We start from the raw sequence: 57,671 nt of genomic DNA, 5'->3' as shown, positions 1-57,671 counted from the left end.
TACGTTACTGCCTGGACGATATTTTCAAAGGCTTTTACGACTACGACGCACTGAACGCCTACTCGATGAAGATGACGCGTGACGCCGAGTACGATCTGGTGACGGAGATGGAATCGAGTCTGCTGGAGCTGATGTCGTCCAGCCTGAAGCAACGCCTGACCGCCGAGCCGGTCCGCTTTGTCTACCAGCGCGACATGCCCGATTCGATGGTGGAACTGTTGTGTCACAAGCTCTCCATTTCTAACTTCGATTCCATATTGCCCGGCGGACGCTACCACAACTTTAAAGACTTCATTGGCTTCCCGAACGTCGGCAAAAACAACCTGGTGAACCGGCCGCTGCCGCAGATTCGCCATATCGGATTTGATGGCTTCCGCAATGGCTTTGATGCCATTCGCGATCGCGATGTGCTGCTCTATTATCCTTACCATACCTTTGAGCACGTGCTGGAACTGCTGCGTCAGGCGTCGTTTGACCCCAGCGTGCTGGCGATAAAAATCAATATTTATCGCGTCGCCAAACACTCACGCATCATGGATGCGATGATTCATGCGGCCTATAACGGTAAAAAAGTGACGGTGGTGGTTGAACTGCAGGCGCGCTTTGATGAAGAGGCGAACATCTACTGGGCTAAGCGCCTGACCGAAGCGGGCGTGCACGTAATTTTCTCTGCGCCGGGGCTGAAGATCCACGCCAAGCTGTTCCTGATTTCCCGCCGTGAAGGTGAAGAGATTGTGCGGTACGCGCATATCGGTACCGGCAACTTCAACGAAAAAACCGCCCGCCTCTATACCGACTACTCGTTGCTGACCGCCGATGCGCGTATCACCAACGAAGTGCGCCGGGTGTTTAACTTTATCGAGAACCCTTACCGGCCGGTCACCTTCGATCATCTGATGGTGTCACCGCAGAACTCACGCCGGATGCTGTATGAGTTGATCGATAACGAAATCGCCAATGCGCAGCAGAAAAAGCCATCCGGCATTACTCTGAAAATCAATAATCTGGTGGACAAAGGACTGGTTGACCGGCTTTATACAGCCTCCAGCGTGGGGGTTAAGGTCAATCTGCTGGTGCGCGGCATGTGCTCATTAATTCCCGATTTGCCGGGGATCAGTGAAAATATTCGCGTCATCAGTATCGTTGACCGTTATCTGGAGCACGATCGCGTCTATATTTTTGACAATGGCGGCGATAAAAAAGTGTTCCTCTCCTCGGCTGACTGGATGACGCGTAACATTGATTACCGCATCGAAGTGGCGGTGGCGATTCTCGATCCACGTATTAAGCAGCGCATACTCGACATTATTGCTATTCAGTTAAGTGATACGGTAAAAGCCCGCATCGTCGATAAAGAGTTGAGTAACCATTACGTCCAGCGCGGCAATCGTCGCAAAGTGCGATCGCAGCTGGCCATTTATGATTACATCAAGAACCTGGAACAACCTGAATAAATCCTATGCCAATTTCCCATAAAAGTACGCCAAAACCCCAGGAGTTTGCGGCGATCGACCTCGGATCGAACAGCTTCCATATGGTCATCGCCCGGGTGGTAGATGGCGCGATGCAGGTATTGGGTCGCCTGAAGCAGCGCGTCCATCTGGCTGACGGGCTGGATGCCAGTAATCGCCTGAGCGAAGAGGCGATGGAGCGGGGATTAACCTGCCTGGCGCTGTTCGCGGAACGCCTGCAGGGATTCAGCCCGAGCAATGTCACCATTGTCGGCACCCATACGCTGCGCCAGGCGGTCAACGCCGAAACCTTTTTGCAACGGGCCGCCGAGGTGATCCCCTATCCGATTGAGGTGATTTCAGGCCATGAAGAGGCCCGTCTGATCTTTATGGGCGTGGAGCATACTCAGCCGGAGAAAGGTCGCAAGCTGGTGATCGACATCGGTGGCGGGTCAACCGAACTGGTGATTGGCGAGGATTTTGAGCCGCAGCTGGTGGAAAGCCGCCGCATGGGTTGCGTCAGTTTCGCGCAGCTCTATTTCCCCAACGGTGAAATCAGCCGCGAGAATTTCCGTCGCGCCCGCTTAGCGGCCGCACAGAAGCTGGAAACGCTGGCGTGGCAGTATCGTCTGCATGGCTGGCAATATGCGCTGGGTGCGTCCGGCACCATCAAAGCCGCCTGTGAAGTGCTGCAGGCGATGGATGAGAAAGAGAAGCTGATTACGCCTGAGCGTCTCGACAAACTGTATGACGAAGTGATCAAACATAAATCGTTTGCCGCGCTGAGTCTGCCAGGCCTGTCGGAAGAGCGTAAAGGGGTGTTTGTACCGGGACTGGCGATTCTGTGCGGCGTGTTCGACGCGCTGGCAATTCGCGAGCTGCGCCTCTCCGATGGTGCGCTACGTGAAGGCGTGCTGTACGAAATGGAAGGCCGCTTCCGTCATCAGGATATCCGCAGCCGCACCGCGCAGAGTCTGGCGAACCATTACGCCATCGACAGCGATCAGGCGCGACGCGTGCTCGACACTACCGAACAGCTCTATCTGCAGTGGCGCGATCAGAATCCCAAACTGGCGAATCCGCAACTGGCGGCGCTGCTGAAGTGGGCGGCAATGCTGCATGAAGTCGGACTGACCATCAATCATAGCGGTCTGCAGCGCCATTCAGCCTACATCCTGCAAAACACCAATATGCCTGGCTTTAATCAGGATCAGCAAATGCTGCTGGCGGCGCTGGTAAGATTCCACCGGAAAGCGGTGAAACTCGATGAGTTGCCGCGGGTGACGCTGTTTAAGAAGAAGCAGTTCGTGCCGCTGATTTTCCTGTTGCGTCTGGGTACCCTGCTGAATAATCAGCGCCAGGCCACCACACGGCCGGATACTCTGGTGCTGAAGTGCGACGACGGCCACTGGACGCTGATTTTCCCCGCGGGCTATTTCAGTCAGAACACCCTGGTACAGCTCGATCTCGAGCGCGAGCAGGGTTACTGGAATGATGTCACCGGATGGAAACTGATCCTCGAAGAGGCCTGATAACGTGGGTGCCTGGCACCCATTTAACTGAACTGATGACCATGACACAACATACCGAACGTCTGCGTGACGAACACTATTTTGCCGAAACCTACGGCCTGACGCCGCCTCACTCTGAAGTCGTGGCGGCGCTACCACAGCTCAACGTCGGGAAAGCACTCGATCTCGGCTGTGGCGGTGGGCGTAACACGCTGTATCTTAATCAGCACGGTTTCGACGTCACCGCATGGGATCATAATCCGCAAAGCCTGGCGCGCCTGCACGATATCATCGAGCGGGAAGGTCTGAGCGGCATCCATACCGAACAACGGGATCTGAACCAGACGCGCTTTAACGGTGGCTACGATTTTGTGCTGTCGACAGTGGTGATGATGTTTCTGCAACCGCAGAGCATTCCGCAGTTGATTGCTGATATGCAGGCCTGCACGGTGAAAAACGGCTACAACCTGATTGTGGCAGCGATGAACACCGACGATATGCCCTGCCCGAGCGATTTTACCTTTGCGTTTAAATCGGGCGAGCTGAGCAATTATTACCGTAACTGGCATATCGTGAAGTACAACGAAAATCCTGGCCAGCTGCACCGTAAAGATGAACACGGCAATCGCATTAACTGCCGCTTCGCCACGCTGCTGGCGCAGAAAGCCAGTTACTGATCTTTGTCTGCTGTTTTTTTCAACCGCGATTGATTTCGTCTGGCGACTGTGACTAAATGTTGCGGTCGCCCAGCTTTGGGTCATTACAGGAACCACCCCGCGTGAACAGCGCTATTTCTCCCCGAAGACGTCAAAAAACCGGCACCATGACCCGTATTGTGTTGCTGATCAGTTTTATCATTTTGTTTAGCCGCCTGATTTTTATCCTGCCTGCTGCCTTCGAACATCATCAGCAACAAAAATCGCTGCCTGAACCGGTTGCCGTCAGTTCTGGCGATACGCGTTAGCGAACACGACTTTTTCGCCTGAAAAACTGCCCCGCCGTCCGGTTGACTGCGCCATTTTTTGCATCCCTTTTTCAGGCGAAACGCTACACTTCGTGCTGGTGCTTTCAGACTAAAGGGATTCAATGTGTCTGCCTCACACTCTCAACGTTTAAGTGAAATACGTCATCGCATTCTGACGCTGCTGCTCAACGAGCACGATCTGGTTGATGCTTTGCTGGATAAATCCAGCGACCTCAGTCCTGAACAGCAACGTGAAAATGCGGCCCAGCGTGACGCGCTGGAGCAGGATATTCGTCAGCTGCACGCTGCCGACCTTGCCGACATCCTCGAAGCCTTACCGGAAGAAGAACGTCAGGCGCTGTGGCGACTGGTGCCAAACGAACGGCGCGGTCTGGTACTGGTGGAAGCCTCGGAAACCGTCTGGGCCAGCCTGACCGAAGAGATGAGCGATCGCGATATTCTGCGCGCCATCGAACCGCTGGATATTGATGATCAGGTGTGGCTGGCACGATATCTGCCTCGTGACCTGACGGGCCGCCTGCTGGCGACCGTGGAACCGGGCCTGCGCGCCCGCATGCTGAGCATGGTGGAGTTTGATCGCGATCGCGTCGGTCGGGTGATGGATTTCAATATCCTGACGGTACGCGACGACGTGACGCTGGCCACGGTGCAGCGATATCTGCGTAAGCACAAAAGCATGCCAGGCGGCACCGATAAAATCTTTATCACCAATGACGATAATCTGCTGCTTGGCGAACTGCTGCTGACCGATATTCTGCTGAACAAGCCGAAAACGCTGGTCAGTGAGGTAATGAATGCCCGCCCCACCACCTTCCAGCTTAACGATAAGGCGGAAGATGCCGCCAGCGCCTTCGAACGTTATAACCTGATCTCCGCGGCCGTTACTGATGCAAAGGGCCGCCTGATAGGCCGTATCACTATTGAAGACATTATCGATTTGGTGAATGCCGAAAACGAAAGCAATATCCGTAAAATGGGCGGTATCAGTCAGGAAGAGGACGTGTTTGCGCCGGTGCGGAAGTCAGTGCGTAAACGCTGGGCATGGCTGGCGATTAATCTCTGCACCGCCTTTGTCGCCTCGCGAGTGATTGGGCTGTTTGAAGGCACTATCTCGCAAATCGTGGCGCTCGCCACTCTGATGCCGATCGTCGCTGGCATCGGCGGCAATACCGGTAATCAAACCATCACCATGATTGTGCGTGCTCTGGCGCTACATCAGGTTGAGCCGGGAAACTTCTCGTTCCTGATTGTCCGTGAACTCGGCGTGGCGCTGATCAACGGCCTGTTCTGGGGCGGGATTATGGGCGGCATCACCTGGCTGATGTATGACAACCTCGCGCTGGGCGGCGTGATGATGCTGGCGATGGCGCTGAATCTGCTGCTGGCAGCGCTGATGGGCGTGCTGGTACCGCTGGTGATGACCAAAATGAAGCGCGATCCCGCCGTCGGCTCCAGCGTATTGATCACCGCCATCACCGACACCGGCGGTTTCTTTATCTTCCTGGGACTGGCTACCCTGTTCCTGCTGCCGCACTGAGCCTCAGGTGCGGCCCGGGTTGCATTGTAATGCTCGCTTGAGATTACGCTGGCGCGTCACCTGCGCCAGTTCACCGATGGCGGCTGGCAGCGCATAGGTGCCGCGCTGGCTTAACCACTCCAGCACATCGTCCAGATGCCAGATGGCGGTTTTGCCGTCATGCACCGGCAACGGAAACGGCGGGCGATGGCTGAGCATCAGTTTGCGCATATTCTGCCGCGACATGCCGGTTAATTCCGCCACATCCGTCAGTCCGACAAAATCGGGCGCGGCTTCCGCCAGCATGGCACCGGGTATGGCGCCGATGACCTCCGCTTCGGCGCGCATCAACGCCTCACTGGCAGAAGAGGCTTCACGGCTAAACTCCAGCGCAATTCTGCCAGGTACGCCGAGCCCGACCAGCGCATCATCACAGCCCGCCAGTGCCAGATTCTCCAGCATCTCATCCTGCGTGGCGTGCTCCGCTGGCAGGCTAAATCGTAAAGTAAAACGGTATTCCATGAGCCGCTCCTTTTGCTGTGTCAGGCCGTAAGAAAGTGACAATGATCAACCACGCGGCGCAGGGCATTGGCATGGTTTTGCGCACTCTTCGGCGTACTCCAGATGCAGGTCAGACAAAACTCGCCGCACCGACAGGTCATCAGGTTTTTCGGGCAGTACATCTTGCCCCACGCATGATGGCCGCCCGGTACTACCCGCCATCCATGGGATTCGGCGTAACATAAAGCCGATTCAATCTCTTTACTGTGATGTCGCTTTCTGACCATTTGAGCCTCTAGCGTGACGTGAAACCAGTGGGTTGTCAACTGACAACTTATTAAAGTGGAGATTATGCGGCTCAGCATGGGCAGACTTTTTCTCGCGGTAAAACAGTCAGGGTATAAACTGGAAAACGGCACGCAAAAAATCATCAACAGTGGATTTATGCGACCAGAATGAACAACAAACTATGGAGGCAACATGTTTAAACCGGATGATTTTGTCCAGTCAAAGACCGGCGGTCCAAAAATGCAGGTGCTGCGGGCAGAAGGCGATACTCTGTGGTGCGCACGCACAGACGATGCGACCAAAAAAGAGATTGAAGTGAAGGCTGATAGCGTGAATCTGTATCACGAAGAAGGCGACTTCGGCGTCTGCTGATGAAAACTGGCCCCGACGAACGGGGCCGGACTGTTACGGGTTATTCTGTTGAAGGTTGTCGTGGCCGAGGCCGCCGATAAACGGCAGACGTAACCGGAAAGGGGTGAAATCCAGCCCCATGTTTAATCCCAGCAGGTTCACTTCAAAGCCCTCTTCTGCGCCGAGCGTCACGCCCGCCACGCCCAGAATCGACACCTGTAATCCACGTCCCGATGGCGGCAACCCAATCGGACGCCACAGCGGTCGGTAATCTTTGCCCAGCGCATTAGCGGGCAGATCAAGCTTCAGTGCCGGTACTTCACGGCCAATGTGTGCCAGAAAGGTATTACTGTTGGGTCCCGGCCAGGCATGATAGGTGGTTGGCCACGGGTAAGATTTAATTGCTGCCTCAATCTGCGGAATCATCGCTTCCGCCGCCGGGCCGCGATGCTCCACCAGCAGCCGTGGTTTCGCGCCGTACCAGTACCCGTCAGGAATATTGGTGTTGCGGCGGACTTTATCGCCGCTGCCCCAGCTAATCACCTCATAACGGTTATAACGGCTTTCGCCAGCGCGTTTGAAAATGATCCACGGATGAACCGCTACCGCACCTTTCCAGCCATAGGTCGGTGCGGCATAGACCTGAACAATAGCTAGGTTGGCTATGGCGCGCGGATCGGGCGCGATACCGGCCGAATCACGACGGGCCGACCACCAGCCGCCCTTTTCGCTGTTATCGCTGTGGCGAGTGGCCTGCGCAATACTGGCCCCCAGCGATAACAGTAAGACGGCAACAAAAAACAGGCTGAACACTTTAAGTGAGAGCATGACAACATTCCTGAAGACAATAAATGGCAACGTCTGCTGAGCAGTCGGATTTACACGGGGCGGCTTTGGGATATTGAGCAAAAGCGGCGGGTAAAGGCTGGCGACAAGTGTGGCGCGCGTCTCTCTACTGCAGAGCAGAATAGCGCAATTCTCGTCAAAGTGAACAATAAAACGCCAGCGGCGGCCGGGGATGCGCTGAAAGGTTAAAACCGCGGGCAGAATGGCACGGTTTGTTTCGTCCAGTCTTCATCTGTCTGCCTTGCCGTAAAAATTGCGGAACAGCGGCGCTTACTCTGGTTACTGGCTTGATGGCGGCTGTCAATCGCTCCATTTCGCCAGACGGCTCCCTGCAAAAACCCAACACCACGCCGAACCGGACTTGACCATTCGGCCTTACAGAAACGCCAAAACAGCGAGCTGCGATCGTAGGCTTCTTAGCCTGAGCCTGAGCCTGAGCCTGAGCCTGAGCCTGAGCCTGAGCCTGAGCCTGAGCCTGAGCCTGAGCCTGAGCCTGAGCCTGAGCCTGAGCCTGAGCCTGAGCCTGAGCCTTCAGGCTGATGCCTGACACCCCATTTAACAACATTGCTGCTATATAAAAATCCGCCATCTCTCTTTGGGATGACGGATTTGTTATCCTTGCCAGCCAGGTATCCGGGCACCGGTCTGCTCCGGGTCCGGACTCTCCTTCCTTACGAGTGACGAGGAGGTTTATAAGCTAACTCAGAACCACGCCTCAAACATGCCGCCGACATTCAGCGAATCCAGTTGCTCGTTGCTGGTGGCATCGGCTCTGGCGATATGCGCGTTGTCCACCTGACCGCCGGTCACATAGAAGCGCAACATCGGACGGAACTCAGGCCCCATGCCAATGGCGATGTTCTGCGATAACGTTAGTTTCCAGCCTTTGTTATCTCCGCCCTGATCGTAATCCACACGCTGGTAGCCGGCTTCCAGCCAGGTTGAGTGCACGTCGTTCCAGAAATACATCGGTCGCACAATCGCAGCATAGTTTTTACGGTTGTCGGTGTTGTCCTTACCGTCATCGTAGTCATGGAAGGCCAGCAAATAATCGAGCTGCGCCTGCTGGGTAAACTTATGACTGCCCTCGAAGCTGGCGTAGACCGTGGTCAGATCGTCCGTTTTGTTGTAGACGCTGTTATCCGAGTTGTCGGAATAGCGCAGAATGACTTTGTTCACCCCGCTGTCGTTGGTGTGGCTCAGTACCAGACCGCCCTGCCAGGCATCGAGCTGCTCATCGTTGTCTATCGCTTTCGAGTCAAAGCCGTAGTTGGCGTACACTTCGACATCAATCGGCCCGGCCTTGATGCCGTGGGTTTTGGTGGTCAGCGCATAATGGCCATCATCACCGGTGTCGGAGCTACCGGTACAGGTGATACGTGATGGATTAGTCTCATCGGCCGACACTTCCGGGCTACAGGATTTCACCTGCGACACCGTTGCCACGTCAAACTGAATGCCGCCAATAGCCAAGTTTTTCACCCCGGCCCCCTGGCCGTCATGGTTCATCCAGAAGTAGTCGTTGATCCCCTGCTGCGGACGTTGATGGAAATCGCGGCCAGCCCAGATATAGGCATTTGGGTTTGATTCGAAGACGTTAGTGACGCCTGCATAGGCCTTTTTCAGGTTCACTTCATCGCTCCAGTGGTCAAACATGACGTTAATGTCCCAGATGGCCCCTCTGTCGCTTTTGAAGGCTTTGCTCAACTGGAATTCACCGCCGTTACTTTCGTTACCCAGACGACCGATCGCCGAGGCACCGTTATAGGATCCCTCGACGCCAACATATTTCTGATCGCCCGCCTGGAAGTGGCTGCCGTAGCGGGCGTAGCCACTGAATTTAAGACCAAATGGAATGGCTAAATCCGGAGAGGCAGCAGTGGTTTGCGGGTCAGTAATAACGTCGACTTTTTTATCGGCAGCAGCAGTGATTTTCGCCTGCCTTTCGGCCAGGGCTTTATCAACCGCTTTAGCGACAATGGCGTCAATCTGTTCCTGAGTGAATTCCTGTGCCAGAACGGAAACAGAGCACAGTGCGGTAATTATCGCCATTGCTAAAGGGATTGTTTTTACAGTTTTCATGGCTATCTCAAATTAATTAATTATATCTTTAGAAAATAACCATCCTGTTTCGGTGTGAATAGAAACAACGTCACCAAAACAAGTTGATTTTATTTTTATTTCGTAGAGGTACAGTTAAATAATTAGCGTAATGAGTGTCTCCGTAGTCAGGGTGAGTAAATATTACTGGGGTCAAAAGTGAATAATCCATTCCACTAATTCAAATTGCAGCAAGGATTGCATCCGATAATTCGGTGCTAAGACTCCTTCACGGTCAGAGGCTGGTGCGCTTATCCGGCGCAACGCCATCCTTAGCATTAAGGCTGGCGTTGCACTTATTACCTGAATTGACACTTAGTATTTAATTAAATCGTGATTCACTGGCATCCCAGCTATAAGTGTTATTTTCAATTAGAAAATCACCCAACTCCTGATAACTGAAGTGATAAAACTCTGCGCTGGCAGCATAACCAGAATAGTCAACGACCGCGAGGCCAACAAATGCTCCGGTAAAGAATCCTCCATAGCTTTGCAGTACATAATCATCTGAAAGGATGGCTGAATCTAATTTGACAGGGATTTCAGCGAAATTGATTCCGTCAAAACTATATTCATAACTATAGGTTTCCTTCCGAACTTTGGTGCGAAACCAGACATATTGCGTTTCCTCCGGAATCTTAATGGCCTCATCTTTCAGATAGGAGGTGTATTTCCCACGATTATTCTCACCAATTTCGATAACGGCTCCATTAATTTCATTCCAGGTAATGAAAACAAAACTCCAATGGCGGTCGTTGTAATAATTGGTTAACCCTGCCATTTGCTGGTAATTAAATGGCTCAAATTTAACTTTAACCTGCGCATCAAAATAAAAGGCTTGCCAGCGTCGGGCAATCAGCGAGAGGTCATGGGTATTCGCTAGCGATCCCTGCCCTGTCAGGGTTAACTTTCCATCACCCGTCGTTCCCATTTTTTCGGTGAACGGGACCCGGAGCGTATTCCAGTTGAGATCAAGTGTCGCCGTTATAAAATCATCGTGCTGGCTATGATCTTTTGCGCTTTCGGTATAAATCGCATCTGCTGGCCCTTCGACAAACGTTCGTCCACCGTGGCCTCCTGCAATACGTGGCCAGCCATCTTTATCCCAATACACTTTCTGGATAGAGGTTTCTCTCCCCAGGGTAGACCAACCACGAGGGTCGTAGGCGGACTCACCGACACGGTTCCACGGACGCGCGCAAAGCGAAGCATAATACCATTCCCCTGTCGGGGTTGAGACCAACGAGCCGTGCCCCTGCTTTTGAATATAGCTGTCTGGCGTATCCATATTGGTTAAGAACACTTCCCCTGGCTGTGTTTCAAAACTATTGGCATTCAATGTTTTTGAACGCGCCACGACTTCCTGGTGAGTGAAAACGGTTCCGCCTTGAGCGGCAAAAAGATAATAATAGCCGTTCAGTTTGTAGAGATGTGGCCCCTCGACCAGGGCGACGGCAGTACCGCGATAAATCGTTCGCGCAGTTTCTGGTTTTAATTTCAGCGTCTGTGTATCAAGCTCAGTTAACGTAATGCCATCAAAAGGATGATGATACTCGCGATGATCCCAGGTTTGTTGAATGAGGTATTTACGACCATCGTCATCATGGAAAAGTGAAGCGTCAAAACCGACACCGTTAAGTTTAATCGGATCTGTCCATGGGCCACGAATGTCAGTGGCTGTAGTCAGATAATTCGTCATGTCTTTAAAGGCACCTTCGGTGACTTTCACATCGGTATAAACTAACCAGAATTTACCATCAGCATACGAAAGCGCTGGTGCCCAAATCCCGCCGGATGAAGGATTTCCTTTCATATCTAAAAGCGCGGTTGTTGATAATGGGGCCGGGAGAAGATTCCAGTGTTCCAGGTCTTTTGACTCATGTAAACGAACACCCGGGAACCACTCAAAAGTAGAGTTTGCAATATAGTAGGTGTCTTCTACACGGATAATGCTCGGATCGGCATTAAATCCAGGTAAGATAGGGTTTTGAATCAGAGACATATAATCATACCTTTTAAGTTTAAGCTGGCTATTTTTTGAGTTTTATCGCTAATTTTTCAAACTACACACGTACCTCATCAAGCTGACGATTGATGTCGGTGACATGTTTGTCTGAGATGGGATAGACCTGAATGATGATCATCGAAATGGCGGCTAACATTATTGGAGCCCAAATCGCTGTAATAATTATTCCGTCGATAGCATTTGCACTTTGCTGAACCCCTTTTTCGTTAAAGCCATAGGCGGCCAGTAACCAAAGTGGAATCGCGCCACCCAGCGTGAAACCGATTTTGAAAAACAGTCCCATAATGGCATTAATAATGGCGGCGTTTCGTTTTCCTGTTTTTAATTCGCCATAAGCGACAACTTCAGGGACAAGTGCCCACATGAAGCCGGTCGCAGAGCTTAAGCCCCACTGTTTGATGAATGTTGAGATATAAGCCAGCCAAAGGGCATCGTGCATTGCTTCACGTGACCATACGTAGGTCAGTAGTTCACCGACAATAAACATGCCAAGGAACAGATGGAAGAAGCCTTTTTTGCCAAAAATTTTCTTCAGTCTGGGCCAAAAAACAGGGAAGACAATACCGGGAATTGAGGCGACCAGGCCGATAGCGCCCATCCACTCTGAGTGGCCAACGACGTACTGATTGAAAAAGCCATTTACGGTATTCATGAAAAACATGAAGGTGAAGGCCAGCATGAAAAACAATCCGAGAATGACAAGCGGCCGGTTATGTCTGAGTTCATGGAACAGATCTGTCGCTTTTACGTTGGCTGTTTGTTCTGCCGTCGCAACGACACGTTCTTTAGTAAATTTATAACAGATGAAAAGTGCAACTGCGCCGATCAGCATATAGATTGAGTAAACACCAAACCACGCGTAGTTAGCTGAGGGATCGGTGTAGTTACCCATATTGAGTTCAAGGCCAAAAAAACCCGTATCTTTCAGGCTTCGATCTTTTGGAGAAGCAATTTGTACAAACATTGGAAAGAGCGTATAGACAAGAAGATTCGCACTATTAGCCAGCATCATACGTGTGCTGGTCAGTTTATCAATAGATTCAGGATCTCTTGTCAGTGAAGCATTCAGTGAACCATACGGGATATTCACTACTGAATAAATCAAATCCAGGGCTAAATAAACCACAAATGCAAAAGGAACAGAACCCTGGATACCCGGGATAGGAGCAAACAGTAAAGCAGAAAGGATAACAAGAGGAACACCTGCTCTTAAAAGCCAGGGACGGTATTTTCCGGCAGGAGAGCTTCTTTTATCAACATACGTTCCCACCATCGGGTCCCATAACACGTTAATAATGCGGACAAAAAGAAATATAAATCCGGCTGTTGCTGTACTGATTGTATTTACAGTCAACATGTGAAGCGCCAGAAAACCGCCAATGGTACCGAATACCAGGTTTTGCGCAAAGTCGCCCATCCCATAACCAATACGCTCTCCACGGGTTAATTTATGATATTCATCATGCCGGCTTTGCATTATGTTATTGCTCATTCTAGTCAGATCTCCGGTTCTTTTGTCTGGGAGGAACACTTTCTGACACAAGTAACCCATGAGAATCTATTATGTTTTTAAATTAATTAATTATGTTTTTTTATTTATGTGATCATTGAGACAAAAGCCATTTAAAGGCCCGGAAGGGTTGATTAACCGCGCACAGACGATATTCTCAGCAAATGAACTACCATACTAAACAGGCTTTTAATTTAGACCCTTGCCTGCTGTCGGTGACAAAGCAAACTCAATATATAAGCGTAATTTTGCGGGATGGCTCACACTTGATAATTATCTCAATACGAGAGTGAAATAACGTAATTGAGCAACCGGCGATGAAAAGAGAGGATAGGTAACAGTGATTTATTTTGCGCCGCCTAAATTATGGAGTTCTTTATGCAAGTTCAGGCCACGGCTCGCCTTCTTTCTATGCCAAACGAGATGTCAGCATCAAAAGCAGGTTTTGACTAGCGCTACTCACTGGCGCATCGGAATCGTAGGCGAAGGAAGGATATAATCAGAGCTACCGGCAAAGATTTTGAGAGCAATAATAATATTCATTGCCAGTCTGGAAAGAAAAAACCAATCTGGTCTACGTTGTTTCATCCTCTCCTTTAGTTTCGTCCATAATGCTTCGCTAAATTTCAGCTCGTCGCGCTTGCGCAAGCGTAATCCCACCGACGCCCTAACGGTCAAAGCTAATGGTCTCTTGTGTTCGATTTATTGAATAGTGGTAGCGAAATGAGATTGAACCCGCCGGAGTTACCACAACATAAAGGTCATCACGGTCATTAACGTTATAGCGTTTCTCGTGAGTTCCATTGAAAAAACCGTGCTTCCCGTTGCTAACAGCTGCCAGAAAGTGCCAGATACAAAAAAGCCCGCAGTGATGCGGGCTTAGAGGGATTTTACTGCTTAACCGTGCAGGCTGTTGCCAGACGCGAAATCATTCCCATTCAATGGTCGCCGGTGGCTTGCCGCTGATGTCATACACCACGCGGGAGATGCCGTTGACTTCATTGATGATGCGGTTAGAGACGCGGCCGAGGAATTCATACGGCAGGTGCGCCCAGTGCGCGGTCATGAAGTCGATGGTTTCCACTGCACGCAGTGAAACCACCCAGTCATATTTACGGCCATCGCCCATCACACCGACCGAACGTACCGGCAGGAAGACGGTGAAGGCCTGGCTGACCTTGTTGTAGAGATCGGCTTTGTGCAGCTCTTCAATGAAGATCGCATCGGCACGGCGCAGCAGGTCGCAATACTCTTTCTTCACTTCGCCCAGCACGCGCACGCCCAGACCCGGACCCGGGAACGGATGGCGATAAAGCATATCGTACGGCAGGCCCAGCTCCAGACCGATCTTACGCACTTCATCTTTGAACAGCTCTTTCAGCGGTTCAACCAGCCCCATCTTCATCTCTTTCGGCAGGCCACCCACGTTATGGTGCGATTTGATGACGTGCGCTTTACCGGTGGCAGAGGCGGCTGATTCAATCACGTCCGGATAGATGGTGCCCTGCGCCAGCCACTTAACGTCCTGCAGTTTCAGCGCTTCTTCGTCAAATACTTCCACAAAGACGCGACCGATGGTTTTACGCTTAGCTTCAGGTTCATCAATACCCGCCAGTGCATCCAGGAAGCGCATCTCAGCCGGCACATGGATGATGTTGAGACCAAAGTGGTCGCCAAACATATCCATCACCTGTTGCGCTTCGTTCAGGCGCAGCAGACCGTTATCCACGAATACGCAGGTCAGACGATCGCCGATGGCGCGGTGCAGCAGCATCGCGGTCACAGAGGAGTCAACGCCGCCTGACAGGCCAAGGATTACCTTGTCATTGCCGACCTGCTCACGCAGGCGCTCAACCGCATCTTCAATGATCTTAGCCGGGGTCCACAGCGCTTCACATTCACAGATATCGATAATGAAACGCTCAAGCATCCGCAGCCCCTGACGGGTGTGGGTCACTTCCGGGTGGAACTGCACGCCGTAGAAACGCTTCTCTTCGTTGGCCATGATGGCGAACGGACAGGTTTCGGTGCTGGCAACGGTGACGAAGTCAGCCGGAATGGCAGTCACTTTGTCGCCGTGGCTCATCCAGACATCCAGCAGCGGTTTACCGGCGGCGCTGAGCGCGTCTTCAATACCGCGTACCAGCGCGCTTGGGGTGGTCACTTCAACCTGCGCATAACCGAACTCACGCTCGCTGGAACCGGAGACTTTACCGCCCAACTGCATCGCCATGGTCTGCATGCCGTAGCAGACGCCCAGCACCGGCACACCGGCGCTGAAGACATATTCAGGCGCACGCGGGCTGTTCAGCTCGGTGGTGCTTTCCGGCCCACCGGAGAGGATGATGCCGCTCGGATTGAACTGGCGAATCTGCTCTTCGGTCACGTCCCATGCCCAGAGTTCACAGTAGACACCCAGTTCGCGCACGCGACGTGCCACCAGCTGAGTATATTGAGAGCCGAAATCGAGAATCAGAATGCGATGCTTATGGATATTTTCCGTCGTCATTGAGGGGTTTCCAGAACGGTGACTTGATAAATAAAAGCGCCCGGCTGAAGCCGGGCGGGAAATCTTACTGGATTACGATCCCATGCGGTAGTTCGGTGACTCTTTGGTAATGGTCACATCATGGACATGGCTTTCGTTGATGCCGGCACCGCTGATGCGGACAAATTCCGCTTTGGTGCGCAGGTCATCAATGGTCGGGCAGCCGGTCAGGCCCATACAGGAGCGCAGTCCGCCCATCTGCTGGTGTACGATCTCTTTCAGGCGGCCTTTATAGGCAACGCGGCCTTCAATGCCTTCCGGCACCAGTTTGTCGGCGGCGTTATCGGTCTGGAAGTAACGGTCAGATGAGCCTTTCGACATCGCGCCCAGTGAACCCATGCCGCGATAGGATTTGAACGAACGCCCCTGATAGAGTTCGATTTCGCCCGGGGATTCTTCGGTACCGGCCAGCATAGAACCGACCATCACACAGGATGCGCCCGCAGCAATTGCTTTGGCGATGTCGCCAGAGAAGCGGATACCACCATCGGCGATTACCGGAATACCGGTGCCTTCCAGTGCAGCAACCGCATCAGAAACGGCGGTAATCTGTGGCACGCCAACGCCGGTGACGATACGGGTAGTACAGATGGAGCCCGGGCCGATACCGACTTTAACTGCACTAACGCCGGCGTCTACCAGCGCCAGTGCGCCAGCACCGGTCGCCACGTTGCCGCCGACGATTTCAAGATCAGGATATTTGGCGCGGGTTTCACGAATACGTGACAGCACGCCTTCGGAATGGCCATGCGAGGAGTCAATCAGCAGCACGTCAACGCCGGCCGCAACCAGCGCATCGATACGCTCTTCGTTACCGGCGCCCGCACCAACGGCGGCACCGACACGCAGACGACCCTGCGCATCTTTACAGGCGTTTGGTTTACGTTCGGCTTTCTGGAAATCTTTTACGGTAATCATGCCAAGCAGATGGAAGCTGTCATCCACCACCAGCGCTTTTTCAACGCGCTTTTCGTGCATTTTGTGCAGCACTACGTCGCGCGCTTCACCCTCTTTCACCGTCACCAGACGATCTTTCGGGGTCATCACAGCGGATACCGGCTGGGAGAGGTCAGTGACAAAGCGAACGTCACGACCGGTAATGATACCGACCAGTTCGTTGTCGCGGTTCACTACCGGGTAACCGGCAAAACCGTTACGCTCGGTCAGCGCTTTCACTTCGGCCAGCGGTGTAGTTGGCAGCACGGTTTGTGGCTCAGTCACCACGCCGCTTTCATGTTTCTTCACCTTGCGCACTTCGTCCGCCTGGCGTTCAATTGACATGTTTTTGTGAATGAAGCCAAGACCGCCTTCCTGCGCCAGCGCAATCGCCAGACCCGCTTCGGTCACGGTGTCCATTGCAGCGGAAAGCATCGGAATATTTAAACGGATATTTTTGGTCAGCTGAGTGCTGAGATCGGCCGTATTCGGCAGGACGGTGGAGTGTGCAGGAACGAGTAAAACGTCGTCGAAAGTGAGTGCTTCTTTAGCGATTCTTAACATGGCAATACTCCACCTCGGGTGAATGAGAATAGATAAAATATTGCCGCGGCATTATACAGGCCGTAACCGATTGCCTCCAGCATTATTTCAGAAAAACTCTTGATCCGCGCTATCAGCCCTGTAGTATCGGTGAATTAACCTGCTGATTTGGAATTTGATCTTCGTCACATGTCGCTGCCACCCGTCGCCAATATTTTTACCGTCAGCCGTCTCAATACCACAGTGCGTCAGCTGCTGGAAAAAGAGATGGGCCTGGTCTGGCTGAGCGCCGAGATCTCCAACTTCACCCAACCCGCTTCCGGTCACTGGTACTTCACCCTGAAGGATGACGGCGCCCAGGTGCGCTGTGCCATGTTCCGCAACAGCAACCGTCGCGTCACCTTTCGTCCGCAGCATGGTCAGCAGGTGCTGGTTCGCGCCAACATCACGCTGTATGAGCCGCGCGGCGACTATCAGCTGATTATCGAAAGTATGCACCCGGCCGGTGAAGGTCTGCTGCAGCAGCAGTTTGAACTGCTGAAAGCGCGGCTGGCGACCGAAGGTTTGTTCGAACCACAGCATAAGCAACCGCTGCCCGATCCGGCGCGCCAGGTCGGTGTGATCACCTCTTCAACCGGCGCGGCGCTGCACGATGTGCTGCGGGTGCTGCATCGCCGCGATCCCTCCTTGCCGGTAGTGATCTATCCCACTCCGGTTCAGGGCGTTGATGCGCCTGCCGCTATCGTCCGGGCGATTGAGATCGCTAACCAGCGTAATGAGTGCGACGTGTTAATTGTCGGCCGTGGCGGCGGCTCACTGGAAGATTTGTGGAGCTTTAACGACGAACGCGTCGCGCGGGCGATTTTTGCCAGCCGTATTCCGATCGTCAGCGCTGTCGGCCATGAAACTGACGTCACGATTGCCGATTTTGTGGCAGATTTGCGCGCGCCAACGCCTTCTGCCGCCGCCGAGATCGTCAGCCGTAATCAGCTTGAGCTGCTGCGTCAGCTGCAGTCGCAGCAACAGCGGCTTGAGATGGCGATGGACTACTATCTGGCGCGCCAGCAGCGGCTCTACAGCCGGCTGGAGCATCGTCTGCAACAGCAGCATCCTCAGTTACGTCTCGCCCGCCAGCAGACCGCCCTGTTCCGCCTGCAGCAACGGCTGACTGACGCGATGGAAACCGGCTTGCGCCACGCCAGCCGGCAACAGGATCGCCTGACGCATCGGCTGACCGCGCAGCAGCCACAGCAGCGTCTGTTTGAAGCGCAGAAGCAGCTGCAAAGCTGGCACTATCGTCTGCAGCAGAGTATGCAGAAACAGCTGAACGCGGATAAACAGCAGTTCGGCCAACTGGTAGCGCAGCTGGAAGGCGTCAGTCCGTTAGCGACCCTGGCGCGCGGCTTCAGCGTCACTACCGATACTGCAGGTCAGGTTGTGAAAAAGACCCAGCAGCTGCAGAACGGCGATCTGCTGCGCACTCGCCTGGATGATGGCTGGGTCGAGAGTCAGGTAACCCAGCTGTTGCCGGAGAAAAAGCGCCGCCGCAAAGCCGCTTCCTGATCGCCCTGCTGGTGTCAGACCGTCAGTACACCGGTTATCGTATCGCTTGTTATGGCATCAACGAGGTGTATCTTTACTGACCGGTCTATACTTTTTGGCACATCCCTGTTGCCAAGGAGTTTCACATGGCCTTTAGCGTTATTCCTCCCTATATCCTCCGCAAAATTATCGCGCACGGCTCCGGTCACCAGCAGGAACAGGCGCGCCGCACCCTGACCCATGTACAGCATCTGATGGCTGAACACTGGCAAAAGCCGGCCGTGGCGAAAACGGCAGCAGGCGGCCATGTGGATCGCGAAATTTATGATGCGCAAAACCAGCAAACCCTGCCCGGTAAGCTGATTCGTCAGGAAGGCCAGCCCGAAAACGGTGATGTCGCAGCCGGTGAAGCCTGGGATTATCTCGGCACCACCTATGACTTTTTCTGGCAGGCCTACCAGCGCAACTCGCTGGATAATCAGGGGCTGAAACTGCTCGGAACGGTCCATTACGGCGATAAATACCAGAACGCCTTCTGGAACGGTCAGCAAATGGTATTTGGTGATGGTGACGGCGAGATTTTTAATCGTTTTACCATCGCAATCGACGTGGTGGCGCACGAACTGACGCATGGCGTGACCGAGAATGAAGCCGGTCTGATCTACTTTGAGCAGGCGGGTGCGCTGAACGAGTCACTCTCCGATGTATTTGGCTCGCTGGTCAAACAGTTCAGTAAAAAACAGAGTGCCGATCAGGCTGACTGGATCATCGGTGAAGGCCTGCTGGCCAGCGGTATCAATGGCAAGGGGCTGCGGTCGATGTCTGCGCCCGGCACCGCGTATGACGACCCGATGCTGGGCAAAGATCCGCAGCCGGCGCACATGGATCATTACGTTCAGACCCGCGAAGATAACGGCGGCGTGCACCTCAACTCCGGTATTCCTAACCGCGCCTTCTATCTGGCGGCGAAAGCGCTGGGCGGCTATGCGTGGGAGCTGGCGGGTCACGCCTGGTATGACACAATGTGCGACGATGAACTGCCGCAGGATGCCGATTTTAAAACCTTTGCCCGCTTTACCCTTCAGCATGGCGAAAAGCGCTTTAACCGTTCCGTTGCCAGCGCAATTGAGCAGGCGTGGAAAGAGGTCGGTGTGCTATGAGTGATCTGCCAGAACTCACCGATGACGCCACTATCATCGTGGCGCGTGAAGGAGGCCTCGCCTTTATGCCTGGCCTGCGCGCCGAACGCCGTTTTTCGCTGGGTGAACTGCCGCCGCCGGAAAAGCAGCGCGTCTGTCGTGCGCTTGAGCAGGCTATGCCGCTGGGCGAGCCGGAAGAGAAAGCGCCTGAGGTGGGACGTGGCGATCAACGCTATTTTCGCATTCAGATTCAGTATGCGACCCACCGCGAGGTCGGCACCATCGTGCTGTTGATTCCGGAACAGGTAGCGCCGCCAGAATTGCAGGCGCTGTGGCGTGATGGTGAATAAGCAAAAAAGGGCCGACAGTGTCGGCCCTGAGACAGCTGAATAATCTGATGTGAATCTGGCAGCAACCCATGAGCTTAAGATGCAGGGAACACAGTCAGAGGAGGAAAGCGTCCCGCGCCATGGACGTCGCGCGCCGGGCAGTCATGGATGTCGGTTTTGCGACTTTCCGATCTGACCGTGTTACCTGAGCTAAGCGGCCTTACAGCGAACCGGGCAACACTCTGCCAAAAAAAGGGCCGACAGTGTCGGCCCTTTTCACAGCTGAACTTACTTGCTGTCTGGCAGCGCGTAAGCAATCACGTAATCACCACGATCCGGCGACTGGCGTGCACCACCGGCAGAGATGAGGATGTACTGTTTGCCGGTTTTCGGCGAAACGTAGCTCATCGGGCCGCCCTGGCTGCCAACCGGCAGACGTGCTTTCCATACTTCTTTACCGGTTGAAGCATCAAAGGCGCGCAGGTAGTAATCCTGGGTACCGGCGATGAACACCAGCCCACCCTGAGTTGCCAGCGTACCGCCCAGCGTTGGCATACCAACCGGCATTTTCATGCGCATTTTGATGCCGAAAGGTCCGGTATCCTGCACGGTACCGACCGGCACCTGCCAGACGATTTTCTGGGTTTTCATGTCAATGGCCGACAGCGTACCAAACGGTGGCTTCTGGCAAGGAATGCCCAGCGGCGACATAAAGCGGTTTTTGTTCACCGCATACGGTGTGCCTTTCAGCGGCACCGCGCCCATACCGGTGTTGATCGCTTCACCACCGTTGCTGCCACGAGAAATCTTATTGGTGTCAGCCGGGATCATCTGTACCCACAGGCCGAGACGCATGTCATTGACGAACAGCAGATGGTTGTTCGGATCGGTCGACATGCTACCCCAGTTCATTCCGCCCAGCGAACCCGGGAAGCTCAGCGACTTATCGGTGTCCGGTACGGTGAACAGGCCATCATAACGCATCGATTTGAAGCCAATACGGCAGGCCAGCTGATCAAACGGCGTAGCACCCCACATGTCAGACTCTTTCAGCGTCTGGTTGCCAATCTGTGGCATACCGGTCGAATGAGGCTGGGTTTTGGTGTACTGCTCGTTCGGGATATGTCCCTGTGGCATCGGCAGCTCTTCGACTTTGGTCAGTGGCTTGCCGGTCATGCGATCGAGCACGAAGATCATGCCGGTTTTACCGCCAATCACCACCGCAGGTTTAGTTGTGCCATCCTTCAGCGGGAAATCGATCAGGCTTGGCTGCATCGGCAGGTCGAAGTCCCACAGATCGTTATGTACGGTCTGATAAACCCACTTCTCTTTACCGGTGGTAGCGTCCAGCGCCAGCACGGATGCGCCATATTTGTGATCCAGTTCGGTACGGTTCGCACCCCACAGATCGACAGATGAACTGCCCATCGGGATAAATACGGTGTTCATCGCCGGATCGTAAGACATCGGTGCCCACGAGTTCGGCGTACTGCGGGCGTACTCTTTGCCCGGCATTAACACCGCATTCGGATCGACATTACCCGGGTCAAACGCCCAGCGCATCTGACCGGTGATGACGTCAAAACCACGCAATACGCCACCCGGCATATCGGTCTGGACGTTGTCAGCGACGCGGCCGCCCACCACTACGGTGGTGCCTGCCAGCGTCGGTGCCGACGTCAGCTGATACTGCGGATCGGGCGCCTGGCCGAGACCGGCTTTCAGGTCAACGATACCGTGATTACCAAAGCTCTCACAGAACTCACCGTTGTCAGCGTTGATGGCGATCAGACGTGCATCGATGGTGTTCATCAGAATGCGGCGCTGACAGCTATCACCGGCTGGCAGCGTGACGGCCGGAACCGGCGTCGAGCCTGGCTGAGTTGGCTGCTGCAGCGGTTTAGTGGCATCGAAATAAGCCAGACCACGGCAGCGCGGCCAGACTTCCGCCTGGGCATTGATTTCGCGTTTCCAGATCTGCTTACCGCTGTCTGCTTCGACGGCAATAACATTGTTGTGCGGGGTGCAGAGATAGAGGGTATTACCCACCTGTAACGGGGTTTGCTGATCTTCCGCGCCGTTGCCGGTTGGGCTGTCCGGGATATCGCCGGTCCGGAAGGTCCAGGCGACCTGCAGATCTTTCACATTATCGCGGGTGATTTGGTCCAGCGCCACAAAGCGGCTGCCCTGTGGCGTGTTGCCATAGTTATCCCAGTCTTTCTGCTGTTTCGCTTTATCCACCGGAATCAGCGGCAGCTCTTCGCCTGAGAACGCGACGGTAGGATGTGGCTGAAACATCTGCACGAAAGTTACCACCATGCCGACTGCCAGCAGCGCAGAAAGCCCATAAGCGGGCTTTGCCAGCGAGCTTTTGCCTTCACGCTTACGCAGCGCAGGCCAGAGCAGGAAGGCGACGATCATCAGGCCGGTTGGCACCATCAGGCGTGAAACCAGCGGCCAGAACTCGATGCCAGCATCAAACAGGGACCAGATCAGGGTGCCGACAAACATCAGCAGAAACAGTACCACCGCCGATGATTTGCGACGGAAAAACTGAATTGCTGACAGAACGGTAACGATACCGGCAATCAGGAAGTACCAACTGCCGCCGAGGGCAACCAGTTTGCCGCCGCCTATCGCGAAGAACAGGCCGGTAGCCAGCAGCACCAGCCCGAGCAGCACGGATACTATTCCCAGCCCCTTAGCGGAGCGGGACGATGTTTCAGCCATAACACTAACTCTCCTGAATAAACAGAGCGTCCACGCCGGTTGCCGCCTGAACTGCGCAACCTTGTCAAAGGGACATGCGGAGTGCCGCACTGTTTCAAATCGAATATAAACAGACCCGCGTCCATGGAGAAAGCTGGACCGGAAAGACCTGGTGTGGCTGGCCCATCCCCACGACGCGGCAGGATTGTACCACCTGGTACATTACAGAGTGAACATCTATAACCCAGTTGTTACGCTGCAATAGCATTTTTGCTACAACAATTGTAGTGAATGCCGACGGCTTACGCCGGATCGCTGCCGCTTACTTAACGCTGTGGCTGAAACTCCACCCGCTTTTTCGAGATCAGGCCGTGTCCATGGTGACAAAAGTAGTCCACTGCGCCACAGGCAGAAAGCCGTTCCAGCGGCTGATGGCAATCCGGGCAGCATGCCTGCGCCGGCGTGTGTGCACCACAACCGCTACAGATAAATTCGCCGTCGCTGAGCTGCAGCGGCTGCTGACAGTTTTCACAATTAATGGTCATGATTAGCCTCTTACTTAATATCAGGACAAAAAAAGAGGGCCTTCCGGCCCTCTTTCACTTAACGCTTATTTTTCTTCATATGCGCCATCAGACGCTTACGCTTACGCTGCTGCGTTGGCGTCAGCAGGTTGCGCTTACCTTCGTACGGGTTCTCACCCTCTTTGAACTGGATGCGAATCGGCGTTCCCATTACGTTCAATGATTTACGGAAGTAGTTCATCAGGTAGCGTTTGTATGAGTCCGGCAGGTCTTTAACCTGGTTACCGTGGATCACCACAATCGGCGGATTATAACCACCAGCATGTGCATACTTCAGCTTAACGCGACGACCGCGAACCAATGGTGGCTGATGATCTTCGGCCGCCATGTTCATGATACGGGTCAGCATTGAGGTGTTCACACGTTTGGTTGAACAGTCATAGGCTTCGGTGACCGATTCAAACAGATTGCCGACACCACTGCCGTGCAGCGCAGAGATGAAGTGGATACGGGCGAAATCGATAAAGCCCAGACGATAGTCCAGCGTCTCTTTCACTTCATCACGGATTTCCTGCGACAGGCCATCCCACTTGTTGACCACAATCACCAGCGAGCGGCCACTGTTGAGGATGAAGCCCAGCAGCGACAGATCCTGATCGGAAATACCGGCACGCGCATCGATCACCAGCATAACTACGTTGGCATCTTCAATCGCCTGCAGCGTTTTGATCACCGAGAATTTCTCTACGGTATCAGAGATTTTGGCACGCTTGCGCACGCCCGCGGTGTCGATCAGCACATACTCGCGTCCATCACGTTCCATCGGAATATAGATGCTGTCGCGAGTGGTGCCCGGCATGTCGTAGACCACCACGCGATCTTCGCCGAGAATACGGTTAGTGAGCGTTGACTTACCTACGTTAGGACGACCGACAATCGCCAGCTTGATCGGCAAACCGGTCGGGTCGAAGTTTTCTTCTTCCTCTGCGGCTTCCAGTTCAGCAGTCTGTTCGGCGTCGAGCGCACTCCAGTAAGCCTGGTTCTCTTCTTCTTCAGTGAGTTCGACCGGCTCAACTTTGTCCATCCACGGCAGCAGTGCCGTTTCGATCAGGCTGGTAACACCACGACCATGCGACGCCGCAATGGCATGGATCTCACCGAGGCCCAGTGAATAGAAATCCACCACCGCCTGATCGGGATCGAGTCCGTCGGTTTTATTCGCCACCAGGAAAGTGGCTTTCTGACGTGAACGCAGGTGCTTAGCAATTTGCTGATCGGCGGCCATCATTCCGGCACGCGCATCGACCATAAACAGCACCACATCCGCTTCTTCAATCGCCAGCAGTGACTGCTCGGCCATCCGCGTTTCGACACCCTCTTCGGTGCCGTCGATACCGCCGGTATCGATAACAATAAATTCGCGCCCTTCCACTTCGGCGCGACCATATTTGCGATCGCGAGTCAGTCCAGGAAAATCCGCTACCAGCGCATCACGAGTGCGGGTTAAACGGTTAAATAGCGTAGATTTTCCCACATTGGGACGCCCAACCAGCGCGACCACAGGTACCATAACAATGCCTCAATAAATAATTAATCGCCCGAATGGCGTGATTATAACGGCTCTGGCCGTTAAGTTCAGGCTGAAGGCGCAAAGAATACCATGCCTGACTAAAAACGAAACGGCCCCTGATTAAATCAGGAGCCGTCAGAACGGAGGATTTCACCTGCCAGACGTTTACCCGTTAGCGGGTAATCGCATAAACCTCTCCATCTTTCGACTGGATCAGCAGCTTATCGCTGGCGACCACCGGCTCAGTCTGGAAGCCGGAGCTGTCCAGTTTCTGCTGCGCGACGAAACGACCATCGGTGGTGTTCAGCCAGTGCAGATAACCTTCGCTATCGCCGACCACCAGGTAGCCGTTGTAGAGCACCGGTGAGGTCAGATTACGGTGCAGCAGATCGCTCTGGCGCCAGATTGCCACGCCGCCATCGGCGTTAAGCGCAATCACCCGATCGTCCTGATCGACCAGATAGATGCGGCCCGCATCAACAATCAGATCTTTTACGCCGCCGATTTCGCGTTTCCACAAAATCTGACCGGAACGCAGGTCCAGCGCCGTGAGATCGCCGTTATAGGCCAGTGCGTAAACCACACCGTTGACGATAACCGGCGTAGTATCGACATCATTCAGACGATCGATCTCAGTCGCGCCGCTGACCTGGGAAATACGCTGCTGCCAGATCAGTTGTCCCTGATTCAGGATAACCGCACTGACGCGGCCATTGTCGCCACCGACGATGGCGCCGCCAAAAGCGACCGCAGGCGCAGATTCACCACGCAGTGACAACGCTGGCATATCCAGGTTGACGCTCCACTTGATAGCGCCGCTGCTCTGATCCAGTCCCTGCAACATCCCGTTGCTGGTGTGTACCAGTACCAGGCCGTCGCTGACCACCGGACGAGAAAGTGCTTCACCCGCCACTTTGGTCTGCCAGGCCAGGCTGCCATCGCTGCTGTTCAGCGCATAAATCTGACCGCGCTCGCTGCCGACATAGAGACGATCGCCGTCCGCCGTCAGGCCGCCCGATAACAGGGCTGAGCGATTTTTCGAGAAGAAGCCGGTTTTCTCAGAGAGATCGACTTTCCATTTTTCTTTACCGTCGGCGGCGTCCAGCGCTTTTACGATACCGAAGCGATCGGCCGCAAATACGGTGGTGTCCTGCCAGGCGGGATGCAGGTTGGAGTAGAAATCACCGACGCCATCTCCCACCGAGGTGCTCCACACTTCCTGTGGCGTGAACTGATTTTCCACCTGAGGCAATGGGGCCATTTTTACTACATCTTCTTCGCCGCTAAACAGCGAACAACCGCTGAGCAAAGTGACTGAAATCAGCCCCGGCAGCAGGTATTTACGTAATTCCATGCGCTCTCTCTTGACTGGCTTAGCTTAAGTTATTCATCTTCATCTGCATCATTTGCTTCAATGCCGGAGAGGCGTCAGATTCAACCCCTTTGCTCCATGCATCGCGCGCGCCCTGCTTGTCGCCTTTGCTCAGCAGCGCTTCACCACGGATATCGGCCACAATGGCTGTCCAGCCATCACCCTTCACAGCGTCAAGGGTTTTAAGTGCCGCATCAGCGTGATTCTGTTGCAGTTGAATGCGTGCCAGGCGCAGGTTAATCACCGCCTGCAGGTTGGCATCTTTGGTATCTTTCAGGCCGTTTTGCAGCAGCGTCGCGGCTTTGTCCAGCTGGTTGGTATCAACATACTGTTTTGCCAGATCCATCGCGGCCAGTGCACCGTAGGTGTTGCTGTTTTCATTGGCAAAGGTGTTAACCGCTTCCAGCGTTTCTGGCTTGCCCGCCTGCATGGCGCTGGTGAGCTGCTGATACTGCGCCGATACTGATTTCGCCGCATCTTCCTGATGACTGGCCCAGTAACGCCAGCCGCCAAGCGCAGCAATGCCGATCACTACGCCAACCGCTAACGCTTTGCCGTTATTGGCAAAAAAGCGACGCAGCGCATCGGTCTGCTCGTTCTCATTGCTATACACTTCCACGCAATCCCTCTCCTTTCTATGGTTGGTGCTGCGCCACGCTTACTGCAACAGCGTGCGCAAAACAGCAGCAGCCTCTGCCTGAGCCAGCGTTTGCTGCTCGCCACGGCGTAGATCTTTAATCACGACCTGTCCGGCCTTCACTTCATCCTCGCCTAACACCAGCGCGACGCGAGCGCCCCACTTGTCAGCACGGGCAAACTGCTTTTTGAAGTTGCCGCCGCCGAAGTTAGTCATCAACCGCAGTTCTGGCGCTTCATCACGCAGTTTCTCCGCCAGTTGCATGGCTGCAGACTGCACGCCCTGACCCGAAGCGATTACATAGACATCCACATTGCTCGTCGGTTCAAAATCGGGATTCACCGCCTGAACCAGCAGCACCAGACGTTCCATGCCCATAGCAAAACCTACGGCTGGGGTTGCGCGTCCGCCGAGCTGTTCAACCAGGCCATCATAGCGTCCGCCACCGCACACCGTGCCCTGTGAACCGAGGCTGTCGGTCACCCACTCAATCACCGTGCGATTGTAGTAATCAAGCCCGCGCACCAGGCGCTGGTTGATGGTGTAGGCGATACCGGCGTCATCCAGCAGTGCGCACAGGCCGTTGAAATGCTCGCGTGATTCGTCATCAAGATAGTCGCCGAGTTGCGGCGCATCGTTCAGCAGTTGCTGAATATCAGGATTTTTACTGTCCAGCACTCGCATCGGGTTACTGTACATGCGGCGTTTGCAATCCTCATCCAGCACCTCTTTATGCTGCTCAAGGAAAGCCACCAGCGCATCGCGGTAGCGAGCACGGGCTTCAAGGGAGCCAATGGAGTTCAGTTCAAGGCGAACGTGATCGGCGATGCCCAACGCTTTCCACCAGCGCGCGTTCAGCATGATCAATTCAGCATCGATATCCGGGCCCTGCAGGCCAAACACTTCGACGCCCATCTGGTAAAACTGACGGTAGCGGCCCTTCTGTGGACGCTCATAGCGGAACATCGGGCCCATGTACCACAGCCGCTGTTCCTGGTTGTAGAGTAAACCGTGTTCGATACCGGCTCGCACACAGCCTGCGGTTCCTTCCGGACGCAGCGTCAGGCTTTCGCCGTTGCGGTCCTCAAAGGTGTACATCTCTTTTTCAACCACATCGGTGACTTCACCGATGGCGCGTTTAAACAGCGGGGTCTGCTCCACCAGCGGTAAGCGAATTTCGCTGTAACCGTAGCTCGCCAGCGTCTGCTTGAGAACGCCTTCAATCCGTTGCCAGATGGCGGTATCCGCAGGCAGGTAATCGTTCATCCCGCGAATCGCCTGAATATTCTTCGCCACGTTAGAATCTCTTAATGCAAAAAAACCTGTCCGGCATCATACCTTATGAGGATGAAACCGCACAGGTTCAGTCAAAAAAGTCACGCACGCAGGCCGCGCACGCCATTATTTTTCCAGATGCTGCACATCAATACGGCGCGTGGCATCAAGCATCGATGCTTTGGCACGAATACGCGCTTCCAGCTGATCGATCATATCGTTGTTGTCGAGACGATCGCGCTGACGCACGCCATCTTCGTAGAAGCCACTTTTCTTGTTGCCGCCGGTGACGCCCAGCGTAGAGATGGTCGCTTCGCCCGGTCCGTTAACCACACAGCCGATAATGGAGACATCCATCGGCGTGATGATATCTTCCAGACGCTGTTCCAGCGCATTAACAGTGCCGATTACGTCAAACTCCTGACGTGAACAGGTAGGACAGGCGATGAAGTTGATGCCACGCGAACGAATGCGCAGTGACTTCAGAATATCAAAACCGACCTTCACTTCTTCGATCGGATCGGCCGCCAGCGAGATACGCAGCGTGTCACCAATCCCTTCGGACAGCAGTAAACCGAGCCCAATGGCGGATTTTACCGCACCGGCTCGCGCCCCGCCCGCTTCGGTAATACCGAGGTGCAGCGGCTGCTCAATCTGCTTCGCCAGCAGACGATACGATTCGACCGCCAGGAAGACGTCCGACGCTTTTACGCTGACTTTGAACTGATCAAAGTTAAGGCGATCGAGGTGATCGACATGGCGCATCGCCGACTCAAGCAGTGCCTGTGGCGTCGGCTCGCCATATTTTTCCTGCAGATCTTTTTCCAGCGAACCGGCGTTTACGCCGATCCGGATCGGAATATTGTTGTCGCGTGCGCAGTCGACCACCATGCGGATACGCTCGTTATTGCCGATGTTGCCGGGATTAATCCGCAGGCAATCAACGCCATATTCGGCCACTTTCAACGCGATGCGGTAGTCAAAATGGATATCGGCCACCAGCGGGACGTTCACCTGCTGTTTAATCAGTCTGAATGCTTCTGCTGCATCCATCGTCGGCACCGAGATGCGGACGATATCGACACCGACGCGCTCAAGGGCTTTGATCTGATTTACCGTCGCCGCCACGTCTGTGGTGCGGGTGTTCGTCATCGACTGAACAGCGATTGGCGCGCCGTCACCGACTGGCACCTTGCCGACGTAAATGCGTTTGGATTTACGGCGGATAATGGGTGCTTCGTTATGCATATTTCTTCTCCACAATTGCCCGGTACGCGATACGCTGTTATTGCGCACCCAACGTCAGGCGAGCAACCTGGTTATTACGGATAAAACGACTTAAATCAACGGGCTGATTCTGATATTGCACCTGAACCGCGGAAGGAGCGCCAATTTTCAGACGATACGGAGCGGTTCCTGCGAGACTGAGTTTACCACCGCTGCGCTGCAAGCCGCTGAACAGTTTTTTACCGGTTGCATCGCTAACTTCCAGCCAGCAGTCGGCATTAAAGGTCATCACCACCGCGTTTGGATCGCCAGCGGGTTCACTGACCGCTGCTGCGCCGACCGGCATCTGCGGTGCGGTGCTGGCCGCCGGAGCGGCCGCGCTGGTGTCTACCGGTGCCTGGCTGGGCGATACCACCGCATTACTGGTGTTGTCTGACTGAGCAGCAGGCGCGGTATTGCTGGCACTGGCGGCCGGGGCCGTCGTGGCTGGCGTGCTGGTGCCGGCAGCGCTGTTATCTGCTGCTGGCGGGGTGTTGCTTTCATCCGGCGCAGCCGGGGCGGTGCTGTCACCGCTCGACTCCCCCAGCGGAATAGACTGACCGTCACCGCTGCTGCCATTCTGATCGGCCATCGACACCAGATCGTCCTGCGAGGCTTTGTGATTCTGCCACCACCAGGCACCCGTCAGACCGACCACCACAAACAGCACCAGCCAGGTGAAAATCATCAACCAGCCGTCACGCTTTTTGCGGCGCTTACCCAGCGAGAAACTTTGCATCGGTTCTATTTTTGCAGCACGAACCGGCGTCTGTTTCGCCATCATTGGCAGCAATTCCTCTTCAGGAATATGCACCAGTCGCGCGTAGGAGCGAATGTAGCCGCGCAGGAAAGTAGAGGCCAAATCAGCAGGCGATTTGTCTTCTTCAATGTCACGCACGGTAGAAAGTTTCAGACACAGGCGTTCAGCGACGTTCTGCTGCGTCAGTCCCAGCTGCTCACGGGCCAGACGCAGGCGTTCACCTGTTGAATGTACTGCAGAATTCTCTTGAGTGGCTTCAGTATTCATTAGCTAAATAACGCTGGTACTGTATCGATTGCGGAAAACGTCGCGCTAACCGGTCGCCATAACGTGAAACGTCAGCGGCATTTCCCTGTAGCGCGGCGAAACGTAAGTGTAACGCCAGACTGCGTGCCGTTTCGGGCCGCTGTTGCTGGTATATATCGAGCAAAATCTGCGCGTTAGCCAGTTGATTATCGGCCATCAGCTTTTCAGCTTCAGCCAGCACTGCCCCGGCTTTGCGATCGTCCGTCTCAATGGCCTGCCGCAATTCACGGCGCGCGGCGGCAAAATCGCCTGCCTGCAGATAACAAAATCCCGCCAGTTCAAGCGCATCGATCCGGGCGTCAATCTGCTGCGCATCACCTGCCCGACTAAACTGTTGATGCGCTTCGCCATACTGCCTTAAAGCGCAAAGAAACGCACCGTAATTGTTAGCGACAAAACCATTCAACGGCGCCTGCTGCTGCGCCAGTTGATAGTGGGCCCGCGCTGCCGCGCGGTTACCCCGCTTCTGTGCCAGTCGGGCCAGTGCCAGCGAGACCCGATAATCATCCGGTGCCGCCGCCTGCGCCCGCAGGAAATTGCGCTCTGCTGCCGCCTCATCGCCGCCCGCCAGATAGTGCATCCCTAACTGTAGACGCAGTTCCGACGCGCCGGGTGACTGCGTCTGGCTGACACACCCGCTTACAACAAACAGGGCCAGTAAAATCCCCGGTAATCCCTTACTCATCATCGTTTCCATCCGGTTGACGTTAGCAGCGTACAGCCTGCCACGCGCGTCACCCTCAGGAAACGTTAACGGTCAGCCTTTCAGAGCGCTTTCACAGATATCGCTTCACCGGCCATCTTTTTGCGCAGGGTACGTTTGGTACGGTCGATAACTTCACCTGCCAGCTGACCGCAGGCGGCATCAATATCGTCGCCACGGGTTTTACGCACGATAGTGGTGAAACCGTAGTCCATCAGCACTTTAGAGAAGCGATCGATGCGGCTGTTAGAGCTGCGGCCGTACGGTGCGCCCGGGAAGGGGTTCCACGGAATCAGGTTGATTTTGCACGGCGTATCTTTCAGTAATGCGGCAAGCTCATGCGCATCGTCAGTGCTGTCATTGACATGATCCAGCAACACGTACTCGATGGTGACGCGACCCTGGTTGGCATTCGACTTACCAATGTAGCGTTTCACCGCCGCCAGGAAGGTTTCGATATTGTATTTTTTGTTGATCGGGACGATGTCGTCACGCAACTTGTCGTTCGGCGCGTGCAGCGAGATCGCCAGCGCGACGTCAATCATATCGCCCAGTTTGTCGAGCGCAGGCACAACGCCAGAGGTCGAAAGGGTCACACGACGCTTCGATAAACCGAAACCGAAGTCATCCAGCATGATCTCCATGGCGGGCACCACGTTATTTAGGTTGAGCAGTGGCTCACCCATGCCCATCATCACCACGTTGGTGATGGGACGCTGGCCGGTGATTTTGGCCGCGCCGACAATTTTCGCCGCGCGCCATACCTGACCAATAATCTCTGAAACCCGCAGGTTACGGTTAAAGCCCTGCTGAGCGGTCGAACAGAATTTACACTCCAGCGCACAGCCCACCTGTGAAGAGACGCACAGCGTGGCGCGGTCGCCTTCCGGGATGTAGACGGTTTCCACCAGCTGATCGCCAACGCGGATCGCCCATTTAATGGTGCCATCGGTGGAGCGCATCTCTTCCGCCACTTCCGGGGCGCGGATTTCCGTCAGCTCCATCAGCCGGGTACGCAGCTTTTTGTTGATGTCGGTCATCTGCTCGAAGTCATCGCAGCAGTAGTGATAGATCCACTTCATGACCTGGTCAGCGCGGAACGGCTTTTCGCCGAGCGACAGGAAGAATTCGCGCATCTGCTGACGGTTGAGATCCAGCAGGTTAATTTTTTGGCTCTTGGGGGAAACAACAATCGGGGATGCGGACGCGGACGTCACAATCTGTTCGGACATAATGTTCTCTGGCCTCGTTGTTACACGTTATGGCGCTGTTCATGAATAGGTAAAAAAATGCGCCTTCATCAAGCGGAGTTAATGAAGGCGCAATATTGTACAACATCTGCGGCCTGATAACAGGCGGGAGTCGCCTCCCTCAGGCAGATTTTTGTAAAGCCAGCCGGTGGTTTATCGCCAGGCGATTAACGGGTACGCGGGCAGATTTCGTTTTCGCCGAAGAAGTAGGCGATTTCACGGGCAGCAGATTCTGCAGAATCTGAACCGTGGGTCGCGTTCTCGGTGAAGCTGTCAGCGTAGTCAGCACGCAGGGTGCCGGCCAGTGCGTTTGCCGGATTAGTCGCACCCATCAGGTCACGGTGACGCTGAACGGCGTTTTCGCCTTCCAGTACAGAAACCACTACCGGACCAGAGGTCATGAATTCAACCAGACCGTCGAAGAATGGCTTGCCCTGATGTTCAGCGTAGAAACCTTCAGCCTGCTCTTTGCTCAGCTGCAGCATTTTTGCGCCAACGATTTTGAAGCCTGCGCTTTCAAAACGGTTGTAGATGGCACCGATCACGTTTTTAGCGACGGCGTTTGGCTTGATGATAGAAAAAGTACGTTCGATTGCCATGATGACCTCTGTCTTGACGTCCTGAAGAAACCGGGGGCGCACGCCCCGGCTAAGAAACGGCGCCGATTATAGGGGCAGAGCCTGGCGTTGCCTATCAGAGATCCGCAATTTATTGAAAAATCTTGATCTGAATCGAAGCAAAGCGGGCGCAACTCTGATTTAGCGTAAAAAAGCATCACAGGCGGCTGAAGGTGACGGTGGCCAGTTGACCCGCTTCATCCATCACCACCAGCTGATAGTCGCCCGGACGATCGAGATGCAGCGACAGCGTGCCGTTCTGGCCTGGCTGTGGCTGACCGTTGAGAAACCACCAGCGCGCGGTGCCTTGTCCACCCTGCACCGCCACCGGCAGTACCAGGACCGGATTGCCCGGCAGCGGCTGCACCCGCTGTCCGTCAATCACGCCGGTAACGATCAGCGGTGCGCTGCTGCCCTGCTCCAACGGCGGACAGTGCGGATCGATTGGCGGTAAGCGCTGCGCCCGTTGTTCCTGCGGCGGCAGCCAGGCCTCCAGCGGCAGCGGCCACATCAGGCGTTCACGGCTGCTGGCCTGTGGGCAATCCGCCGCCACCCGCAATCCCCGGTCGTTTTGCCAGTAGCGTAACCGCAAGCCGCTGAGGCTCTCCTGCCCGGCGGCCAGCAGCGTGGGCGGCAGCGTGTCGTTGAGCACCCAGCTCTGCCGCCGCTGCCGGCAATTCTGATCGCCCACCGGCAGTGGCTGGCCGCCAGGCCAGCAGATAGCGGCAACCGTTACCGAGGCTGGACGCGGATCGGCAGGCCATTCCTGCCCGGCTAAGCGGCTCATCAGGATGCTGTTAATCTGATTCATCACCGGTACCGCCGAGGCCACGCCTGACTGACCGGCCACCGGCGTCGCATCCGGTCGTCCGACCCAGACGCCAATCAGGTAGCGCGGATTCACTGCAACCGCCCAGGCATCGCGGTAGCCGTAGCTGGTGCCGGTTTTCCACGCCAGCGGAACCACCGCCGGTTCGCTGCCGTTAGCCGCTGGCTGCGCCTCGCCTGCCAGAATGCGGCGGATAATCCATGCCGCGCCAGGCGACAGTAGCGGTCGCTGCTGCAACGGCTGATCGGGCATCCAGCGCAGCTGACCGGCGTTGCCGTGACGGGCAAAGGCACTGTAAGCCGCTACCACTTCGTCCATTCTCGCCCCGGAGCCCCCGAGGATCAGCGACAGATTAGGCCCCGAACCGGCTGGAAAACGTAAATTGAGCCCGACATTACGCAGACGGGCCGCCACATTTTTGGGTCCCAGCGCCTCCAGTAGCTGAACGGCAGGCAGGTTAAGTGAGCGCACTAACGCCTCGCTGGCGCTGACCGGGCCATGAAAACCGCTGTCGAAATTACCCGGCCGGTAGTCGCCGACGCGACGCGGTACATCCTGCAACAGTGATTCTGCATGGATCAGGCCATCATCGAGCGCCATGCCATAGACAAAGGGTTTTAACACCGAGCCGGGCGACCGCACGCTGGCGATCATATCCACCTGACCATAGCGGCTGTCATCGCCAAAGTCGGCGGAACCGACATATCCCTGTACCGCCATGGTGGTGTGATCGACTACCAGTACCGCCAGCGAGGTGCGCGGTGGAAGCTGGCTTTTAATGTTCAGCGCCATGCTTTCCAGCTGACGCTGCAACGACGGATCGAGGGTCGAGACAATCTTTTCACGGTCGCTGATCGACAGCAGACGCCGGGCCAGTAAGGGCGCCATCTGTGGCATCTGTCGCGGCGGAAGCCAGACCGGCTCCTGACGGATTTCAGCCACCTGCTGAGGCGACCAGACGCGGTACTGCGCCAGCCGATCCAGCACTTTGTTGCGGGCAGCTTCGGCCCGCGCCGGCCAGCGATCCGGCCGTAACCGGCTGGGAGCCTGTGGCAACACCGCCAGCAAGGCGGCCTCGCCGCGGGTCAGCTCAGCGGGCGATTTGCCCAGCCAGCTCCAGCTTGCGGCGCCGACGCCTTCCAGCGTGCCGCCAAAAGGTGCCCGGTTGAGGTAGAGAGTCAGGATATCGCGTTTGGAAAGGTGCCACTCCAACTGCAGCGCACGCCAGGCCTGAATCAGCTTGCCCTTTAGCGTCCGCGGCTGGGGGTCAATAAGCCGTGCCACCTGCATAGTTAAGGTGCTGCCACCGGAAATCACGCTACGGTGCCGCAGATCCTGCCAGGCGGCGCGCAGCAGGGCCAGCGGATTGACGCCAGGGTGATACCAGAACCAGCGATCTTCGTAAGTCAGTAATGCCTGCAGGTAAGCGGGCGAAACCTCTTCTGGCGTGACCGGATAGCGCCAGATCCCCTGACGATCGGCGAAGCGCCACAGCGGCGTACCGTCGGCGGCCACCACCACGCGCGCTGGCTGTGGTTGCTTAAGCGGTAACGGAGAGAGCCGATCCAGCCCCCACAGAGCCAGCAGCAACATCAGTAAAAAAAGCGGCAGCGCCAGCCACCGCTTTTTAGCCGTTCGGATGTTCAACACCCTGCCATCCGCTTACCGGACATTCATCGGCGGCGGCGTACTGCCGATGGCGTGCCACTCAGGAACATACATCGATTCCACCTGCGGCGGTGGCATCCGGTAAGTGCCTGGCGTGACGGCCCGCGCCAGATAGATCAGCGTCGCAGGACGATAGCTATCAACAGCCAGCGCGGCGACAAAGCGATCGTCACGGAACTCAATATGCCGGAGGTTAACCTGCTGCATATCCATCATGCTCTCTTTTAACGCATCCGTGCTGTCACCCAGGCTGGCGCTGCTGTCGGCCAGATTCTGATTTTCCAGCTCCAGTCCGGCAGGCAGTAAATCCACCACCAGCGCATCGCTGATGTCGCGTCTGGCTGAAACGGTCAGACGTACCACCAGCAGCTCACCGCTGCGCAGTTGGCTGAGATCGGCAGCTTTGCCGTCGAGGGTGAAGTACTCCCGTTTGATCGCCAGCTGCTGGCTGACCGGCGCTGGCGGGCTCAGCGGATACCCCACCACGTTCAGGTTGCCATACAGGGCCGCCGGGCCCGGATTACTTATCGTCACGCCCTGCGTCAGCTGCTGAGCATCCAGTCCGCTGTTTAACGGCGCATGGCCGGTTACCGGTTGCGGCTTGCCCACGATGTTCGCCTGCCAGCTCTGACCCTGAGCCGTTTGCAAGGTGCGCGCAGCCAGATAGAGCGCGTTATTCTCCTGCGTCGAGAACCCGCGTTTACCATTAAGCTCTTTCGACAGCGACAGCAGCAGGCTGTTTTGCAGATCCGGCTGTAGCTGGTTTTCCGCTAACAGCGCAATCATCATGCCCTGATCGCGTACCGTGCTGCCGTAGTCTCCGATCCAGCTATCGTCAGGGCGCGTCAGGCTGGCAGCCTGCACCATCGCCAGCTGCGACCGCTGCGCATCCCCCATCAGCTTCAGCGCCACCCCGAGCTGCATCAGCGCCAGCCCCGATCGGCTCTGATCACGCTTTTCATATAGCGCTCGCAGAGCACCCAGCGGCGCGCGCTGCTGCCGCGCCAGTACCAGGCCGGCGTAGGCCTGCACGCTGAAGCGCAATGCGTCAGGCTGGTTACTGCCGCTGGCAGTGATCTGCGCCGGGTCCTGTAAGTAGCGCAGCAGCCGGGCATTGGCACGGGCGATCAGGTCGTCAGGCAACGCATAACCCGCCTCGCTGGCACGCAGCAGAAAATCGGTCACGTAAGCGGTTAACCAGAACTCCTCTTCGCTCTGTTTACCCCATAAACCGAAGCTGCCGTCCGCGCGCTGCATGCCTGCCAGCCGGGCGATGCCGGTATCCACCGCCGCCCGCCGCGCCTCATCAGTGCTGGTTTTAATTCCCATCGCACTGAGCTGCGCCTGGCTGGTGTAGAGCGAAGGCCACAGGCCGCTGGCGGTCTGCTCCAGACAACCGTAAGGATAGGCATACAGCGCGCTGATATAGCTGGCGAGATTTAACGGCGGCCGATTACTCAGCGTCAGTTGCCCGGTCAGCGTCTGGCTGTCGAGACCGGTAAACGCCGCGGCCGCCACCTGCCACGGCCGATCGGGGGTAATCACCGCATCAAAATTGAGGGTCTGGGCAGGATAAGGCGGCCTGACGCCGATCTTCCACTGCTGTTTGCTGGGCCGCAGCTGCTCGCCAGGCAGATTCAGTCCGCTGATCTGCACCGCGACCTCACCGTCGCCAAAACCGTTTTTCGCCGTCACCGGTATCTGCAGGGTAGTGCGAGCGCCTTTTGCCAGACTGATAGTCTGACTGGCGGCCCCCGTCAGTCCGATCAGGCCACTGGCTGCCACATCCACTTTCAGAGTCTGTGGCAGATCGGTCAGGTTGGTAACGTCCAGCGCCAGGGAGGCCTGGTCGCCGCTGGCAAGAAAGCGCGGTGTCGCCAGTTCACTGACCAGCGGCGCTGCCACCACCACTTTGCGCTCTGCAACGCCGAAGCTGTCGTCACTCCAGGCCTGCGCCATCAGTCGCAGCTCACCGTTAAACGCCGGGATCGGCAGCGTAAGGGTACCTTTGCCCTCTTTATCCAGCGTCACAACCTGTAATTGCTGCGCCACAATATTGACGTGGGTAAGCGGCTTTTTACCGCCGCGTGTATTGGAAGGATCTTCGCCATCACCGCCAAAGCGCAGCGTCGCCAGTCGCCCCCCGCCCTCAATCAGCTGGCCGAACACGTCATACTGATCGACGTTATAGCGTTTACGACCGAAAAACGCCTGCCACGGGTCGGGCGTCTGGTAATCGGTCACGCTCAGCACGCCACTGTCGACCGTCGACAGCAGCACCTGCACCTTCTCAGGCAGGGGGCCGCCATCGCGGCTGGCCTGCACTTTCACCGTCAGGTTCTGCTCAGGCCGGAGGGTGGCGGGCGTATCCAGCGTCAGATTGAGTCGCCGCGCCTCGGTCGCCATTGGCAGATGCAGCAGTCCGACCGCGCGTTTTGGCGTCGCCCCGCTGACCTTATCGCCGTCGCGCACCACGATGGCACTAAAGTAGAGATCGTGACGCTGCCAGCTGTCGGCAATCGGCACGTCAACCTGGGTGCCACCCTGTGGCACGGTTAACGGCTGCCACCACAGCGTACCGCTGCTCGACTCCACCATCAGATAGCCTTTACCGGCTGTCGGAGACTCCACCTGCAGATGCACCGTTTCGCCAGGCTGATACGCCGCTTTATCCAGCTTCAGTTTTACCTGATCCGGGCGCAGTGCCCCGGTGCCATTGGTATTATCCTGCCAGTCATAACCCGCCTGAAAACGTACGCTGCTGACGATCTTTTCGCCCGCCTGCACCTCAAGCCGGTAACTGCCCCACTCGACCGGGAAGCCCACCTTGCTGCCGCCGCCCGCCGGCAGAGTGATCACGCGTTCATCTTCCTGCAGGTCTTTGGCATCGTAACGCGACTGCCAGCCTTCGCTGTCAGAAAAGCTCCAGTAGTAATCGCGCCGTTCGCGGATTAATCGCACCACCAGTTTGTCAGCCGCCAGCTTTACGCCCTGGCTGTTGGCATAAACGAGGTCAAACTCTGCCAGGCTGTTTTCCGGCACGGTAGGCTCGTCGTGATAGCTGTCACTGCGGTAGTCATACACCGCTTTACTGGCAAACAGCGGACGAATACCGGGCAGTGCCTCGGCTGACCAGATGGCGGTCGTGGCACGGCGGGTAACCGGCCGCCCACCGGTTTCCAGCAGGCTGGCCTGCAGAATCAGATTGAGCGGTGAATGCAATTGATCCCACTGATTATCGACCGTGAGCCGGGCCTTGCCGTTGGCATCCAGCTTCAGATCGACTTCATCCAGCGTGCGCCTGAGGCCCTGCTCGGTGATATCACCAAACTGGTAACCCGGCAGAGCAGCGACCGCCTCCCGCGCCGGGCGCAGATAAAGCTCACCCTGCAACGCGTTACCGGCTGCCGGGGCGCCATACAGGTAGCGGCCCTCAATATCGAAGGCGATATCAGCATCGGCAGGTTGCGGCTGAGGATCGGTTTTCAGGGTCAACGCCATGCGTTCCGGCAGAAAATCCTCGACGTGGAACGTCCATTGCCGCTTCAGGTTGTCACCGGTATTCAGCCGCAGCTGCCAGTCACCGGTCATCGACGCGTCGGGCAGCGTGAACCGCTGCTGATAAAAACCGTCCTGCGGCTGCCAGACAAAGGTACGCATCACCTGACCATCGGGCTGGACCAGCTCGGCTTTCACCGGCTGGGCCGGCAGCGGTTTGCCGTCGGCATCCCGTAATAGCGCATTGACGATCACCGTTTCGCCCGGGCGATAGATATCCCGTGGACCAAACACAAACAGCTGTTTGTCATAGCCCTGCGGCCCGGTCACCGGAAACTCGGCCAGATCCAGTGCCGGACGCGCCAGATCGATCAGCGAGGTCTGCTCGCCCTGCATCGCCAGCAGTAACCGGCCCTTCTCATCCGCCTTCAGGCGCAGATGCCCGTTGCTGTCGCTGGTGCCGCTTTGCAGTACCTGGCCTTTTTCGTTCAGCAGCCTGACGCTGACGTCAGCAAGCGGCTTGCCGTTTTCCAGGCTCTGGGCGAACAGTTCAAGCTGCGTGGGAAAGCGATGCAGTGACAGTCCAATATCGCTCAGGGTAAACAGCGTGGCAGGCATGCTGTAGTGATAGGTGCCCGCCTGTTTCATCACCGCCAGATAGACGCCCGGCTGCTGCAGCGGGGTAATATCCTGTAGCGGCAACTGCAGCTTTTCACGGGTATTACGTGCCGGGTTGAGTTCAAAACGTCCGCTATAAACCAGCTGACTGCTTTTCAGTAACGACTGAGATTGCCAGCTTGAGAGGTTATTGCCGTCATTCCATTCGGCAAGAAACGCCGCCAGACCGGCATTTTTTATCCGGAAAAAATCCACATCCACCTGGTCGATATTCAGCGCCAGCACCGGTAATCCCTGAGTGAGACGCAGCGGCAGCAGCGAGCCACGGCTGGCAAAACCGACCATCGGTTCGATATCACGGGTAGTGATTTTTTTGCTGAAGCCGGCCGCCAGCGTCTCTCCGCTGGCCGCACGCAATCCCGCTTCTACCGTAACGGTAAACTGACGCGACGGCTGGGGATGGCGAAAGCGCAGCGCTTTGCGGTTGTCAGACAGCTCCCAGCCACCGTCAACCTGACCCAGTTTATCGTCGGTCAGCCTGACTTTTTGCGTCAGATCCTGTTTATCATCCAGCGGCTGATTAAAGGTTAAGACCAGCGCGGCGGCGCCATCAAGCTGAAGCTCAGAGAGGTCGAGGAGAGTCAGCGGTTTGCTGACCTGCGTGGCAGTCGTTTCCGCTGCGCTGACAGTGAAAACCGGCACGGCTGCCGTCGCCAGCAGCGAGCCGCCGATCAGCAGGCCGATCAGCAGTCGGTTAATGCGTTTTTTCATGGTAAATCCTTCACCGGGCCCCAGGGGAGTTGTTTTATAACGCTGCGCAATTTCATCTCAATGCTCGCATTTAATCAACGCTTCTCTTGAGATGGCGCCCGCATTGCCCGACACTGACAGCACAGATAACTGAGATGAGGTTGTTATGACGACGCCACTGTTTGTGTCCGCTGACTGGTTACAGGAACACTATCATGATGAGAACCTGCAGGTGCTGGATAGCCGGATGCTGCCGCCTGGTCAGGAAGCGGTCCGGGATGTGAATGCCGAATATCTGGCTGGCCATCTGCCTGATGCACCGTTTTTCAATATTGAAGAACTGTCGGATCACACCAGCCCTTACCCGCACATGCTGTCGCGCCCCGAGCGTTTTGCCGTGGCGATGCGTGAACTGGGTATCAGCAGCGACAAACATCTGGTGGTCTATGACGAGGGGAATCTGTTCTCGGCCCCACGCGCCTGGTGGATGCTGCGCCTGTATGGCGCTGCCCAGGTGTCGATTCTGGCTGGCGGCCTGCAGGGCTGGAAAGCGGCCGGTTTTGCCCTTGAGAGCGGCCCGGTGTCACTGGCGGAAGGTGAGTTTGAGGCCAGCTATGATGAAAGCCAGGTCCGTCGGCTCAATGACGTGCTGCTGATCAGTCATGAAGGCGGCGCACAGCTGGTGGATGCGCGCGCGGCAAACCGTTTTAACGCCGAAGTGGATGAACCGCGTCCTGGTCTGCTGCGCGGCCACGTTCCAAATAGCCTGAACGTGCCATGGAATAGCCTGGTGGTGAATGGCGAACTGAAACCGCTGGCTGAACTGCGCGATCTGTTTGCCCGTGCCGGGGTTGAACTGGACAAACCGGTGGTGGCCAGCTGTGGTTCGGGCGTTACGGCAGCCGTGGTGATTCTGGCGCTGACCGCGCTGGGCGCACGTCAGACCGCCATCTACGACGGTTCGTGGAGCGAATGGGGTAGCCGCGACGATCTGCCGATTGCGAAATAAAAAAAAGAGCGGCCACTGCGCCGCTCTTTTTTCATCAGATGATGCGTTCGCTGCCTTTGAAGTCGCGCAGGAAACTGCCCCAGCGACGTTCATAGAACGGGGTAATATGTGCGGTGAAGAAATGGCTGATGCCACGATCCTCCACCGTCACTTCGCATAAGTCGACCGGCGCATCGTCCGGCAGCGTATCCATCGCCACGCTGCCCGCCGCCTGAATAATCGCTTCAATATCGCTGTCCGCTTCAATACCAATCAGCAGATTCGGCGCTTCATCGGCCCGTTCACGGATGCTGGCGATAAACGCGCGGCGCACCTGTTTATATTTGCTGAATAGCTGGGTCAGCGAATCAACCATCTGCGCTGGCGGTTCCGCCACTTCAGATAACAGCAGCGACTGCCCGCCTTCCAGCACCGTTTGCTGACTCAGGGCGCTGCCCTCTTCCGCCAGCAGATGAGTGATTTCGGCAGGCGAGAACTCTTTGCCGGTCGGTAATTTAGGATTGAGAAACAGCGTTTCGCCGCGGGTCATTTCAAACAGCGTGCGCACCGGCAGACGCAGATAAGCCTGCTCGCTGCTGACCGCGTCACTCATCGCCTGTTCTGAACTGAAAAACGGAATGATGCTGCTGCCATCCTCTTTTTCCCAGTGCTGCAGATCCACCGGCGTACTGGCATCAAGTTGCTGTGCCGTGCTTTCGCCCGGCACCCAGACGTCTGATTCCAGCAGCAGTTGAAAAAATTCGGGCCGGTGAGCGGGCTCGGTAGCGGCCAGCTTCAGCACCTCTTCAAGACGGTTCATATTCACTCTCTAAATACGCGGCAGCACCCGCCACCGCTGAATAGCACTTATTTCAGTAACAGGTTAGCCAGCGTCCGCACGCCGAGGCCGGTAGCACCGGCAGCCCACTGATCGACCGCGCTTTTGCGGTAGGTCGCAGAACAGTCGATATGCAGCCAGCCCTGCTGGTAGTTGCTGACGAAATAAGAGAGGAACGCCGCCGCGCTGCTGGCACCGGCCGCATGCGCCGGACTGGCAATGTTATTGAGATCGGCAAAGTTAGACGGCAGATGGCTGCGATGGAACTCGGCCAGCGGCAGACGCCAGAACGGCTCGTTCTCGCTGACTGCGCTGCCCATCAGCGACTGCGCCAGTACCTCATCAAAGGTGAACAGTGCGTGGTAATCATTGCCCAGCGCGGTTTTGGCTGCGCCGGTCAGGGTGGCAGCATCGATCAGCAGCGTCGGTTGCTGCTCGCTGGCGTCGATTAAGCCATCAGCCAGCACCAGTCGACCTTCGGCGTCGGTGTTCATCACTTCCACCGATTTGCCATTGCGATAGCGAATGATATCGCCCAGTTTAAAGGCGTTGCTGCTGACCATATTGTCGGCGCAGCAGAGGTAAAGCTTCACGCGTTTGTTGAGACCGCGGGCAATCGCCATCGCCAGCGCGCCCGTCACGGTGGCCGCGCCGCCCATGTCAGACTTCATTGAGTCCATGAAGCTGCTCTGCTTCATGCTGTAGCCGCCGGTGTCGAAGGTAATGCCTTTGCCGACCAGACAGGCGTACACCGGCGCGTTGTCGTCACCGGTCGGATTGAAGTCGAGCGCCAGCAGCACCGGCGGACGGCTGGAGCCGCGTCCTACCGTATGCAGGCCCATGTAGCCCTGCACCCGCAGATCGTCACCTTTGGTGATGCGATAGCTGACAGCACTGCCGCCAACTTCACTGATCAGATCGATGGCGGTGTGCGCCAGCTGCTCCGGTCCCAGCTCTTCGGCTGGCAGGTTGATGGTGTTGCGTACCCAGTCGATAATTTTCAGCCGGCGATCAAATTCTGCCTGCTCGTGCTCGCCCAGCGTCGGCCAGTCAACCTGACGCTGCCCTTTCGGACTGCGGTAGCCCTGCCAGAACGCCCAGCATTGTTCAAGGTGCCAGCCTTCGCCGGTCAGCGCCACATGGCGGATCCCCTGGCTATCCAGTTTGCGACCGGCACGCTGAATGGTCATCAGCGCATCCGCGCCGGTCAGGTGCAGCGTCATGCCGCTGTCGTTGCTGCTCAGAATGGCTTTTTCGCCCCAGCGCGCATCGGCGGGCTGGCTGCTAAGAGTGATGTTCATCGGTTGTGTGGTCATCGCGAAGCTCCATAGACGTTATTCGTTTCATCCAGCCTGATTGTTAAAGTGGCTTTAATAAGATGTTAAATACAATGCGTGGACAGACCTGATAACAGATTCTTTCAGAGGATGCCAGCCTTGCGCATATTATGGCGCGGTTTCCAGAATCTGGCCGGGTATCCGGCCGATTACATTAAGGCACGCAGACGCGTCACTGATTTCTGCACCAGCGCGATGGCGTAATCGATCTCTTCTTCGGTGGTAAAGCGACCAAGCGAAAATCGCAGCGAACTGTGCGCCAGCTCTTCGCCGACACCCAAAGCCCGCAGGACATAGGAGGGCTCCAGACTGGCAGAGGTACAGGCTGAACCGGAGGAGAGCGCCAGGTCTTTTAGCGCCATGATCAGCGATTCGCCCTCAACGTTGGCAAAACTGAGGTTAAGAATGTTAGCGGCGCTGTGTTGCAGGTCACCGTTCAGCGTGACGTCCGGCAGCGTACTGATGCCGTGCCACAGCCGGTCGCGCAAACGTTGCAGGCGCGCCATCTCGGTCTCACGCTCTTCCGCCGCAATGCGATAGGCCTCGCCCATCCCGACAATCTGGTGAACCGGCAGCGTGCCGGAACGCATGCCACGCTCGTGTCCACCGCCATGGATCTGGGCAGCGATCAGCACCCGTGGTTTACGACGGACATAGAGTGCGCCGATCCCTTTCGGGCCATAGAGTTTGTGGGCGGAAAATGACATCAAATCGACCGGCAACACGCTGAGATCGATCGGCAGTTTGCCAACGCTCTGGGTCGCATCAACGTGAAACAGAATGTCGCGTTCACGGCACAGCTCACCAAACGCAGCAATATTCTGAATCACGCCGATTTCATTATTGACGTGCATGATCGAGACTAAAATGGTGTCGTCGCGCAGGGCGTCACGCAGCATTTCAGGGCTGATAATGCCGTTGGCGGCCGGTTTCAGGTAGGTGACATCAAAGCCTTCACGCTCCAGCTGCTGGCAACTGTCGAGTACCGCTTTGTGTTCAGTCTGGCTGGTAATGATATGTTTGCCGCGCGCCTGATGGGCGTGGGCTGCGCCTTTAATCGCAAGATTGTCAGATTCGGTGGCGCCAGAGGTAAACACGATTTCACGCGGATCGGCATTAACCAGTTCGGCCACCTGATTGCGCGCCACATCGACCGCTTCTTCAGATTGCCAGCCAAAACGGTGAGAACGGGAGGCCGGATTACCGAACGTGCCATCCAGCGTCAGAAACTGCATCATTTTGCTGGCTACACGCGGATCGGCCGGCGTGGTGGCGGCATAATCCAGGTAAATCGGTAATTTCATTGCGCTACAGCTCCGTATAAAAAATCATACGTCTTTATAGCAGATTCGGCCCTGCCCGCGTTAGCAGTTAGGGCCGCAACAGTGGGGATTACGAGGCGCGCAGATTGACGTTGATTTCCTGAGCGCGTGGGCTCTGGAAGCGACGATTGTCATTGGCGTTCTGACGATCGGCCACGTCGAGGATCTCCTGATTATTCACCAGCTCAGCCAGCGTAATATTGTTCAGGAAGTCACTGATGCGCACGCTCAGATCGCGCCACAGAACGTGAGTCAGGCAGCGCTCGCCGCCCTGGCAGCCTTCTTTACCCTGGCATTTGGTGGCGTCAACTGACTCATCGACTGCGGTGATCACTTCACCGACCGCGATAGCATTCGACTCTTTACCCAACAGATAACCGCCGCCCGGCCCCCGTACGCTGGCAACTAAGCCATTTTTACGCAGGCGGGAGAACAACTGCTCGAGATACGACAGCGAGATGCCCTGACGCTCGGAAATGTCAGCCAGCGGAACCGGGCCTTCATGGGAGTGAAGGGCAACGTCCAGCATAGCAGTTACGGCATAACGTCCTTTGGATGTCAGTCTCATAGCGTACGACCTCAATAGCGTCCGGTTATCGGAGGATTAGCAAAAGATGTCGGCAAGTCTGACATTCCCGAGTAATTTGGTCAACTATTTAACCAGGTAAAACACTCAAGTATTTAACCTGGTAATCTACTCAACTATTATCGTCTTCTTTCTTCTCGTTTTTTCGCTTTTCAAACGATGAAAGCATGCCGCGCAGAATGTTGAGTTCATCACGTTCCGGCCGGGCACGGGTATAAAGACGACGCAGTTTACTCATCACCTGGCCCGGGTTAGCTTCTCGGATAAAGCCGCTGTTCAGCATCATCTGTTCCATATGCTGATAGAAGCGCTCAAGGTCATCCACCAGCGGATAAGGCGACTCAGCATACTGCGGCTGCGGGCTGGCTTGTTCCTGCGCCTGCAGCCACGCCATCCGCACTTCATAGGCGATGATCTGCACCGCCATCGCCAGGTTCAGCGAGCTGTATTCCGGGTTAGCCTGAATCGCGACGTGATAATGACACTTCTGCAATTCTTCATTGGTCAGGCCGACGCGCTCACGACCAAACACCAGCGCCACCGGTGCCTGCTGGCCCTCTTCCACGCTTTTCACGCCACATTCGCGGGCATCAAGCATCGGCCACGGCAGTGAACGGGAACGTGCGCTGGTGCCAACCACTAAACTGCAGCCGGCGATAGCTTCGTCCAGCGAGTCGACGATTTTAGCGTCGCCAATCACATCACTGGCCCCGGCGGCGAGAGAAATCGCCTGTGAATCGGGTTTGACCAGCGGGTTAACCAGATAAAGGTTGGTCAGACCCATGGTTTTCATGGCGCGGGCGACGGAGCCCATGTTGCCGGTGTGAGAGGTTTCAACCAGCACGATACGGATATTTTGCAGCATTATTGAGGAGTCTCAGCAGCGGGTCAGTAAAATCAGTAGCGCGAATGCTAACATAAAGCAGGACATTTACCGAACACGCTGCTATACTCCGCGCCGTTTTCCCCGTTCTTTAACATCCAGCGAGAGATACCGATGCATCCAATGCTCAACATTGCCGTGCGCGCAGCGCGCAAGGCCGGAAATTTAATTGCCAAGAATTATGAAACCCCGGACGCCGTCGAAGCCAGCCAGAAAGGCAGCAACGACTTCGTAACGAATGTTGATCGCGAAGCAGAACGCCTGATTATCGAAGTGATTCGTAAATCTTACCCGAAACATACCATCATCACCGAAGAAAGCGGTGAACTGGCGGGTGAGGATCAGGACATTCAATGGGTTATCGATCCGCTGGATGGCACCACCAACTTCATCAAACGTCTGCCCCACTTTGCTGTTTCCATCGCCGTGCGCATTAAAGGCCGCACTGAAGTCGCGGTGGTCTACGACCCAATGCGTAATGAACTGTTCAGCGCCGTACGCGGCCAGGGCGCCCAGCTTAATGGATACCGCCTGCGCGGCAGCATCGCTCGCGACCTGGATGGCACCATTCTGGCAACCGGCTTCCCGTTCAAGCTGAAACAGCACGCCCCCGCCTATATGAACATCCTGACCAAACTGTTTACCCAGTGCGCCGACTTCCGCCGCACCGGCTCAGCGGCGCTGGATCTGGCTTATGTCGCAGCCGGTCGCGTTGATGGTTATTTTGAGATTGGCCTGAAGCCATGGGATTTTGCGGCGGGTGAACTGCTGGTACGTGAAGCGGGTGGCCTGGTCACTGACTTCACCGGTAACCACGGTTATCTGCACTCCGGTAATATCGTTGCCGGTAACCCACGCGTGGTGAAAGCCATGCTGTCAAACATGCGTGAAGAGCTGAGCGAAGCGTTAAAACGCTAAGTAATAGCACAGAAAAAGGCGGCTTCTCAGCCGCCTTTTTTATTGCCTGTTTTTCGCGTCGATTAACGACGTTCGTGTGACAGAACCTGACGAGGCTGAGTACGACGACCCACCATCCCCATCACACCGGCCAGCACCGCTTCGATAATCAACAGAATCAGCGCATACCAGCTGGCTTTCGCCGTGGCTGCTGCTGCTTTATCTGCGGCTTCACGTGCCTTCTGCTCGGCCTGCTGCTTCAGTTCCTGATATTTCTGCATCGCCTGCTGATAGCTCTGCTCTGCTTTAGCGACGATCTGATCGACTTCCTGATCGCTTTTACCGGTACGCGCTTTGATAATATTTTTCAGCGCATCACGATCGGCGGCCTGTAATGTATCTGAATGACGATTCATCACGCCTTTTAACCAGTTAGACAGATCGGTATCCGCCGTCTGTGGATGGCTGGCAGTGTTGTTAGCCTGATTCTCCGCGTTCTGCGCTTCGTTATTTGCATCCTGCTTTAAATTCTCCGGCTGTAATTCCGGCTTACCGGTCTGGCGCAGCGTAGTTTCCAGTTCGTTCTGCAGGTCATCTAAATTAATATTATTTTCCTGCAGCTTATCTTTCGCCATTTGAGTGACCGATGGCGCAGCGGCGGAAATACCGCTGCCTAATGCCTGGAAACCGGAACCGACAATATTCATTGCCCCGCCCAATACACTGCTCGCCAGCGCAATCGCCAGGTAAATAGTGAAAATTGTGCTAAGGCCAAACATCAGTAAACCGTGCAGCGCGCCTTCGCGCTGTGCCAGGCGGCCCGCCACGTAGCTACCGGCCGCCATCGCCACCAGCATTTCAATTGCGGTCCAGACCAGTGCGCCGGTACCCAGACCGTCTAATGGGTTCTGTTCCTTCATCGGATCAACGCTGGTCGCGCCAATTGCCGTTCCCAGCAGCGTCAATATGATGTGAACGATCAGCGCGCAAATTACCCCAGCAAAGACGGCGCTCCAGGAAATACGCTTAAGCGGCAATCCCGCTGGCCCGGTCGCCAGCGTTTCGGTATAGCCATTATTAATACGGGTATCAGCCATGAAATATTCTCCTCGCAACAAACAGAAAGGTGCTTTGGTTTTAATCATCCCGGCAGAGAATGCCGTTTTGGTATTAACAGCGTAGACAGTGAATAGTCATTTCACCACCATCGCCAGGCGAGAAAAAAATAAAGATGTGAATTTACATAAATTAGCGAGATACGCTACGCAGCGGTAATTTAATTCCCGCTGCGCTTGTTGAGATTCAGAAAGGTCGAATTCCGCCGCTGAAGGCGGGTTGTGCTGACTGCCATAAAGCGATGCCGGCCACGATTAATATCAGGCTGCCGATTAAGGTGAGCATCGGAACCAATAGCTGCGCCAGTTGATTGTGTCGCGGCTGGGCCAGTCGCTGCGCCACTACACGGGCGCGCTGGACCAGCAAACCAATCAGCGAGATGGTCAGTGCGGTGCCGAGCGCCATCGCCGCCGCTGACAGCACGCCCCAGGCATAAACGCCAATCACTTTGGCAAACAGCAGCATCATGATCGCCCCGGAACAGGGCCGCAGCCCCATCGATACCACCACCAGTAGCTGGGTTTTCATACTCACCGCCTCGCGTATCTGTTGCGGCGACGGCAGGTGCGCATGTCCGCAACCACAGTGTGCGTGATGCTGGTGATCGGGACGCAGCGTGCGGAAAGCGAGCGCCGGGCGCGGACGTCGCATCTGCCACAGCGTTCGCAGCGCGCGATAACCGATCCAGGCCCCCAGTCCGCTCACCAGCAGATAGCTGCCCTTTTCCAGCCAGAAGCTGCTGAGATGCAGCTGGCGTGAAGAGGTTTGCAGCAGCACCAGCATCACAGTGACCAGCACGATCGCTACTGAACCCTGCAATAGTGAGGCCAGCAGCGTCAGCTTAATACTGGTTTTAACTCTGGCCGGATGGGTTGCCAGAAAAGTGGTAATCACCACTTTGCCATGGCCCGGTCCCAGCGCATGCAAAATGCCGTACAGCAGGCTGAACAGCACCAGTGACAGCCCGGCCTGCTGCGGCTGCTCAGCCACCAGCTGTAACAGCTGAGTCATCTGCCGGTGCAAATCTTTCTGCCAGAGTACGCTTTGCAACAGAATCTGCGACCAGTTGAGCCAGAGTAGCGTGCCGCCGGTCAGCAACAGCGCCGCCAGCAGCCAGAGCGGCCAGAGTCGCGAAGCGCCTGCCGGAGTAGAAATTACTGACATGTGAGAATCACCGTCTGCGCGAACTGCCGACCTAAATCAAGCTCTTCTGCTGGTGCATCAGCCTTATCCAGCGACAGCGCATACTGTTTCAACGAGTCGTTGGGCTTTGGCGTGTTCAGCGTAAACTTACAGCGTTGCTGCAGTGCCGGCGGCAGCGTCAGGGCGCTGGCGTTGTCATAAAACATGTCGACAAAATAGCTGGGATCAAAGGTCAGGATGTCAAACCGCTGCCCGGTCAGTACCGGCGGTTCCGCCAGCGGCAGAATAAACTCCAGCACCGCCTTATGACCGTTACGCGAGAGATGATATTCGTCAGGCAGATTCAAAAATTTCACCCGCTGTTGGTTATGCCAGATTTCTGAGAAGTAGTGCTGGCCCAGCACGTTAGCCATCACACCGGCCGCCAGCATTTTCCACACCACGCTGCCTGGCTTCGCCTCGCCAGCGTCATACAGCAGATCGGCAGAGGTGATCTCATCCATGGTCCAGATCATTTTTAAGCCGGTGAAGGTATCCCCCTTCGCCACCAGTTCGGTTTTCATGTCGATGAAACTGTGTGGATGCGCCAGTGCCGCCGGACTTAAGACCATCAGTAATACAAAGCGTGTGCGTTTCATAATGTTATAAAGTAACGTTCCCGATGAAAAGAATCCATAAGTAACAAAATTTTGTGACCCGCCTTAAACCTCTGACTAAAAAAACCGCCTGACAGCTACCGGGACTGACGGGGTTGGCTATTCTTAGCTCAAATTAGCCTGCTGGAAATCTGATTGATGAGTTCTGCTACCCCTTTGGCACCACTCTTCACCCGTTCACAGCGACAGTGCCATCTTTTATTACTGCTATTTCTGCCGACTCCCGCGCTTACGCTTGAAAAAGTCTGCCAGTTAAATGGCGTTGATCCTGCGGTTGCCCGACAGGATATCGCGGAAGTGGGTGACGAGATACAGCGATATCACCGGCTGGAACTGCACCAGATGGTGGATGGCAGCTTTCGTCTTCATGGTACAGAGTTGGATCGGCGCCTCTGTTTGCTGCACAACCTGCGACGCAGTTTGCGTTTGTCGCAGACCTTTGTCTGTGAGCATTTTGCCGCCCCACTGCGTCAGCGTCTGAAGGTCATGAAGATTGAGAAAGCGCTCTACGATGAGACTAACCTGCAGGCGTTAATTCAGCACTGCGGGCTGCGACTGGGTCGCGATTTTAGCGAACGGGATCGGCTGTTTTTACAGATTTTTATGAAGTATGGGCTGTGCCAGCGACAACCCGCGCTGTTCAGCGATCCGCAGCGCGTCTGGCTGCAACATAAGGCAGAACGCCAGGCGGCTGAGGATGTCATTCATCACTGGCGCAAACGCTGCCATCTGGCACCGCACATCAGCGAAACGGATTTCTGGACGCTGCTGTTCAGCCTGATCCATACCCCGCAGGCCGATCGGGCAAAGCATCCCTGCGAGCAGCGATTAATGGCGGCGACGGTACAGCTGATTGCCGATTTTGAGCAGTGTGCTGCGGTGACCTTTGCTGACCGCGCCGATCTGCTGCAGCAGCTCTATACCCATCTGGCGCAGGCGCTGGATCGCACCCACTTTACCATCGGCATCGACAACAGCGTGGCGCTGGATGTCAGCCGACTCTATCCGCGCCTGTTACGCACCACCCAGCTGGCGCTGCGCGCTTTTGAATATGAATACCAGATCGCTTTTACCCCGGAAGAGGTGAGCCTGATTACGGTGATTTTTGGTGCCTGGCTGATGCAGGAAAATGCGTTGCAGGAGAAGCAGGTGCTGATATTAACCGGCGAAGATCCGCAGCTTGAGCAGGATGTCGAGCAGCAGATCCGTGAAATCACCCTGCTGCCGATCAATATTACCTACCAGCAGGTGAGCAGTTTCCAGCGCGATGGCGCGCCGCGCGAAGTTGACCTGATTATTTCACCGTACGCCACCTCGCTGCCGCTCTACTCACCGCCGCTGATACATGCAGAACTGCCGCTGACGGCGCACCATCAGCAGCGTATCCGTTATTTGCTCGAGTCGTAACGCGGGCGCAGGAACAGCGCAGGCAGCGCAACTAACGCCATCACCCAAAACAGATGCCCCTGCAGATGGGTAAACAGCACGCCGCAAATCATGGTCATCACTGCGATTCCGCCGCCCATCGCCAGCGCGGAATAGAGCGATTGCAACCGGATCACCTCAGCGCCCTGACGGGCAGCAATAAAGCGCATCGCCGCCAGATGGCAGACGGTGAAGCTGCCGCAGTGCAGAATCTGCGCCACAATCAGCAGCGGCAGCGCGGTGCTGGCACCCAGCAGGCTCCAGCGGATCAGTGCGCAGATACCCGATAGCAGCAGCAAATCGCGCGCGCTCCAGCGACGAAACAGGCGATTGCTGAGCGCAAAAATAATAATCTCCGCCACCACGCCCAGCGACCAGAGATAGCCCACCGTTGAGGCCGAATAGCCGCTCTCCTGCCACCAGATAGCACTGAAGCCGTAATAGGCGGCATGCGCCCCCTGCAGCAGCGTCACGCACAGCATAAAACGCCAGACCGCATTCTCACGCAGCAGGTCACGCCAGACCGGCCAGCCACCGCCTGTTGCGCCCTGCCGCTCATTCCCCTGCGGATGGGTGGCTGGGGTGAGCATCATCCCGGCCAGCATGCTGAGCGCCCCCACCGACAGTAACAACAAAATTGCCTGCGAAGAGTAAGCGCTGACCAGCACCCCGGTCAGCGCCGAACTGATCACAAATGCCAGCGATCCCCACAGCCGTACCGGACCGTAAGCCAGGCCAATCTGCTGCGTCCAGGTGGCGGCAAGCGCATCACTGAGCGGCACCAGCGGCGAGAAAAACAGGTTAAAGCCAATCATCACCGCCAGCAGCCACATCCACTGCTGCCCGACCCAGTAGCCAATGGCGAACAGGCAGGTCATCAGCGCCAGCAGGCGAAGTGCGGTAATTAACTGTGCCGGATTTTTTACCTGCGAGGCGATAAGCAGGCTGCCGACAAAGCGCGCCACCATGCCACATCCCAGCAGCAGACCGATTTTTTCCGCATCAAGGCCGGTGCCTTTGAGCCATACGCCCCAGAAAGGCAGGTAGATGCCGTAACAGAAGAAGTAAGTGAAGTAGCCCAATCCGAGCCATCTGGCGGAGCCGATTGCCATATTCCCTCCAGCAAGTGTGCTGCCTGGCAGCAAGAGTCGGCGCTACTCTGGCAGAGCGCCGCACCTCAGGCAATAAAAAAGGATGGCTGATGCCATCCTTTTTATGCGGTTACACAACAAGTTAACGCTTAAGCATAGACCGGCAGACGGCTGCAGATTTCCAGCACTTTCTGTTTGGTGCGCTCAATGGTCGCTTCGTCGTTGATATTATCCAGCACGTCAGCAATCCAGCCCGCCAGTTCACGTACGTCCGCTTCGTTGAAGCCACGACGCGTAACGGCTGGCGTACCGATACGAATACCCGAGGTGACAAACGGGCTCTTCGGATCGTTCGGGACGCTGTTTTTATTTACCGTGATGTTAGCACGGCCCAGCGCCGCATCGGCTTCTTTACCGGTCAGGTTTTTGCTCACCAGATCGATCAGGAACAGATGGTTATGGGTGCCGCCAGAGACGATGTTGTAGCCGCGTGCGATCAGCACCTCGACCATCGCTTTGGCATTTTTCGCGACCTGCTGCTGATAGGTTTTGAATTCCGGCTCCATCGCCTCTTTGAACGCCACCGCTTTACCGGCGATCACGTGCATCAGAGGACCGCCCTGTCCACCCGGGAACACTGCGGAGTTCAGTTTTTTATACAGCTCTTCGTCACCGTTTTTCGCCAGGATGATCCCGCCGCGCGGACCCGCCAGCGTTTTGTGGGTGGTCGAGGTCACGATGTGCGCATGCGGCACCGGGCTTGGGTAGACGTCAGCGGCAATCAGACCGGCAACGTGCGCCATATCAACGAACAGCCATGCGCCCACGCTATCGGCGATTTCACGCATTTTTGCCCAGTCACATACGCCGGAATAGGCAGAGAAACCGCCGACAATCATTTTTGGCTTATGCGTTTTGGCCAGTTCAGCCAGCTCGTCGTAGTCGATCTTGCCGGTTTCATCGATGCCGTAAGCGACTACGTTGTAGAGTTTGCCAGAAAGGTTAACCGGTGAGCCGTGGGTCAGGTGTCCGCCGTGGGCCAGGTTCATGCCAAGGATGGTATCGCCCGGCTGCAGCAGCGCGGTATAAACCGCGAAGTTCGCCTGAGAACCTGAATGTGGCTGCACGTTAGCGTAATCAGCGCCAAACAGCTGTTTAGCGCGGTCAATCGCTAATTGCTCAACGATATCAACATATTCACAACCGCCGTAGTAGCGTTTGCCTGGATAGCCTTCGGCGTATTTGTTGGTGAGCTGCGAACCTTGCGCCTGCATAACGCGCGGGCTGGTGTAGTTTTCAGAAGCAATCAGTTCGATGTGCTCTTCCTGACGCACTTTCTCTTGCTCCATCGCCTGCCACAACTCGGCATCATAATCGGCAATGTTCATATCACGCTTTAACATCCGCATCTCCTGACTCAGCTAACTTTTTTAACGGCAGTTTAAGCCCCACCGGGGCGAAGGCCCACAGTGTAAACCGTTTTATCAGGTGAAGGTAGGGTGAATCCCCTCTTTTTACGCAAACGATTGGCTATGCAGCGGCACGGGATTTTTACGCTTTTTTCTGGTCAGACTGCGCCACGATTTTTCTTCAGGATGTGACGGAGATTTCCTCATCCAGCGGCCATACGCGGCTTGCCAGGCGATCAGAAAGTTAAAGCGGTTATTTACAGCGCAGCCGGCATGGCTATAAGATGTATTTAAAATGCAACTTTACATGTGAGGTTCCTCCTATGCTTGATGCGCAAACCATCGCGACCGTTAAATCGACCCTGCCCGCCATTGCGGCCTGCGGTCCGAAACTCACCGCCCACTTTTATGACCGCATGTTGTCGCACCATCCCGAACTCAAAAACGTCTTCAACATGAATAACCAGCGCAATGGCGATCAGCGTGAAGCGCTGTTTAATGCAATTTGCGCCTACGGTGCCAACCTGGAAAATCTGGCGGTGCTGCTGCCGGCGGTGGAAAAAATTGCCCAGAAGCATACCAGCCTGAATATTCAGCCTGATCAGTACGCCATCGTCGGCGAAAATTTACTGGCAACTATCAAAGAGCTGCTGGATCCGGGTGAAGAGGTGCTGGCGGCCTGGGGCCGGGCTTACGGCGTGCTGGCAGAGGTGTTTATCCAGCGTGAAGAGCAGATTTATCAGGCCTCGGAACAGCAAACGGGCGGCTGGCGGGGGACCCGCGCCTTCCGCATCAGCGCGATTGAGCAACAGAGCGCGGTAATCAAAAGCTTCACTTTTACGCCGGTCGATGGCGGACCGGTGGCCGCGTTTGAGCCGGGCCAGTACCTGACGGTGCACCTGCAGCCCGCCAGTTTCGAACATCATCAGATTCGCCAGTATTCCCTGACCAACCTGAGTAACGGTAAAGATTACCGCATTGCGGTGAAGCGTGAGGACAAAGGCACGGTTTCTGGCTGGCTGCATCAGTATGGTCAGGTGGGCGATGAAGTGCAGCTGGCTGCGCCGCACGGTGACTTCTTCCTGCAGACTGAGGCTGAAACGCCGGTAGCGCTGATCTCGGCTGGCGTCGGTCAGACCCCGATGCTGGCCATGCTGCATGCGCTGGCCGCGCAGCAGCATCCTGCTGCGGTAAGCTGGCTGCACGCCGCGGAAAATGGCGAGCAGCACGCCTTTGCTGATGAAGTAAAAGCGACCGGCGCACAGCTCAGCGATTTCGTTTCGCAGGTCTGGTATCGTCAGCCTGCCCCGCAGGATGCCGGCGCCTATGATGCGCAGGGCCTGATGGACGTGACGGCGATGGCGGCACGTTTACAGTCACCGCAGACACAGTTCTACCTGTGTGGTCCGCTGGGCTTTATGCAGCATGTGGTGGCGCAGCTGCGTGATGCTGGCGTTGAGGACGCGCGCATCCATTACGAACTGTTCGGTCCGCATAAAGGCATGTGATTGCACCATAAAAAAAGCCCGCATCGCAGCGGGCTTTTTTAATCCGGCGAACTCAGATCGCCTCTTCATCCTCTTCGCCCGTACGAATGCGCACCACACGCGCCACGTCAAAGACAAAGATTTTACCGTCACCGATTTTACCGGTCTGCGCAGTGCGCATGATGGTTTCAACACAGGTATCAACGATATCGTCGCCGACCACCATCTCAATTTTTACTTTCGGCAGAAAGTCGACCATATACTCTGCGCCACGATAGAGTTCGGTATGGCCTTTCTGGCGGCCGAACCCTTTCACTTCACTCACGGTCATGCCGGTGATGCCGACTTCAGCTAAGGCTTCACGTACATCATCGAGTTTGAATGGTTTGATAATCGCATCAATCTTTTTCATGTCAGACCCTTTTCTCTCTCCCTCCGTGGTCGGAAGGGTTTATCAAGTATAAATGTTGCTGGCGCGGCCGGGCAGCGAATATCCGCCATGCGGATCACGCTTTGCCCTGGCGGGATTGCGGCGCACGCTACTCTTTAAAATCGCTGGCGTCCAGTTCGTGACGAGACAGCAGCTTATAGAACTCAGTACGGTTGCGTCCAGCCAGACGCGCAGCATGGGTCACATTGCCTTTAGTCATCTGCAGTAACTTACGCAGATAGTTCAGCTCGAACTGATTGCGCGCCTCGACAAAGGTCGGCAACGCACTGTTTTCACCGCTCAGCGCCTGCGCCACCAGCGCATCACTGATCACCGGTGACGCGCTGAGCGCCACACACTGCTCAACCACGTTGACCAGCTGACGCACGTTACCCGGCCAGCTGGCGGCCATCAGGCGTTTCATCGCATCGACAGAAAAACTGCGGATTTGCGGCTTGTGCCGTTCCGCCGCCTGACGCAGCAGATGATTCGCCAGCAGCGGGATATCCTCCGTCCGCTGATGCAGCGCCGGAATTTTCAGGTTAACCACGTTGAGGCGATAGAACAGATCCTCGCGAAACTCTTTTTTCTCCATCGCCTTAGGCAGATCGCGGTGGGTGGCGGAAATGATACGCACGTCGATATCCATGTCGTGATCGCTGCCGACCGGCCGTACTTTGCGCTCCTGCAGTACCCGCAGCAGCTTAACCTGCAGCGCCTGTGGCATGTCGCCGATCTCATCAAGAAACAGCGTGCCGCCACCGGCCGCTTTGAACAGCCCATCACGGGCGCTCACCGCGCCGGTAAATGCCCCTTTGGCGTGACCAAACAGCTCAGACTCCAGCAGTTGTTCCGGCAGCGCACCGCAATTGATGGCGATAAACGGCTTGCCGTGACGTGGACTGGCAGCATGGATGGCCTGTGCCAGCATCTCTTTACCGGTACCGCTCTGCCCGTTAATCAGCACGCTGACGTCAGACTGCGCCACCATATGCGCCTGCTCCAGCAGCCGCAGCATCAACGGGCTGCGGGTAACAATCGCTTCGCGCCAGCGGTCATCGCTGATCGGCGCCTGCTGCGCCAGCGCTTCATCAATCGCTTTGTAGAGCGCATCACGATCCACCGGCTTGGTCAGAAAGCTGAACACGCCCTGTTGGGTGGCTGAGACCGCATCCGGAATCGAGCCGTGCGCGGTCAGGATAATCACCGGCAGCCCCATATGGCGTTTCTGGATTTCGCCAAACAGCGCCAGCCCGTCCATTTCATCCATCCGCAGATCGCTGATAACCAGCTCAATTTTTTCTTTCTGCAGCAGGCGCAACGCTTCCGGGCCGCTGGCGGCCGTGGTGACCTGGTAACCTTCGCTGCTGAGACGCATGCCCAATAGCTTCAGCAGGCTGGGATCGTCATCGACCAGCAGCAGTCGGGCGGCTTGTTTAACCATTATTGCTCCTCGTCCTGCGGCAGTGCAGTGCCGTGACTGCTGTCAGAGACATCCGGCGCTTTGCGGGATGATAGCTGGCGCTCAATGTCGGTCAATCGCTCCAGCTTACGCTGTGTATCACTCAGCTGCTGTTGCTGCCTGATCA

At 55.9% G+C, this 57,671-nt stretch carries 48 protein-coding genes and 1 pseudogene (2 of these 49 running past the window's edge); 14 read left to right on the top strand and 35 right to left on the bottom strand.

The genetic code is table 11. The features are described 5' to 3' along the window. From ppk1 to mgtE, 5 genes are all read left to right on the top strand, one after another. A protein-coding gene (gene ppk1 / locus AABB92_RS00805; protein WP_031375373.1) for a polyphosphate kinase 1 crosses the window boundary here: on the top strand, positions 1-1,454 show its 3' portion. 607 nt of this gene lie to the left of the window's left edge; the window shows 1,454 of its 2,061 coding nt (coding positions 608-2,061); the start codon falls outside the window, past its left edge; the stop codon is at positions 1,452-1,454. A gap of 5 nt (positions 1,455-1,459) precedes the next feature. After that, on the top strand, positions 1,460-2,983 hold the full coding sequence (ppx, locus tag AABB92_RS00800) for an exopolyphosphatase (protein WP_031375372.1): 1,524 nt from the start codon (positions 1,460-1,462) through the stop codon (positions 2,981-2,983). 35 nt (positions 2,984-3,018) lie between these two features. After that, positions 3,019-3,639, top strand: a complete 621-nt coding sequence (gene tehB / locus AABB92_RS00795; protein ID WP_089561711.1) for a tellurite resistance methyltransferase TehB — start codon at positions 3,019-3,021, stop codon at positions 3,637-3,639. Between the two features lie 101 nt (positions 3,640-3,740). Continuing rightward, positions 3,741-3,926 (top strand): YfgG family protein, encoded by a 186-nt coding sequence (locus AABB92_RS00790; RefSeq protein WP_031375371.1) that lies wholly within the window; start codon positions 3,741-3,743, stop codon positions 3,924-3,926. 124 nt (positions 3,927-4,050) lie between these two features. Then, positions 4,051-5,484, top strand: a complete 1,434-nt coding sequence (gene mgtE / locus AABB92_RS00785; protein WP_031375370.1) for a magnesium transporter — start codon at positions 4,051-4,053, stop codon at positions 5,482-5,484. 3 nt (positions 5,485-5,487) lie between these two features. Here the strand turns inward: mgtE and AABB92_RS00780 are convergent, their stop codons facing one another. Further along, positions 5,488-5,985, bottom strand: a complete 498-nt coding sequence (locus AABB92_RS00780; protein ID WP_031375369.1) for a helix-turn-helix transcriptional regulator — start codon at positions 5,983-5,985, stop codon at positions 5,488-5,490. Between the two features lie 20 nt (positions 5,986-6,005). Then, complete coding sequence (locus AABB92_RS00775; RefSeq protein ID WP_072051000.1) at positions 6,006-6,251, bottom strand: hypothetical protein; 246 nt, start codon at positions 6,249-6,251, stop codon at positions 6,006-6,008. 193 nt (positions 6,252-6,444) lie between these two features. Here AABB92_RS00775 and AABB92_RS00770 point away from each other — a divergent pair, with 193 nt between their 5' ends. Beyond that, positions 6,445-6,624: a hypothetical protein gene (locus tag AABB92_RS00770; RefSeq protein WP_031375368.1), complete on the top strand. Its 180-nt coding sequence runs from the start codon at positions 6,445-6,447 to the stop codon at positions 6,622-6,624. 33 nt (positions 6,625-6,657) lie between these two features. Here AABB92_RS00770 and AABB92_RS00765 read toward each other — a convergent pair whose 3' ends face one another. Continuing rightward, on the bottom strand, positions 6,658-7,431 hold the full coding sequence (locus tag AABB92_RS00765) for a DUF3750 domain-containing protein (protein WP_031375367.1): 774 nt from the start codon (positions 7,429-7,431) through the stop codon (positions 6,658-6,660). A 379-nt stretch (positions 7,432-7,810) separates the two neighbouring features. Here AABB92_RS00765 and AABB92_RS00760 point away from each other — a divergent pair, with 379 nt between their 5' ends. After that, on the top strand, positions 7,811-7,996 hold the full coding sequence (locus tag AABB92_RS00760) for a hypothetical protein (RefSeq protein ID WP_193387666.1): 186 nt from the start codon (positions 7,811-7,813) through the stop codon (positions 7,994-7,996). Between the two features lie 155 nt (positions 7,997-8,151). Here AABB92_RS00760 and AABB92_RS00755 read toward each other — a convergent pair whose 3' ends face one another. The 6 genes and pseudogenes from AABB92_RS00755 to guaB form a co-directional block, all read right to left on the bottom strand. After that, a complete protein-coding gene (locus AABB92_RS00755; RefSeq protein WP_031376470.1) occupies positions 8,152-9,531 on the bottom strand; it encodes a carbohydrate porin in 1,380 nt (459 codons plus the stop codon). Positions 9,532-9,871: 340 nt separating this feature from the next. Continuing rightward, a complete protein-coding gene (locus AABB92_RS00750) occupies positions 9,872-11,551 on the bottom strand; it encodes a glycoside hydrolase family 43 protein (protein WP_031376471.1) in 1,680 nt (559 codons plus the stop codon). 61 nt (positions 11,552-11,612) lie between these two features. Beyond that, the gene (locus tag AABB92_RS00745) at positions 11,613-13,052 is read right to left on the bottom strand and encodes an MFS transporter (protein WP_161797049.1); all 1,440 of its coding nucleotides are present in this window, start codon (positions 13,050-13,052) and stop codon (positions 11,613-11,615) included. A 445-nt stretch (positions 13,053-13,497) separates the two neighbouring features. Further along, a pseudogene (locus AABB92_RS23390) lies at positions 13,498-13,721 on the bottom strand (tyrosine-type recombinase/integrase); the annotation flags it as partial. Between the two features lie 292 nt (positions 13,722-14,013). Continuing rightward, on the bottom strand, positions 14,014-15,594 hold the full coding sequence (gene guaA, locus AABB92_RS00735; protein WP_031376473.1) for a glutamine-hydrolyzing GMP synthase: 1,581 nt from the start codon (positions 15,592-15,594) through the stop codon (positions 14,014-14,016). A gap of 72 nt (positions 15,595-15,666) precedes the next feature. Further along, positions 15,667-17,133, bottom strand: coding sequence for an IMP dehydrogenase (guaB, locus tag AABB92_RS00730; RefSeq protein ID WP_031376474.1), 1,467 nt, complete (start codon positions 17,131-17,133; stop codon positions 15,667-15,669). A gap of 168 nt (positions 17,134-17,301) precedes the next feature. Between guaB and xseA the strand changes: the two genes are divergently transcribed. From xseA to AABB92_RS00715, 3 genes are all read left to right on the top strand, one after another. Further along, complete coding sequence (gene xseA, locus AABB92_RS00725) at positions 17,302-18,675, top strand: exodeoxyribonuclease VII large subunit (RefSeq protein WP_031376475.1); 1,374 nt, start codon at positions 17,302-17,304, stop codon at positions 18,673-18,675. A gap of 125 nt (positions 18,676-18,800) precedes the next feature. After that, positions 18,801-19,814, top strand: coding sequence for a M4 family metallopeptidase (locus AABB92_RS00720; protein WP_031376476.1), 1,014 nt, complete (start codon positions 18,801-18,803; stop codon positions 19,812-19,814). After that, complete coding sequence (locus tag AABB92_RS00715) at positions 19,811-20,143, top strand: protealysin inhibitor emfourin (RefSeq protein WP_031376477.1); 333 nt, start codon at positions 19,811-19,813, stop codon at positions 20,141-20,143. The genes AABB92_RS00720 and AABB92_RS00715 overlap by 4 nt, the downstream gene beginning before the upstream one ends. A gap of 267 nt (positions 20,144-20,410) precedes the next feature. Here AABB92_RS00715 and AABB92_RS00710 read toward each other — a convergent pair whose 3' ends face one another. From AABB92_RS00710 to AABB92_RS00650, 13 genes are all read right to left on the bottom strand, one after another. Next, the gene (locus tag AABB92_RS00710) at positions 20,411-22,852 is read right to left on the bottom strand and encodes a glucose/quinate/shikimate family membrane-bound PQQ-dependent dehydrogenase (RefSeq protein WP_031376478.1); all 2,442 of its coding nucleotides are present in this window, start codon (positions 22,850-22,852) and stop codon (positions 20,411-20,413) included. A 305-nt stretch (positions 22,853-23,157) separates the two neighbouring features. Beyond that, entirely contained in the window at positions 23,158-23,376 is a 219-nt protein-coding gene (locus tag AABB92_RS00705) for a zinc ribbon domain-containing protein (RefSeq protein WP_031376479.1), read from the bottom strand. Positions 23,377-23,434: 58 nt separating this feature from the next. Continuing rightward, on the bottom strand, positions 23,435-24,925 hold the full coding sequence (gene der, locus AABB92_RS00700; protein WP_031376480.1) for a ribosome biogenesis GTPase Der: 1,491 nt from the start codon (positions 24,923-24,925) through the stop codon (positions 23,435-23,437). Positions 24,926-25,097: 172 nt separating this feature from the next. Beyond that, positions 25,098-26,279, bottom strand: coding sequence for an outer membrane protein assembly factor BamB (gene bamB / locus AABB92_RS00695; RefSeq protein WP_031376481.1), 1,182 nt, complete (start codon positions 26,277-26,279; stop codon positions 25,098-25,100). A 19-nt stretch (positions 26,280-26,298) separates the two neighbouring features. Further along, entirely contained in the window at positions 26,299-26,916 is a 618-nt protein-coding gene (locus AABB92_RS00690) for a YfgM family protein (RefSeq protein ID WP_031376482.1), read from the bottom strand. Positions 26,917-26,955: 39 nt separating this feature from the next. Continuing rightward, positions 26,956-28,230 carry a histidine--tRNA ligase gene (hisS, locus tag AABB92_RS00685; RefSeq protein ID WP_031376483.1) on the bottom strand — a complete coding sequence of 425 codons (1,275 nt, stop codon included), beginning with the start codon at positions 28,228-28,230 and terminating at the stop codon, positions 26,956-26,958. Between the two features lie 105 nt (positions 28,231-28,335). Then, positions 28,336-29,457 carry a flavodoxin-dependent (E)-4-hydroxy-3-methylbut-2-enyl-diphosphate synthase gene (gene ispG, locus AABB92_RS00680; protein WP_046288173.1) on the bottom strand — a complete coding sequence of 374 codons (1,122 nt, stop codon included), beginning with the start codon at positions 29,455-29,457 and terminating at the stop codon, positions 28,336-28,338. Between the two features lie 37 nt (positions 29,458-29,494). Further along, on the bottom strand, positions 29,495-30,502 hold the full coding sequence (rodZ, locus tag AABB92_RS00675; protein WP_046288172.1) for a cytoskeleton protein RodZ: 1,008 nt from the start codon (positions 30,500-30,502) through the stop codon (positions 29,495-29,497). Next, the gene (gene pilW / locus AABB92_RS00670; RefSeq protein WP_031377787.1) at positions 30,492-31,226 is read right to left on the bottom strand and encodes a type IV pilus biogenesis/stability protein PilW; all 735 of its coding nucleotides are present in this window, start codon (positions 31,224-31,226) and stop codon (positions 30,492-30,494) included. The genes rodZ and pilW overlap by 11 nt, the downstream gene beginning before the upstream one ends. Before the next feature lie 80 nt (positions 31,227-31,306). Next, positions 31,307-32,476, bottom strand: a complete 1,170-nt coding sequence (gene rlmN, locus AABB92_RS00665) for a dual-specificity RNA methyltransferase RlmN (protein ID WP_031377788.1) — start codon at positions 32,474-32,476, stop codon at positions 31,307-31,309. 185 nt (positions 32,477-32,661) lie between these two features. Next, positions 32,662-33,093, bottom strand: a complete 432-nt coding sequence (gene ndk, locus AABB92_RS00660) for a nucleoside-diphosphate kinase (RefSeq protein ID WP_003848684.1) — start codon at positions 33,091-33,093, stop codon at positions 32,662-32,664. Between the two features lie 175 nt (positions 33,094-33,268). Then, on the bottom strand, positions 33,269-35,590 hold the full coding sequence (gene pbpC / locus AABB92_RS00655) for a peptidoglycan glycosyltransferase PbpC (RefSeq protein ID WP_046288171.1): 2,322 nt from the start codon (positions 35,588-35,590) through the stop codon (positions 33,269-33,271). Between the two features lie 12 nt (positions 35,591-35,602). Further along, positions 35,603-40,495 (bottom strand): alpha-2-macroglobulin family protein, encoded by a 4,893-nt coding sequence (locus AABB92_RS00650; protein ID WP_046288170.1) that lies wholly within the window; start codon positions 40,493-40,495, stop codon positions 35,603-35,605. 145 nt (positions 40,496-40,640) lie between these two features. Here AABB92_RS00650 and sseA point away from each other — a divergent pair, with 145 nt between their 5' ends. Continuing rightward, on the top strand, positions 40,641-41,483 hold the full coding sequence (gene sseA / locus AABB92_RS00645) for a 3-mercaptopyruvate sulfurtransferase (protein ID WP_046288169.1): 843 nt from the start codon (positions 40,641-40,643) through the stop codon (positions 41,481-41,483). Between the two features lie 34 nt (positions 41,484-41,517). On the opposite strand, the gene sseB is transcribed toward sseA, so the two are convergent. The 5 genes from sseB to trmJ all read right to left on the bottom strand — a co-directional run bounded on the left by sseB (position 41,518) and on the right by trmJ (position 46,410). Further along, a complete protein-coding gene (sseB, locus tag AABB92_RS00640; RefSeq protein WP_031376253.1) occupies positions 41,518-42,282 on the bottom strand; it encodes an enhanced serine sensitivity protein SseB in 765 nt (254 codons plus the stop codon). A gap of 47 nt (positions 42,283-42,329) precedes the next feature. Beyond that, positions 42,330-43,616, bottom strand: coding sequence for an aminopeptidase PepB (gene pepB / locus AABB92_RS00635; protein WP_031376254.1), 1,287 nt, complete (start codon positions 43,614-43,616; stop codon positions 42,330-42,332). Between the two features lie 170 nt (positions 43,617-43,786). Further along, on the bottom strand, positions 43,787-44,941 hold the full coding sequence (locus AABB92_RS00630; RefSeq protein WP_031376255.1) for an IscS subfamily cysteine desulfurase: 1,155 nt from the start codon (positions 44,939-44,941) through the stop codon (positions 43,787-43,789). An 88-nt stretch (positions 44,942-45,029) separates the two neighbouring features. Continuing rightward, positions 45,030-45,527, bottom strand: coding sequence for a Fe-S cluster assembly transcriptional regulator IscR (gene iscR, locus AABB92_RS00625; protein ID WP_031376256.1), 498 nt, complete (start codon positions 45,525-45,527; stop codon positions 45,030-45,032). 130 nt (positions 45,528-45,657) lie between these two features. Further along, positions 45,658-46,410 carry a tRNA (cytosine(32)/uridine(32)-2'-O)-methyltransferase TrmJ gene (gene trmJ / locus AABB92_RS00620; protein WP_031376257.1) on the bottom strand — a complete coding sequence of 251 codons (753 nt, stop codon included), beginning with the start codon at positions 46,408-46,410 and terminating at the stop codon, positions 45,658-45,660. A 132-nt stretch (positions 46,411-46,542) separates the two neighbouring features. On the opposite strand from trmJ, the gene suhB reads away from it, so the two are divergent. Beyond that, positions 46,543-47,346, top strand: a complete 804-nt coding sequence (gene suhB / locus AABB92_RS00615) for an inositol-1-monophosphatase (RefSeq protein WP_031376258.1) — start codon at positions 46,543-46,545, stop codon at positions 47,344-47,346. Between the two features lie 62 nt (positions 47,347-47,408). On the opposite strand, the gene AABB92_RS00610 is transcribed toward suhB, so the two are convergent. The 3 genes from AABB92_RS00610 to AABB92_RS00600 form a co-directional block, all read right to left on the bottom strand. Beyond that, positions 47,409-48,422, bottom strand: coding sequence for a TIGR04086 family membrane protein (locus AABB92_RS00610; protein WP_031376259.1), 1,014 nt, complete (start codon positions 48,420-48,422; stop codon positions 47,409-47,411). 205 nt (positions 48,423-48,627) lie between these two features. Beyond that, on the bottom strand, positions 48,628-49,605 hold the full coding sequence (locus AABB92_RS00605) for a nickel/cobalt transporter (RefSeq protein WP_031376260.1): 978 nt from the start codon (positions 49,603-49,605) through the stop codon (positions 48,628-48,630). Beyond that, positions 49,596-50,222 (bottom strand): DUF1007 family protein, encoded by a 627-nt coding sequence (locus AABB92_RS00600; protein WP_031376261.1) that lies wholly within the window; start codon positions 50,220-50,222, stop codon positions 49,596-49,598. Before AABB92_RS00600 ends, AABB92_RS00605 begins: the two co-directional genes overlap by 10 nt. 156 nt (positions 50,223-50,378) lie before the next feature. Here AABB92_RS00600 and csiE point away from each other — a divergent pair, with 156 nt between their 5' ends. Further along, positions 50,379-51,647 carry a stationary phase inducible protein CsiE gene (gene csiE, locus AABB92_RS00595; protein WP_031376262.1) on the top strand — a complete coding sequence of 423 codons (1,269 nt, stop codon included), beginning with the start codon at positions 50,379-50,381 and terminating at the stop codon, positions 51,645-51,647. On the opposite strand, the gene AABB92_RS00590 is transcribed toward csiE, so the two are convergent. Further along, positions 51,629-52,777 carry a 3-phenylpropionate MFS transporter gene (locus tag AABB92_RS00590; protein ID WP_031376263.1) on the bottom strand — a complete coding sequence of 383 codons (1,149 nt, stop codon included), beginning with the start codon at positions 52,775-52,777 and terminating at the stop codon, positions 51,629-51,631. The two genes, csiE and AABB92_RS00590, sit on opposite strands and share 19 nt — an antisense overlap. Before the next feature lie 128 nt (positions 52,778-52,905). Continuing rightward, entirely contained in the window at positions 52,906-54,159 is a 1,254-nt protein-coding gene (glyA, locus tag AABB92_RS00585) for a serine hydroxymethyltransferase (RefSeq protein WP_031376264.1), read from the bottom strand. 329 nt (positions 54,160-54,488) lie between these two features. On the opposite strand from glyA, the gene hmpA reads away from it, so the two are divergent. Then, complete coding sequence (hmpA, locus tag AABB92_RS00580; RefSeq protein ID WP_031376265.1) at positions 54,489-55,673, top strand: NO-inducible flavohemoprotein; 1,185 nt, start codon at positions 54,489-54,491, stop codon at positions 55,671-55,673. A gap of 52 nt (positions 55,674-55,725) precedes the next feature. Here hmpA and glnB read toward each other — a convergent pair whose 3' ends face one another. The 3 genes from glnB to qseG form a co-directional block, all read right to left on the bottom strand. Further along, positions 55,726-56,064, bottom strand: a complete 339-nt coding sequence (gene glnB, locus AABB92_RS00575; RefSeq protein WP_003848647.1) for a nitrogen regulatory protein P-II — start codon at positions 56,062-56,064, stop codon at positions 55,726-55,728. 127 nt (positions 56,065-56,191) lie between these two features. Continuing rightward, positions 56,192-57,526: a two-component system response regulator GlrR gene (glrR, locus tag AABB92_RS00570; protein WP_031376266.1), complete on the bottom strand. Its 1,335-nt coding sequence runs from the start codon at positions 57,524-57,526 to the stop codon at positions 56,192-56,194. Next, a protein-coding gene (gene qseG / locus AABB92_RS00565) for a two-component system QseEF-associated lipoprotein QseG (protein ID WP_031376267.1) crosses the window boundary here: on the bottom strand, positions 57,526-57,671 show its final stretch. 523 nt of this gene lie beyond the right edge of the window; only the last 146 of its 669 coding nucleotides appear in the window; its start codon lies beyond the right edge, outside the window; its stop codon occupies positions 57,526-57,528. The genes glrR and qseG overlap by 1 nt, the downstream gene beginning before the upstream one ends.

Source organism: Pantoea brenneri (genome assembly GCF_038594305.1).
Classification (GTDB): domain Bacteria; phylum Pseudomonadota; class Gammaproteobacteria; order Enterobacterales; family Enterobacteriaceae; genus Pantoea; species Pantoea brenneri.
This window is presented reverse-complemented; position numbering and strand designations above follow the sequence as displayed.

Bases quoted from the DNA above. Each gene is read 5' to 3' on its own strand.
- ppx (WP_031375372.1), top strand. From the start codon at position 1,460: ATGCCAATTTCCCATAAAAGTACGCCAAAACCCCAGGAGTTTGCGGCG.
- tehB (WP_089561711.1), top strand. From the start codon at position 3,019: ATGACCATGACACAACATACCGAACGTCTGCGTGACGAACACTATTTT.
- AABB92_RS00780 (WP_031375369.1), bottom strand. From the start codon at position 5,985: ATGGAATACCGTTTTACTTTACGATTTAGCCTGCCAGCGGAGCACGCC.
- AABB92_RS00775 (WP_072051000.1), bottom strand. From the start codon at position 6,251: ATGGTCAGAAAGCGACATCACAGTAAAGAGATTGAATCGGCTTTATGT.
- AABB92_RS00770 (WP_031375368.1), top strand. From the start codon at position 6,445: ATGTTTAAACCGGATGATTTTGTCCAGTCAAAGACCGGCGGTCCAAAA.
- AABB92_RS00765 (WP_031375367.1), bottom strand. From the start codon at position 7,431: ATGCTCTCACTTAAAGTGTTCAGCCTGTTTTTTGTTGCCGTCTTACTG.
- AABB92_RS00755 (WP_031376470.1), bottom strand. From the start codon at position 9,531: ATGAAAACTGTAAAAACAATCCCTTTAGCAATGGCGATAATTACCGCA.
- AABB92_RS00750 (WP_031376471.1), bottom strand. From the start codon at position 11,551: ATGTCTCTGATTCAAAACCCTATCTTACCTGGATTTAATGCCGATCCG.
- AABB92_RS00745 (WP_161797049.1), bottom strand. From the start codon at position 13,052: ATGCAAAGCCGGCATGATGAATATCATAAATTAACCCGTGGAGAGCGT.
- guaA (WP_031376473.1), bottom strand. From the start codon at position 15,594: ATGACGACGGAAAATATCCATAAGCATCGCATTCTGATTCTCGATTTC.
- guaB (WP_031376474.1), bottom strand. From the start codon at position 17,133: ATGTTAAGAATCGCTAAAGAAGCACTCACTTTCGACGACGTTTTACTC.
- xseA (WP_031376475.1), top strand. From the start codon at position 17,302: ATGTCGCTGCCACCCGTCGCCAATATTTTTACCGTCAGCCGTCTCAAT.
- AABB92_RS00720 (WP_031376476.1), top strand. From the start codon at position 18,801: ATGGCCTTTAGCGTTATTCCTCCCTATATCCTCCGCAAAATTATCGCG.
- AABB92_RS00715 (WP_031376477.1), top strand. From the start codon at position 19,811: ATGAGTGATCTGCCAGAACTCACCGATGACGCCACTATCATCGTGGCG.
- AABB92_RS00710 (WP_031376478.1), bottom strand. From the start codon at position 22,852: ATGGCTGAAACATCGTCCCGCTCCGCTAAGGGGCTGGGAATAGTATCC.
- AABB92_RS00705 (WP_031376479.1), bottom strand. From the start codon at position 23,376: ATGACCATTAATTGTGAAAACTGTCAGCAGCCGCTGCAGCTCAGCGAC.
- der (WP_031376480.1), bottom strand. From the start codon at position 24,925: ATGGTACCTGTGGTCGCGCTGGTTGGGCGTCCCAATGTGGGAAAATCT.
- bamB (WP_031376481.1), bottom strand. From the start codon at position 26,279: ATGGAATTACGTAAATACCTGCTGCCGGGGCTGATTTCAGTCACTTTG.
- ispG (WP_046288173.1), bottom strand. From the start codon at position 29,457: ATGCATAACGAAGCACCCATTATCCGCCGTAAATCCAAACGCATTTAC.
- rodZ (WP_046288172.1), bottom strand. From the start codon at position 30,502: ATGAATACTGAAGCCACTCAAGAGAATTCTGCAGTACATTCAACAGGT.
- pilW (WP_031377787.1), bottom strand. From the start codon at position 31,226: ATGAGTAAGGGATTACCGGGGATTTTACTGGCCCTGTTTGTTGTAAGC.
- rlmN (WP_031377788.1), bottom strand. From the start codon at position 32,476: ATGTCCGAACAGATTGTGACGTCCGCGTCCGCATCCCCGATTGTTGTT.
- ndk (WP_003848684.1), bottom strand. From the start codon at position 33,093: ATGGCAATCGAACGTACTTTTTCTATCATCAAGCCAAACGCCGTCGCT.
- AABB92_RS00650 (WP_046288170.1), bottom strand. From the start codon at position 40,495: ATGAAAAAACGCATTAACCGACTGCTGATCGGCCTGCTGATCGGCGGC.
- sseA (WP_046288169.1), top strand. From the start codon at position 40,641: ATGACGACGCCACTGTTTGTGTCCGCTGACTGGTTACAGGAACACTAT.
- sseB (WP_031376253.1), bottom strand. From the start codon at position 42,282: ATGAACCGTCTTGAAGAGGTGCTGAAGCTGGCCGCTACCGAGCCCGCT.
- pepB (WP_031376254.1), bottom strand. From the start codon at position 43,616: ATGACCACACAACCGATGAACATCACTCTTAGCAGCCAGCCCGCCGAT.
- AABB92_RS00630 (WP_031376255.1), bottom strand. From the start codon at position 44,941: ATGAAATTACCGATTTACCTGGATTATGCCGCCACCACGCCGGCCGAT.
- iscR (WP_031376256.1), bottom strand. From the start codon at position 45,527: ATGAGACTGACATCCAAAGGACGTTATGCCGTAACTGCTATGCTGGAC.
- trmJ (WP_031376257.1), bottom strand. From the start codon at position 46,410: ATGCTGCAAAATATCCGTATCGTGCTGGTTGAAACCTCTCACACCGGC.
- suhB (WP_031376258.1), top strand. From the start codon at position 46,543: ATGCATCCAATGCTCAACATTGCCGTGCGCGCAGCGCGCAAGGCCGGA.
- AABB92_RS00610 (WP_031376259.1), bottom strand. From the start codon at position 48,422: ATGGCTGATACCCGTATTAATAATGGCTATACCGAAACGCTGGCGACC.
- AABB92_RS00605 (WP_031376260.1), bottom strand. From the start codon at position 49,605: ATGTCAGTAATTTCTACTCCGGCAGGCGCTTCGCGACTCTGGCCGCTC.
- AABB92_RS00600 (WP_031376261.1), bottom strand. From the start codon at position 50,222: ATGAAACGCACACGCTTTGTATTACTGATGGTCTTAAGTCCGGCGGCA.
- csiE (WP_031376262.1), top strand. From the start codon at position 50,379: ATGAGTTCTGCTACCCCTTTGGCACCACTCTTCACCCGTTCACAGCGA.
- AABB92_RS00590 (WP_031376263.1), bottom strand. From the start codon at position 52,777: ATGGCAATCGGCTCCGCCAGATGGCTCGGATTGGGCTACTTCACTTAC.
- glyA (WP_031376264.1), bottom strand. From the start codon at position 54,159: ATGTTAAAGCGTGATATGAACATTGCCGATTATGATGCCGAGTTGTGG.
- hmpA (WP_031376265.1), top strand. From the start codon at position 54,489: ATGCTTGATGCGCAAACCATCGCGACCGTTAAATCGACCCTGCCCGCC.
- glnB (WP_003848647.1), bottom strand. From the start codon at position 56,064: ATGAAAAAGATTGATGCGATTATCAAACCATTCAAACTCGATGATGTA.
- glrR (WP_031376266.1), bottom strand. From the start codon at position 57,526: ATGGTTAAACAAGCCGCCCGACTGCTGCTGGTCGATGACGATCCCAGC.